A 57,671-nucleotide genomic window follows, 5' to 3' on the forward strand; every position below is an offset into this window, starting at 1 on the left:
GTTACTCACCATGCTAGATATTGAAAATAGCATCATTACACTTGATGCTATGGGCTGCCAGCAAGAAATAGCGAAACAAATAATTAAACAAAAAGCTGATTATATCCTAGCGCTCAAAGGTAACCATTCAGGTATGCAGAGTGAATTAGAAGCTTGGTGGCACAAGAGTGAGCGCGAAGGATTGACCAATAGCAACTATGATAAACATACCGAAATAAGCTCAGGGCATGGGCGCATTGAAACAAGGGTTTGTCAGCAATTGCTTATTGATAAAAGCTGGTTAGATAAAATCTACCAATGGTCTGGCTTAAAGAGTGTTATTCAAGTAACCGCTGAGGTTCACGATAAATCATCAGGTACAGACACGATAGAAACGCGTTGGTATATTAGTTCGTTAGCGTTAGGTGCGGAGCAAGCTCTTAATGCGGTACGAAGCCACTGGCAGGTTGAAAGTATGCATTGGATGTTGGATATGAACTTTAGGGAAGATGAATCAAGAATCCGTAAGAAGCAAGGACCCCTTGTTTTTAACGTAATGAGAAAAATAGCCATGGCGTTATTTAAACAAGATACAACTAAAACAGCCAGTATGGCGAGAAAAAAGAAAATGGCAGGGCTAGACGATGATTATCGCTCAACCCTGTTAGAATCTGGGATTAAAATGCGCTAGCCGTGTCATCTAAGCTAAAAAACAATAAAAAACCCTTTTTTAATTAATATTTGGTTAACAGTAGTTGGCTTTTAGATATTTTTTGTTTAGTATTTGGTTTAGTCGCTGTTAACAAACTGTGACAACAAAAAATAATTAAATAATAGTCGCTTCTAACAAGTGGTGACCCAGGGAGAATCAAATGTTAAATAATAAAGTTTCAAAGGCAGTTCGCTTAGCGATTGCATTTGGTACGGCATCTACAGCTGTATTTTCAGCAAGTTCAATTGCTGCTGAAGAGGGAGTTGAAAAGGTAGAGCGTATAGAGGTTACCGGTTCACGAATTAAACGTGCAGATCTTGAAAGCGCTTCTCCAGTGAGCATTATTACTACTGAAGATATGAAAGTTCAGGGTATTTCAAATATTTCCGATGCGTTACAAAACCTTACCGCTCAGTCGGGCGGATTAACTGCTGCTGTAAATAATGGCGGTAATGGTAATGCAACTGTTAACTTAAGAGGTATGGGTTCATCACGTACATTGGTACTTGTTAATGGACGCCGTATGATTGCCTCAGGTACTGGTGCATCTTCTACCGTGGATCTTAATGCCATTCCTTTTAGCGCTGTAAAACGCATAGAAGTTTTAAAAGACGGTGCATCGGCTGTTTACGGCTCTGATGCTCTTGCTGGTGTGGTTAATATTATCATGCGCGATGACTTTGAAGGCTTTGAGCTAGATGCCAGCTATGCAGAGACAGGTGAAGGTGACGGTGAAGAAGCTAGCTTAAGTAGCACCTTTGGTGTGAGCAGTGATAAAGGTAATGTTGTTGTAAACGTTGGTTTTTACGACCGTGGTACTGTACGTGCCAGCGACCGAGATTATTCAGCATGTCCATACGCTGAAAGTGGCGGTGAGCGTTTTTGTGCCGGTTCTGGTAACTCTTTAGGTATGAATGCAATCTTAGATGATGGTAGAAGAGTTCAGTTTGAGCCTGGCGGTAACGGTTCATCAACTGATACTGGCTATCACACATATGTGGGTAGTGGCGAAGGCAACGATACCTATAACTACTCTTCTGCTTCATACTTATCTACGCCTGCAACTCGTTATAATGTGAGCGTGTTAGGTAATTATGAATTAGCAGATAACTTAAACTTTTTTGCAGAAGCGTACTATACAAACCGTACCTCAACGCAACAAATGGCACCAGCACCTATCAACTACACATACAGTGTAGATGGTCGTAGTTGGGTATTAAGTCAAAATCCAGAAGTTTACCCATTCTCAGGCTTGTATGATTTTGCAACTCCTGGCGACAATGTAGACATGTTACCACTGCGTCGTATGTCAGAAATGGGTGGCCGTGTATTTGAGCAAGAAGTAAATACAGCACAATTTACAACTGGTTTAGAGGGCTTTATCGCTGATCAATACGCTTGGAATGTGTTCTATACATATGGTCGAAATAGCGCTATTGACCGTTCTAAAAACTACATCAACGTAGACAAAATGATAGCGTCAGTAAATGAAAACTGTGAAGGTGTCTCGGTTACAGGTTCGCCTAGTGACTACACGGTTACAGGCAACGATGCATCTGCTCCATGTATTAACTACTTCGGTGAAGGCGCGCTTTCACAGTCAGATGCCGATTACTTGCGTTACACCGATCAGGGTACTTCAGGTACAGAAATGCACCACTTAGGCGCTTCAATTTCGGGTGATTTATTTGAAATGCCTTCTGGTGTTGTTGGCTTTGCATTTGGTCTAGAGCACCGTGAAGAATCAGCATTTAATCAACCAGATGCATTCTCTTCATCAGGTATCGGTTCAGGTAATGCTGTACAGCCAACTTCTGGTGGCTATAAAGTTGACGAAGCATATGTAGAGCTTGTTGTTCCACTATTGAATGATTTACCACTGGTTCAGTCTTTAGATTTAGAAGCTGCGCTTCGCTACTTTGACTACGATACATTTGGATCAGATACTACTTATAAGTTAGGTCTAACTTGGCGTATGACAGACGAAGTTATGCTTCGCTCTGTATTATCAACAGCATTTCGCGCACCAAGTGTAAGTGAGCTTTACGGTGGTCAGTCAGATAGCTTCACCAATTATACAGACCCTTGTACTGGTTTTGGTGGTGCTGGCTTTGATTCTAGATACCAAACAGCCTGTGCTTCTGATGCAGCAGCCGGCCTAATTCCTTCAGATGGTACGTTTGCACAAAACAGTGGTCAACTTCGTGCGGTTGTTGGCGGTAACCCAGACCTAGGTCCTGAAACTGCTGATACATTTACAGTTGGTCTTGTTGTTGAGCCAATTGAAGGGCTAAGCTTTACTGTTGATTACTACGATATTGAAGTAGATAACGTAATAAGCTCTGTTGGTATTACGACTAAGCTAGATAAATGTTATAGCGCGGGTGAAGAAGGTGGACAAGGTGGTTCTTTTGCACTTTGTGAAGGTGTTGTACGTGATGCAACGGGTAACTTTGATGGTACTCCATCACTTGATCAAAACCTTTCTACTTGGAACCTATCGGGCGTAGATTTCAACGCTCAATATAGCTTTGACGCTGCTGGCTTAGCGTGGAGAGCTGATTGGGAAGCTTCTTACATCTCTAAATGGGAAGTACAAGAGTTTGCTGGTGAGCCTATTCAAGATTACGTAGGTGTTGCATCAAGTGGTTCTGGCTCAATTCCTGAGTGGAAACATAATGTAAGCTTACGCGCAGCCGGTGATGATTGGACTGTTTCATACAAAGTGATGTACGTAGATTCGCTTGTTACAGAATCAGTTGCATTATTTGATGGAGACCCTGCGGATTACTATTCACCAGAAGCTGACTCGTTTGTATCACATACACTAAGTGGTACTTACCAACTTAACGAGCATGTTTCGTTACGTGGTGGTATAGATAACCTAACAGATGAAGAGCCTCCATATTACAGCGATTATGATGATGCCAATACAGATACTACGTTGTATAAGTACATCGGTCGTAACTTCTTTGTAGGTACAACTATTTCATTCTAAGCATAAGCTTTAATGCTAAGGCCGGTATATTATCGGCCTTTTTATTATTTAAGAGAACATATGCAAAGCCAAGGCATGTCATTTCAAGATGTAAGCAACTTAATCCTTAAGGAAATTAATAATAATAATTTCCTTAAGGCATTAAAAATTGCTAATTCGATTAAAAGTAATGAATCGAGTATTGTAGCGCACCTTCATCACTTAAAATCTATAGCATACCAAAAGAAAAAAGATTATATATTATGTTTAGCCGAGATTGAAAAAGGCATTAAACTAAGTCCACGTCATTTTCATTTAAATGTAAATAAAGCAAAATTATATAACTTGTTGGATGAACCTGATAAGTCAATAAAACAATATTTAAATGTATTGACTATATATAGTGACGATATAGAAACACTTTATAACATCTCTGTTTTATACTTTAAAAAGAATGAATTTACTAAAGCAAAAGAATACATTGATAAAGCATTTACACTATCCCCTCAAAATGCAGTTATTCTCAGTGCAAAAATAAAAACAGACTTAAAGCTTGAGAAGTTTACTGAGGTCGATAGGCTCACAGATGATTATATTCGCAATTTTGGTGCTGATGCTAGTATTCTCAATAGTAAAGGGTTGGCTTTAAAAGCTTTATGCTTTTGGGATAAAGCAATTATAACTTTTGAGCAAAGCTTAAAATTAAGCCCAGGTTTAGTTGAAGCTAAGAAAAATATGGCCAGCTGCTATCACTTAGCCGGGAAGTTTAAAAAAGCCAAAGCAATATATACAGAACTAACAACTATCAACCCGCTAGATTTAGACAGTCATCATTGGCTAAACCAAATGCTATGGGAAACTGCAGACTCTGGTTTTTTATCCTCATATAACCATGCTTTAAAAATAACTGGAAAAAATACTGCACTGGAAGCTGAGCTTGCACAAAAGCTTTATACATCGGGTAAGCAAACTGAGGCTTACAAAATAGCAAAGCAAATACTCTCTCAAAGCAATTGCCCACAAAAAGCGTTTTCTATAGTGGGTGATTACGAACGTGAAAACAGCTTATTTGATGAATCTTTAAAGACCCATTTAGCTGCCAGTAATAGGTTTAAGAATAATCACGCGTACATAGAATTAGCCAAAAGCTATATTGCGATAGATAAACCAGATCACGCATTGAACATTATAAATAAGTTATTAAATCAAGACGAATATAACCAAGAGTACTTGTGTATTAAAAATACAGCATTGAGATTACTAAAAAGCGAGCTGTACTCATATTACTGCAATTATGATTTATTTGTTATGCAGGAGAAAATAGCAACACCTTCTGGCTTTGCTTCTATAGATGATTTTTTAACTGAGCTTAAAGGTACGTTAAAACAGTATCATTATTATCAAAACCATCCTTTAGAGCAATCTTTAGTTAATGGTTCTCAAACCGCAGAAAAGTTATTTGATTATCAACTGCCGATACTAAAAATACTAAAGCAGGAGCTATACGAGTTAACGTCATGCTTTTTATCAAGGCTTCCAAAAGATAATCAACACGCTTTTTTAAAAAGAAATGTTGGTGATTTTAAAGTGACTGATTCATGGTCGGTAATTCTGAAAGGTAAAGGTTTTCATAAAAATCATTATCACAGCCAAGGTTGGATGAGTTCACCATTTTATGTATCTATACCCACGCTGATATCTGAATCAACCAACCAAGAAGGGTGGTTAAAGCTAGGTGAGCCAGGATTTAATATGAACACTAAGCTTTTACCTGAGACAACATTAAAACCAGAGGAAGGCAAACTTATTCAATTTCCATCCTATTTTTGGCATGGGACTAATACCCTAAATAGTGAAATGGAACGAGTAACAATTGCTTATGACATACTCCCTCAACACACTTAAATTAAGGATAAACAATGAAACATCTTTGTACCGTATTATTAGTAATTTTAGCTTCAGGTTGCACTAGTGCAGCAGCGCTTAAGGCCAGTGAAAGCGATGGCAAAATATGTAAACTCGAAAAAACCACAGGTAGCAACATTGCAACAAGAGTGTGTAGAACACCTGAACAAATTGCTTACCAAGAAAAATTAAGCCAAGAGGCAATGAGAGAGATGACCCGTGGTAGTGTAAAAATTGATAAATAGACTTTAACTTTATAAGTTTATTAACCTCTATTAAAAAATTAATAGAGGTTAAATATTTTTTATTTGATATTAAAGTCCATTACTATACTTATTCCATGCTGATTTCTCATGCTAAAGTATTTGCTTTTATACCTTTTACTATGGAGTAAAATTGCTCATGGTAAAAATATATTGTTGGGTTTATACTTGCTTTGAAACTAAAAAGTTAACTCCAACAAGCAAGAGAGATATAAATGAAAGAAGTTCGATCTTTTATTAAAACAGCATCATTAACTGAGCTAGAAAAAGCACAACAATTAATCACTGATGCGATTGCAAAATATACTGAGCAGCTACAAGCTAAACAGGAAGTGTTGGATCTTTTAAAAGAAAAAGGACTTACGTTAGAAGATTTACAAGACGGTACTGCAGATAAACGTACTAAAGTAAAAGCTAAGTATCGTATTGAAGTAGATGGCGAAGTGATTGAATGGACCGGTCGTGGTCGTCGCCCTAAAGCGTTTGAAGGTGTTGATTTACAAAAGCACCTAGCTTAATAAAGTAACAGAGAAGCCACGGCTTCTCTTTTTAATGGCGTATAACTTAATAACTAAACCTTAGGCTAAGGCTTACGCTTTGTACGCTAGGTTTAATTGGCCAAAACTTACCTTAAACTCCCCGCAGTCGCTTAGTATTTGTTAAACTGCATTTCTGGTTATTCTATTTACTATTTTCATGAGCTATAAATTAAGGCCGTATCAGCAAGAGGCCGTAGAGCGCACCGTTTTACATTTTCGAAAAACAAATGATCCTGCCGTGATTGTACTGCCTACCGGTGCGGGTAAAAGCCTTGTTATTGCAGAGCTTGCGCGTATTGCTAAGCAAAAAATTTTGGTGCTTGCACATGTTAAAGAGTTGGTAGAACAAAACGCACAAAAATATAAAAGTTTTGGTTTAGAAGCGAGTATATTTTCAGCAGGGTTAAAAGAAAAATCACTCAACCACCAAGTTACCTTTGCCAGTGTTCAGTCTTTATCGCGTAATTTAAATAAATTAAATGAGCATTATTCTTTGCTTATTATTGATGAGTGCCACAGAGTAAATGGTGATAAAAAAAGCCAATATGGAAAGGTTATAAATACGCTCAAAGAATATAATCCTCAGTTAAAAGTATTGGGTTTAACAGCCACACCTTATAGATTAGGAATGGGGTGGATATACCATCATCATTACCATGGTTTTGTAAAAGGTAATAAAGAAAGTCCGTTTAAAAACTGTATATTTGAATTACCGCTCAGGTATATGATCAAACATAATTACTTAACGCCGCCAAATGAAGTGGACGCGGCAATTAGTCATTATGATTTTTCGTCCTTGGCTACTAATGCGTTTGGTCAATATACGACTGATGACATGAATGCGCTTTTAAAAAATAGCGAGCGCGCAACGCAAGCTATACTGAAGCAGGTAATACAATACAGTGAAACCCGCCAAGGCGTGATGATATTTGCGGCAACGGTGATGCACGCGCAAGAAATTTTAACTTATTTACCCGCAGAGCAAAGTGCCCTTATAACTGGCGATACCCCAAATGCAGAACGCGATAAATTAATAAATCAATTTAAACAAAAAAACATAAAATACCTCGTTAATATTTCTGTTTTAACCACCGGATTTGATGCGCCGCATGTCGATTTTATCGCTATTTTACGTCCCACCGAATCGGTTAGCTTATACCAGCAAATTGTTGGCCGTGGGCTTAGGCTAAATGAAGGAAAAACAGACTGCTTAGTTATAGATTACGCAGGCAACGGCTTTGATTTATTTCACCCTGAGGTGGGCGATAAAAAAGGTGATAGCGATAATGAGCCCGTTCAAGTGCTTTGCCCTGGGTGTGGGTTTGCAAATATTTTTTGGGGAAAAACCGATTCTGATGGCAAAGTAGTTGAGCATTTTGGCAGGCGCTGCCAAGGTTTATTAGAAGATGACGAAGGCCATAAAGAGCAATGCGATTATCGGTTTAGGTTTAAAGAGTGCGAACAATGCGGCGCTCAAAACGATATAGCAGCTCGTAAATGCCATGATTGCGGCGCAGTAATGGCCGACCCCGACGACAAGCTACGTAACGCCCTTAATTTAAAAGATGCGTTAGTACTGCGCTGTAGTGGGTTATCAGTGGTAAAACTTAAAGATGATTTAATTAAAATAACCTACTTTGATGAAGATGGTGCAAGTTGCGATGAGGTCTATAACCTTGCTAGTAAAGGCGGGCAGTATATTTTTAATAAACAGTTTGGTAAACGCCTAGGGCAGGGGCAAGCGCCTGTTGAATTTAAAAGTGCTGAGCAGGTTATTAAGGCACAGTTTGATTTAGTGCCCCCCGATTTTGTTATCGCGCGTAAAAGTAAAAAGTATGGCTGGAAGGTATCTGATAAATTATTTGATTACACTGGCAACTTTAGAAAAGCTAATCAGTTAAGCGGTTAAGCTTAACTGATTTTTGTTAAGCGGCGTCTTCGTCCATTAAACCCCAGCCATCGCCATAGCCATTGTAACTGTTAGCAATACTTTCAAGGTATTGCTCTGCTTGGCCAAGCAATGTGTGCTCTGGCACCATTTGTACATGAGTAATCACTTCCCACACGCCAGTGTCTTTACATTTTTCAACGTTTGCGCTTTGTACTAATGCATCAGAGATTATTTCTTTGGAAAATTTTTCAGCATCAGCTTGTTGTTCAAATAAAATGAAAAAATCGATTTGGTGCATTTTGCTTAAATCAACGCCAGCAGCGGCTATTTCGGCTAAAAGTTGGCCGTTATCATCATCAGGGAATTGCATTAAAAACTCATTTAAAATTAATTTTGTATTCGTAGCCACTATTGTAACCAAAATATTGCTTTAAAGCGTATTAATTTTAATTTTATAGGCTTTAAAAGGGAGTGTAATTTGGTGCAAGATTACCATTAAGTTAATGTGTTGCTCATTATGGCTATGGTAGTATGCAACTCATTGGTGGTTAAATTTTAAAGAATAAAAAGTAAGGATATTTACTTGTTCAAACAGTTATTACGTTTTGTGTTTTTTTTAGCTTTTTTTATAAGCACTCAAGCCAGCGCTGAGCAAAGGGTAATTGAAGATTACGAAATTAAAGGGATTAGTGGCGAGTTAGAAAGTAACGTTGAGCTATATTTAAAACAACTGGTTGGCGAAAAACCCACCAGAACCTTGCGCCGCTATGCCAAAAAGCAAGTGCAAAGCAGTATTAAAGCGCTGGGGTATTACAACCCAACGGTAGACATTGAGTTTGATAAAGACGATAAAGAGCTTATCGTTAAAGTAGAGCGCGGCCCTGCAACGCGCATAGAAGCTATTAATATAACGCTTAATGGTGAGGGTAAAAACGACTCGCAATTACAAAACGTTATTAAAAACTTAAATTTAACCCAGGGCGATATTCTTAATCATGGCAGGTACGACTCAGCTCATAAAAAAATAGAGTCAATGTTATTAGAGCTAGGCTATTTTGATGCTAAATGGCCAGCCCGAAAGCTTGCGGTATCAGTGCAAAAAAACAGTGCCGTTATTACATTTAATATAGATACCGGCGTGCGCTACACGTATGGCAATATAATCATTGCCAGCGAAACCCCCGCAGAAAAATACATTCGTTCACTGGCACCTTTTACCCAAGGGCAAGCTTATAAAGCCACACAAATTGCCGATTATAACCTTGAGCTCTCAAGCACACCGTATTTTGCAAGCGTGCGTATTTATGCCGATATACCAGCAAGAGCCAACGGACAAGTGCCTATAAATATTGATGTGCTACACAAACCTGCTAATAGCTACGAAGTAGGCGGTGGCTTTAATACCGAGCTGGGCCCGAAAGTGCGTTTTAAATGGAGTAAACCCTGGATCACAGAAGATGGGCATTACCTCGAAAGTAATTTAAATGTAGCTGAGAAACAGCAAGATATTTCTATGGCGTACACCATTCCGGTAGATGACCCTAACGACGATTTATGGCGTTTATCAGTGGGTTACAAGTTAGAAGATGAACTTGCCGATGACATATACAGTGAAATACTGACCGGCCAACTGCAGCGCCAATGGTTAACTGAAGATAAATGGGTACGCACGGCCTTTTTACGTCGAGACCAAGAAACATATCGCATTGGTGATGAACCAGAAGAAAGCACCGAAATGCTTATGCCCGGTATTAGCTATGCCCGTAAAAAGTCAAAAGGAGGCACAACGCCTTATTGGGGTGAGCAGTGGCTAATTTCGGCTGAGTTTGGTTTAGATGATGTACTTTCAACCACAAACTTAGTGCGGGTGCAGCTGCAGCATGCGTGGCTGCGAACCTATTTAGATAAACACTTAGTTTTTTTAAAAGCAAACGTGGGCGCCATGCTGGTCGATAATATTGAAAACGTACCTTACTCGCTGCGCTTTTATGCCGGTGGTGACCAAAGTGTACGTGGTTTTGCTTATCAGTCTATTTCTCCTGAAGATGAAGACGGTGATTTAATTGGTGGTAAATACTTACTAACCAGTACTATTGAATACAATTACCAATTTGCACAAAATTGGCGCGCAGCTTTATTTGTTGATGGCGGTACTGCCACAAATGACTTTTCGGACGACTTTGAAGTGGGCGCAGGCTTTGGCTTTCGTTATTTAACACCCATTGGCCCCGTAAAAGTAGACCATGCATGGGGGCTTACTAAAGAAAGTAAAAGCACACGTTTAAGCATTACCATAGGGCCAGAAATTTAATGTCAGTATTTAAAAAAATATCCGCCGCCGTCATCGGCGTTTTAATCACGCTTGCCGTTATTATATTTTGTTTGTTATTTACTGCGCCCGGTAATCAATTTATTGCTTATAGTGCAAATAAAATGGTGGACGGCTTACATATCGAGATTAAAAAAGGGCGCTTCTTATATAACAACCCGTTTAATGTGAGCTTTAAAAACCAAAGTACAGATTTTAAAGCGCAGCAGCTTAAAATAGATTTATTTTGGTGGCAGTGCGATGGCCTATGTATTGAAAATGTAAGTGCGCGGTCAATCAAACTTGCCCTTGGCAATGCACCCGAAGCCACACAACAGAGCACCTCAGAGCCATTAACTAAAATTACGTTTCCCTTTAATATTGCCGTTAAAAATGTAGCAATAAACGAATTTGTATTAAATCATCCCAGTGCTGATGTAACTGTAAATAACTTCACCCTTGCAGCGAAAGCTGAAGATGCAACCTTAGCAATAAAAAGCCTAACTATTAGTGATGTATTGGTAAAGCTTAAAGAGCAACCCGCCTCATCTAATCAACAAGCAACGGCTAATCAAGGCCAGGCGCTAACAACGCTACCTGCGTTACCAGATATAGAATTTACATCGCCCCTTAATTTACGGGTAGAGCAGTTTGACGTTAAAAAGGTGGATATTGAGCAAGGTGAGCAAACTCACACAATCGAAAATATAGCGCTTGTATTAAATGTAGAAGATGAAAAAGTTAACTTACAAACGCTTAGCGCGCAGTACCAACAATGGCAATTAAATACAGAGTTAACTAGTGAGCTTGCAGGTAATTTACCATTAAACGCTAAAGTAGCGTTAAACAGCGACTTGCACCAAGCGAATTTAGCGTTAAGTGGTGACCTATCTGATTTAAATATAAATTTACATACGATTGGTCAGTACCCATTAAATCTAACGGCAACGGCTAATCTAAAACAAAAAAATTATCCGTTTGAACTTACTGGTAAAGTTGAGCAATGGTTGATTGACGCTCAAAGTAACGAGCTAAAAGTAAATAATGTTGATTTATCAGCCTCGGGTAATGCGGATGATTACACGCTAAGTTTAAAAGCGCATAGCCAATTAGGTGCCTATCCAGCGGTAGTATTAAACACGCAATTAAACGGCTCGCTTAGCCAAGCGCAGTTAAGTACCTTAAGCCTAAAAGCAAATGACAGTAGTGCAACATTTAAAGGTAATGTTAATTGGCAAAAGGGCATACAAGCCGATTTCACCGGTTCGTTAAATAGCTTAAAAGCACAATACTTAACAGATGCGCTTACAAGTAATATTTCTGGCCAGCTAGAAGGGCGCTTTAACAGCGAAGGGCAAAACTGGCACTTGCAAATGGATAATACACAACTTGCAGGTACACTGAACCAAACACCGCTTGAATTTGCCTCAAACTTTACACTTAACAATACGCTAAAAGCCAACATAGACAGCCTGTATTTAAGTAGCGGGGCCAATAAATTAACCTTGAGCGGGCAAGTTGACGACACCTGGCAGGTTGACGGAAAAGTAACATTGACAGGAAATGAGCAAACTAATCTGCCATTCGTTGCAAACGGTAAGGCCGATTTAAAAGTTAGAGGACCCCGTTTAACCCCCGCCGTTGATTTATCGTTATTACTCGATAACTTTATTTATAACGACATAAACGTTAATAAACTCACCCTTAAAGGCCAGCTCGATACAGCCGCAGATTGGCAAACCGATGTGAGCTTAAACGTAGGCTCAGCAATGGTTGCTGATCAGGTAATTAATAGTGTTGAGCTAACTGCCACTGGCGATAAAACCGACCATCAGCTGGTTGCCGCCATAGATGCAGAGCAAGGCGCTGCTGAGCTTGAAGTAACCGGTAAGCTCAATAATGACGTGTGGAATGGCTCGCTCAGTAATATAACGCTAAGTGACAAAAAGCTCAGCTTTAGTAATAGTAAAAAAATTGCGGTGATGTTTAATACCCAAACCAGCGATTTTGATGTGAGTGCGCATTGCTGGCGCTCAAACAAAAGTGAGCTATGTATTAATACCCTTGCGCAAACTAAAAACTTGGGCCAATTTAATGCTACGTTGAGCAAATTAGCGCTTGAAGAGCTTAAACACTTTTTACCAGATAACATGCGTACGCGTGGCGATATAAGCGGCGACTTTGCTGCAAATTGGAACGAGGGCGCTTTAAAAACACTTCGCGCTAATTTAAATGCGCACGACCTTGTTGCTGTTCTTACCTCTGAGGAAGACCGGTTTAGATTACCCATCGAAACGCTAAAAGTCAGTGCCTACACTGATTCTCAAACGGGTAAGCTAGAGGCCGATTTACGTTCAAGTGTGCTAGGTAAAATAGCCACCGAAATTAATATTGATGATATTCAAAATCAGCAAACATTAAACGGTCACCTTAATATAGATAAAATATTGCTATCAGACTTACATCCATTTCTCGAAACCCTTGAGCAATTAAAAGGCGATATAACAGGTAACGTGGCAGTAGCCGGCACTTTGCAAGACCCTTTATTAAATGGTGAGTTAAATGTCAGTGATATCAATTTAGAAGGTGAGCAGTTGCCGGTGGTATTGCAAAAATCTAATGTAAATATTTTATTTGATAAAACCACCGCCACAATTAAAGGTAATTTAAACGACACCCAAGGCGGTAAAATCAACCTAACCGGCGACGTAGATTGGCAAGGCGCCCAGCCTGAGGTAAATGTAAGCGTTAACGGCGAGCAGTTTTTTGTACGCGCGCAGCAAGGCGTTACGTTTAAAGTATCGCCTGATTTAACCATTGGACTTGCAAATAATGCATTAAAGCTGTTTGGCGAAGTGATTGTGCCTTATGGCAGGGTAATGATTGAAGAGCTGCCAGAGGGCGCCGTTCAAGTGAGTGACGATGAGATTATTGTTGATCAACAAACTGAAACGGCAGAAAACGTGCCGTTTGATTACGATGTAAATTTAAAAGTGATTGTTAAAAACGATGTAAAAATAGAATCGTTTGGTCTTGAGTCGAAAATAGCGGGCGATTTAGCCATCAAAATGAGCCAAGGTGCCCCTATAATTGCCACCGGCGAGCTAAATTTAATCGATGGTACGTATTTAGCTTTTGGCCAAGATTTAATTATTAGTACTGGGCAAATAGGCTTTAGTGGCTCAATTGAGCAACCATTTTTAAATATTAAAGCCATCCGTAATCCAGACACCACAGCAAACGATGTTGTGGCTGGTGTTACGCTTACTGGTAACGTTGAGCAACCTACCTTAAAAGTATTTTCTGAGCCGGCAATGGATCAAGCACAAGCGCTGGCCTATTTACTCAATGGGCAACCGCTAGGCGAGGGCGACAGTTCAAGCGATGCCATTCTTACTCAGTTATTGCTCTCACAAGGGGTGAGCCGTAGTGAAGGCGTTGTATCTAAAGTTGGCGAAACCATTGGTTTATCTGATGTAAGCTTAAGTTCAACGGGCTCTGGCGATAACACTAAGCTTGAAATATCGGGCTATGTAGCGCCTAGCTTACAAGTTAAATACAGCGTAGGGGTATTTGACTCGCTCAGCGAGGTCGCTATTCGCTATCAGCTGCTTTCGCAGTTTTATGTAGAGATCACCAGTGGTTTAAATCAAAATGTTGATTTACTCTATAAGTTTGATTGGGACTAAATAGGCAGTATAAGGATTATATGAAAGGACTATATTTAGCAGCACTAATAACAGGGTTAACTGGCTGCGCCCAATACACAGAGCAACACGCGGGCACTCAACAAACCCCAACCCGTAGCGCAAGCGAGGTAATAAAGCATGCTAAAGCGCACGAATGGCGAAATGTAGACAGGCAAAATGTTTTAAAAATTACGCTGCCTACAGGGGCGGCTTATGTTGAGCTTAACCCACAGCTTGCAGCTAAACATACTGCGCACATAAAACAACTTGCGCGAGAAGGCTTTTATAAAAATACCCGTGTTTATCGTTTTGTTGAAGGGTTTGTGGCACAAGGAGGCGACAGCTCAGGCAATAAAGCAATTAAAACGGCTAATAAAACTGTGCCTGCAGAGTTTTACCATAGCACCGCACAGCCGCTTAAAATTACAGAGCTACAAGGCGATGGTTACGCGCCTGTAACGGGGTTTTTAAACGGTTTTGCTGTCGCACAAAACGCCTCTAATACACAAACTTGGCAGGTACATTGCCACGGTGTGTTTGCCATGGCGCGTGGCAATGAGATAAACAGTGCAAGCACTGAATTTTTTGTCACCATTGGCCAAGGTCCGCGCTACCTTGATAAAAATATTACCGTATTTGGAAGAGTGCTTGAAGGTATGCAGCACTTTAATCGTTTACAGCGTAAGCCTGTTGCTAATACGCCATTTAACCCAATTACAAACATTGAGGTATTAGCCGATATTAAGCGTGATAAAAGCACCTTTAATGTTATGAAAACAGACTCGCAATCATTTAGAGAATTGATTGAGGCGCGAAAAAATCGTACCGAACCTTGGTTTGTATACGCCCATAATTATATTGATGTGTGCGCAATGCCTATTCCGACTAAGCGCATTGACTAGCTTATAACGGGTATAAAAAAGGAGCTTAAGCTCCTTTTTTATGGTGATATTTAAGTCGATTGGTATTACTGGCGATTAATTTTTACCGCAAAAGGCGTATCGTTATAGTGCGTTGAACGATACGGATTTATATCCAGCCCACCGCGGCGCGTATAACGCGCATAGACTTCAAGCTCTTTAATGTTTAGCTGCGTGGTTAAATCACTATAAATACGCTCTACACATTGCTCATGAAACTCATTGTGGGTTCTAAATGAAATTAAATAACGCAAGAGTGCCTCATGGCATATTTGCTCACCAGTGTAACGAATAATTATACTGGCCCAATCTGGCTGCGAGGTAATTAAGCAGTTAGATTTAAGCAAATGGCTGTGCAGGGTCTCAGTAACCAGGGTGTCACTTTTTGATTTAAGTGAGTAGGCGTCAATATCGTAGTTATCTATTTCAATATCTAAATCGTCAATACACTGCCCAGGTAATGGCGTGCAAGGTAAGCAGTTATAGTCATCAGGTGCGTATAACGTTACCGCTACATCGCTATTTACCGCATTTGATAAGTCTTTAATTAAATGCTGTCTTACCACCTCAGTACTTTCAAAGCGGGTTTGATTAAAGCTATTCAAGTAAAGTTTAAACGACTTAGACTCAATAATATGGCTGCTTTGGCACGCAAAAGTAAACAGCGCCACGGCAACCTGCGGTTTACCTTTAGCGTTTAACCACGAAAGCTCATAACCTGTCCAAATATCTTGGCCTTTAAAGGGTAACTCGGCTTCGTCAATATTTAAAGCATCACGATTTAACTTGCGGGCAATAGGAAAAAGCAAGCTAGGCGAATATACATCTACGTATTCAGTAGATTGTCCTAACACACTACCTTTAAGGTCTGGAGAATTGCTGTAATCTGTCATGTTTGCTCTTAAATAGTTACAATAGGGACATTATATCTAATTTAAATGAGTTTCGCAGTATGTCTGTTGCAATGCAAATGGCCCAACTTCACACGCAATTTTGTGAAAAAACCGTTAAAAACACCGCTAAATATCCGCTTATGGCACACGATGAACAATGGCCTAGCCCTTGCGAGTTTGGCGAGGTAGACGCACAAGGCAATATTCAATGGAAAAGTGCTTTGCAAACCCCTGCAGGTTCATTATCAGATTTAGCTAACGCGCTTGAGCTGAACTTCCCAGCAGGGGTTGATGAGTTTTATGGGCACATGTATGGCGGTAGCATTTTAGCCAGCATAGATGGTCACCGTGTGGAGTTATTACAAGCTTGGAATAAAGATGATTTTGACCTGCTGCAACAAAATATTACCGGCCATGTATTAATGAAACGAAAATTAAAGCAGCCAGAAACCCTATTCATTGGTTTAACTGAGCAAGATGACTTACTGGTTACCGTGCAGGTAAATACCGGTGAGGTATGTTTGGAGTACGTAGGTAAAAAACCGCATCATGTACTTGCACCCAATATAGAATCTTTTTTAAAAGCGCTTGAGGTTTAGATTAATTAAACCAATGTGCAGTAATCGTTAATTATTGTGCAGGATAAGCCCTGTGCAAGACGCGTTAAAGGTTGCTCAGTTATTACAGTAAAAATAACGATACTGTAGCCTTACTTGCCGCTTTTACTTAATTTAATTGAGCATTAAAAAATCAGCTTAGTGCAATGCATTAAGCTGATTTTGTATAAGGTGTGTAATTTTTATTTTGCAAAGTGCAGGCTTTTAGTTACTGAAAATCCCACGAAACATTAGATACCAACCCACACGGCTCACACCTAAAATCAAATAACCCAAACCACGGCTCTGGTAATTTCCACTCACTATTGCAGCTAGGGCATTTACGCTCAAGTTCTGAAGCTTTATCTACACCGCCTACACGGTATAAATAATAATAAACCGGTTTTTGAGTTAAAAAGCGAATACGTTTAGCAATGTCTTTACCGCGACGATATAAGTCACTTTGTGTGCTTGATATTTCTTCAAGCGCTGGAAATTCACAGCGAGTAGCGCCGTTAATTTGTATTTGATCGCAGGCTTGCCAATCTTCTTGCCATTTTATGAGTGTTTTATAATCCCCATTTGCAATGGCCGGAATAGTAAACAATGGCACAGGTAAAAAGTCATCACCACAATACAGTGGGCTACAGGTATGCACATAGGTTGTGTATAAAATATAGCGTGAAGGCGATCTACAAGTATCGGCACCGTTTGAGTGAATGTCTTGGCCGATAACTTTTATTTTAGGAGCAAGTAAACCTGCACTGTGCAGCTTCTCAATACTGTGTTTTACAAAAGGGCTATTATTTAATGGGTGCATGGCGTCTTCGGTTGGGCACATTACACGGGTAATAAAATAGCCATCTTTTAGTACAGTTGGGAATTCTTCACCCATAATTTGGCCGTTAAAACGCAGTGCATTAACTAATCGGTTAATGGCTTGCTCGGCGTGCTCTAGGGTGGTGTCTTGGTAGCAGTCAAACGTTAAATCAACAACGAACATTTATAGTCTCAAATTATTTTTTCTCTAACAGGGCTAGCAACCTATCGAGTTTTTTCTCAATGCGATCGAGTTGAGATGTTTTAGGCTCAACGATGCTCTGCTCAGGGTTTTTCATTAAATTATGAATTGAATCAGGATTATTTTTATATTGGCTTACTGCGGCAATAATAACCGGCATAGGCACAGGTTGTGCTAAACGGCTTTTAGTTAGGGCAACAGTAGGGGTTTTGCCTTCATCAAGAAGGACTTTAATTGCATCAAATACAACTGCATTCATTAGATTTGTAACTCTTTAATATATAAGCGCAGCAAGTGTTTGCTGCGCGGGTGCTATAGTAGCAACAATACCAAGGCGCATAAAGCCTTGGTATAAGCAGAGGGGGAATTATACCAATTCGCAATAATACTTAATCATTTTGAGGGGCTAAACGTGTTGCTACCTGTGTTAAAAATTTTTCATTTAGAACGGCCAAATAATGAATTTTTGCTTAGCTATAAACACGTTTATCGAGCCTCAAAATAGGTCGCATAATTAAGCAAATTAGTATTACTTACCTTCTTGGCGAAGCCTCACATCAAGTTCATCAATTACTTCGCTCCACGCGCCATCTTCTGCTAGCGATTCTGCTAAAAAATGCTGCTGTGATTCATCCCAAAAAGGAGCTTGTTGTAAAAGCGTTGTGTCTTCTAGTGAGTGAGACGCAATAAAATCGTCAATCTGTTGTTCTGAGCTAGGTAAACCCAATTGTGCAAACAACGTTTTCATATCGTGTTTTGTCGTATCCATATTATTACTCCATCTGATTAAATTAAACCAAGCTTAGAGCCAGACTATAGGCTTTGCTAGTTAAACTCTCGCTGAATTGACGGTATTTTTGCTTTAGGTATATAGTTAACTTCAGTATAGATAAACATTTGCGCCATACAATTACCAATTACTTTATATACGGTAAATAGTTTGGCAACGTTGAGGGTAGTAAAGCAAAAAGGATACACAATGACAGTCACCTCTAATGAGCACACATTAAGCGTACAATACCTTGCCCCTGAAGATATAAGCACTGCAGGGAGTTTAATCTATCAGGCCTATCATGATGATCCGCTCCTTCAAAATTTATTAGGTTATGATCAACATAATATGGCTGCCTACGAGAAAAAATTACGCTCAGTGATACGCGAAGAGCTCAGTGCTTTTTGGCAAGAAAAACTGCCATTAATAGGCTTGTACCGCGATGATAAATTAAAAGCGGTGGCGTGTGTATTTGAGTCAAGCAGCCAATTACAACCAGAGCGTTATTGGCATTGGCGCTTAAAGTTAATGCTGAGCGCAGGGTATTTGCAAACCAACCAACTAATAGAAAAAGAGCAAACAATACGCACTGCGCTTAATGAGATTGGCGATTACTACTATTTAGCGTTTATTGCGGTAGACCCGCACGTGCAAGGCCACGGGCTTGGGCGCTACCTGTTACGAGGCTTAGATGATTTAGCAACTAAAAACACAGGAGCTAAAGGGCTTGCCGTTTTTGTTACACGCCAAGAACATAATACGTTTTTTAAATCAGAAGGATTTAGCACTTATAAAGCACTTGCCTTTAATAAAGTATCCGGAGAGCTTCTTTTTAAACCATATGCAAAGTAAGTCTGTAAGCGATAAGCGCCATTACGGACATATGCCCGTGAGATATAACTTACATTGACGTGCGCATTATCAGTTACGGTCGTTCATAAATGCAGCTTTAAAAGGGTAAGCTTTTGTTTAGTATTGGGTTTTATATTTTTTCATATATATTACGAAAAATTAATTTTGTTTACCTAGTAGGATGAAACCCAAACTCGCGTAGTATTTAACTTGTCAAGACGACATAGCTTAATGACTAAGCTACTGCCAAGGATACGGAATAGGCAACATAGCAGATGCTAGCAGGAAGCATAAAGGACAAGTTAAAAAGGACGCAAGGACGAACTAGGAAGTGCATGAAGCGCTTAGTAGTTGGAACTACTTAAGGATATTTACGGATGAGGCTACAGGAAGTAGCAGGAGCGTTAGTTTACGCAGGATGGCCAAGGCGGCAAGTGGAAAATGCAGGATGCATTTAAAGTGGCAGGAGCTACTTAAAAGGATGACCAAGGATGATGCTACAGTAAGTAGCCAAGCGTTAGTTTACGTGGGTTAGCCAGGATGGTTATGGATTTTGCAGGATGCAATGTTGAGGGTAAATAGGGTTGTTTACTCGTTCAGGGGATGATAATACGGATTTTGGGTCAAGGATAACAAGCAGGATGCTGTAAGAGTGGGGCGTAACTTTTGTTACGCCTTAGTTTTATGTATTAACTTATTTTAGTGGTTCACTTTAACCCCAACGGTTTTAACGATTAAAGTTAAATTTTGTGTGGCGGCACAACAACGCTTTTTAGCATTTCATTTTCCATAATTAAAATACCTTGATAGGCATTTTCGCCATCACTTGAAAACTCAAACATAAATTCGCTTTTGATCCCCGGTTTGCCATTTTTTAAAATGCCAAAGCGGCGTTTTGTGCACGCTACGCTCATTAACTGAACCTGTAATTGCTCAGCTTGGCGCGCGGCATGACTGTTAGCAGCTTCTGCTACTTTTCGGTTTAGCCAAAATAAGTAAATTACAGCGCCAATGGCGATAAACGTCCACAAAGTAGCCATTAAGAGAACAACCTTCCAATTGCGCGAGCGAGCGTTTCGCTGCGGTTTTCTTTACGTAATAAGCCTAATAAATGTGGGCGTATAGTGGGTATTGCAACTAAATCAGCAAAGATACTGGGAAATAGCTCGGCAATTTGCTGGTGGTGCGCACAATTATCCATAAAAATATGTAAGCGCTCAGGCTCTTCTAGTTGAGAAAAGCATCGCCCTGCAATCGTTAAAAGTACATCTGAATCAGTGCCAACAGATGAGCTTAATGCAGCATCTACTAGTTGTGTACACAGCCCTTGGGCTTGGCCTTTTGAAAGCGAGCGCAGTGCGGCAGTTAGTGCAATTGTATCGTTATTTTCAATGGCAGTGTGGCCATAGGCGACTAAAAGCTCACTGAGTGATGGCGGTATTTCTACATGTTCAAACATGGCGCTCAAAGGCTGCAATACCTCTAGTGGTAAATGCGGCCAAGCTTTTTGCAAGTTTGCTAAGTTGTTGTCGTTATTTAGGCGCAGTGCAAAATCGGCAATACCTTGTAGCGCAACGCTTTGCCAATCATCAAAACCTAAAGTGCCACTAAAGTACAGCTGCGTGTGCTCGTAATATTTAGAGGCTGGTTGCTTTAACAATACTTTAAGTTGGGCGTTAAAAGCCGCTAATTTATTTGCATTAGGGGTAAACACATAAGGGTTATTATCTAGCTTACCATCGGCTTGCTCGCCGGTTATTTCGCTGCCTAGGGCTTCAATTACCATATTAGCGAAATGATCGCGGCTCGCGCTCACTAATTTACTTTGCTCATCAAGTGGAAACTTTAAAAACCATACATAAGGTTCTTTACTTGCTTTGCTATCCCAAAATTGAATAGCCAGCCATGCATGCCCCGCAAGCGGATAAGGATAAGGAACTTGTGCTTGCTCAATAGCTAAAAACTGTTTTTTATCAAGCTTAGTAATATGCCTGCCAATATCAAAAGCACGCCATTGTGTACCGGCGCCATCTAAAAGTTGGCCAAGTGTCGCTATGTGTTCGCTCATCGTTATCTCAATTGTTTTTACTGCAAAATTGCCTCAATTATACGCCATAGCAGGCATTGAGGGAACAGGGTATAATTGCCCTATAACGTAAAAAGAAGAGTGGTTATGTATCAGCAAACGCAGGCTTATTTAAACCAATTAAGCACACTTTTAAAAAAACATAAACTGTGGCAAAGCACGCCAATAGAGGCGCATAAATTACAATCTCAAGTGCCTTTTTGTCACGATACCATGGCATTTGAGCAATGGTTACAGTTTGTATTTATTGAAAAAATGCAGCAATTAATAACGCTCAGCCAACCATTGCCGCAAAATTTTGCCATTGCGCCTATGGCAGAGATGGCGTTAGTGGATAAAACCGGCAGCGGCGAAATTATAACGCTACTTAGTGAACTTGATGCTTTTTTAGGTAAACCCCATGACTGAAAAGGGTGAACCTGTAGAGTACGGCGAGCTTAATATTCTTTACCAAGACGAATACTTTGTTGCCATAGATAAGCCCGCAGGCTTATTGGTTCATCGCTCTTTTTTAGATAAACACGAAACTCAATTTGCAATGCAGATGCTGCGCGACCAATTAGGGCAACATGTATTTCCGGTGCATAGGCTAGATAGACCAACATCAGGTGTGCTGCTATTTGCTTTAAGTTCAGAATCTGCCCGAGACATGAACAAGCTATTTATTGAAGGCACTATTACAAAACGTTATTTAGCGCTTGTACGTGGTTTTGCGCCTGAATCGGTGTTTGTAGATAAACCGTTAAAAGAAGAGCTTGATAAAATAGCTGACAAATTTGCCACGCAAGATAAAGCGCCACAAGCGGCGCAAACGCAATTTAATTGTCTGCATCAAGCAACGTTACCAATTCCTATTGGTAAATACCCCACGGTGCGTTACTCGCTCGTAGAGTGTTTCCCAAAAACGGGCCGAAAGCATCAAATTAGGCGCCACCTTAATCATTTATCAATACCTATTATTGGTGATGTAAATCATGGTGATAATCAGCATAATCAATTTTTTAGGGAACATTTTGCACTGCGGCGGTTAATGCTATTTGCAACGCAGCTTAGTTTTGTGCACCCTTACACGCATAAACCCATCGTAATTAAAGCGCCACTAGGTGAAGACATGCTTAGTATATGTAAGCAACTAGGTTGGCCACAGCAAGAAAAGGATTATTAATGGCACATATTAGTATTTTTGTAGGCAGCGTTAACGGCGGTGCAGAACGTTTAAGCTACGACGTTGCAAATACAATTGAAAAAGCGGGGCACACTGCGAGCGTTATTAGTGAGGCCTCACTTGATGATATAAAAAACGCCTCACATATATTAGTTGTTACCTCTACCACAGGGCAAGGCGATGTACCTAGCAATTTAGCTGGGCTCTACTTTGCTATGAACAGCACATTTCCGATGCTAACTGATAAGCCATTTGGTGTTATAGCCATGGGCGATAGATGCTACGGCGATACGTTTTGCGGTGCAGGGCGCAGCTTTGATGAGCTACTACGTGACTTGCAAGCTAAGCCGGTAGGAAACCGTTTAGAAATAGATGCCTGCGAAGACTTTGAGCCATGGCCTGTAGCACAGCCGTGGTTAAAAGCATGGCTTGAAAAATTACCAGCTTAGTCACATCAATGCGCAATAATGCTTAATCATTTTGCGGGGTTAAACGTGTCGCTACCTGCGTTAAAAAATGCTCATTTACGACTGCATGGATGCAGAAGGTAGAGCCATGCAGGAGCAATTGCCGAGAACAACTAAATAGCGAATTTATTGCCTAGCTATTAACACGTTTTTCCGGCCTCAAAATAGAGCATTTAATTAAGCGAATTGGTATTAAACTGCTTATATGTACAAAAAAAGGAGCGCATGCGCTCCTTTTTTAATTATTAAACCGTTGGTTAACTACTTCTTACATCAACCTTAAGCTTTAACTTTTGGCCAGGCTGTAAATACTTTTGGCCGGCTAAGTTATTCCACTTAATAATTTCGTTTACGGTTAAATTAAATTTAGACGCAATACGTGCAAGTGAGTCACCACGGCGTACTTTGTACGTAATGGTGCGATTAGTACTTGCAGTTGCTTGTGGTTTACTCGCTGATTTATAAACAGTGAGCTTTTGATTTAAGCGCAATACTGAGTTTTTCTTCAGTTTATTCCACGAGGCCAGCTCATCCATGGTGACATCGTATTCGCGACTAATGTCCCACAGGGTGTCGCCACTTTTAACCGTGTGCGACAGCTTAGTACGGGTGGCTTTATTAGCAGCTAAACGCATTTGCTTAGGTAAATGTTCGCTATTAATTGCGCCATCGGTCAAGGGTACTAATAACTGTTGGCCAATACGTATGGTGTTTGACTTTAATTTATTAAGCGAGCGAATAGCACTGGTGCTGGTGGTAAACTTTTTAGCAATAACCGATAGGCTATCTCCGCGCGCCACAGTGTATTGCTGCCAGCGTAAGCGGTCTTTAACATCGGTTTGCGCCAGCTTTTGGCTGAATTGTTCCGCTTTATCGGTGGGTAATAGTAAAAAGTGCGGACCGTTAGGGTCGGTCGCCCAGCGGTTAAAGCCTGGGTTTAACCTGTATAGCTCAGTAAGAGTCATATCGGCCATATCTGCGGCCAGTGCAAGGTCAATCTGCGTGCCTACATCAACCACTTCTACAACTTGCGCGTTGATAACCGGTTTCCACTTTACATTAAACTCATCAGCGCGTTTTAATAAATCGGCAAGGGCTAAAAGCTTTGGTACATACGCGGTGGTTTCGCTTGGTAAGTCGAGAGACCAAAAGTCTGTTGGTAAATGCTTTTTACGATTTTTCTTAATCGCACGCATTAAACGCCCTTCGCCTGAATTATAAGCGGCAATGGCGTTTAACCAATCGCCTTCAAGGGTTTTGTGTAAATACGATAAGTAATCAAGGGCAGCACGCGTAGATTGCACTATGTCGCGTCGTCCGTCGTACCACCAGTTTTGTTTTAAATCAAAACGCTCGCCAGTGGCTGGCATAAATTGCCAAATACCCGAAGCACTGCGATTAGAGTAGCCAAATGGGTCAAACGCGCTTTCTACAATAGGTAAAAGGGCAATTTCGATAGGCATTTCGCGCTTTTCTACTTCTTCAACAATAAAGTGTAAGTAAGGTTCTGCGCGTTTTGAAATGCGGTCTAAATAAGCTTGATGACGCGCATAGTAATTACGCTCGGTAACAACAGGGCGGTTTTGCGGTACATCAATAGACAGTTGGTAGCGAATGCGCTCCCACACATCGTCAAAAACGGGGGCGTCTTCGCTCTGCTCAACGTGTTGATATTGGGCGTTTACCATCAATGCATTGTTAATATCGTTAGGGCTTGCGCCTTCTAAGCGCTTATTTGCTTGGGTAGCAGATTGTGCGTCTGAATCTACGGTTGTTAATGTTTGACAACCACTTAGCGCAAGCGCCAAGGCAATTAATAGAGGAGATTTATTCATATATACCAATACATCAGGTAAAAAAACTCGGCGAATACTACCCGTTATGAGTCAACATTGCCACTTAACGACCAACTTTAGCATGTTGATAAAACCATTCGCTATTTTTAAACCAATGGTTTTACCTAGGATATACCTAACCACGATGCTGCAAAATTAATTACAACAGGTCAACATATCTTAACTAAAAGTTGTCTTTGAATCGTCTCAGACTTGCAAAGTTTTCCCATGGTTCATTGTTTTTTGTAACCAACACAAATTCTTTTGGAATTAACTCTGTAATAGTAGGTAGGTCGCTGCGCATAAACGGATTAACTTTAAGCTCTTGGCCTATTGTACTTGGCAGTGTAATTTCGCCCTTAGCACGCTGTGCATCTACTTTATCGCTGTATTGGAGTAGCTCAGGGTTACGCGGCTCTACGGCTTTTGCAAATGCTAAATTGGCTTGCGTATATTCATGCGTGCAATATACTTTGCAGGTTTTAGGTAGCTCACGCAGCTTATTAAACGACTCCCACATTTGCTCAGGCGTCCCTTCAAATAATCGCCCACAGCCCCCACTAAAAAGCGTATCGCCTGTAAAAGCCAACTGTTCATGAATATAACAAATGTGATCAAGCGTATGGCCAGGGGTGGTAATAATGTTAAAACGCGTACCCAATACCTCAACGCTATCGCCATCAACCAGTGTATTGGTGATCCCCGCAAACGGACTGTTTATAGGACCGTACACTGCAATGTTTGAAAACTGTTTTACAAGCTCGGCTACGCCACCGGTATGATCGCTATGATGATGGGTAATTAAAATGCCACCAAGTTGTAAGTTGTACTCTGCTAAATGCGCCATAACGGGCTGTGCGTCGCCTGGGTCAACCACCCACGCTAGGTCGCTATTATGGGTAGTTAAACACCAAATATAATTGTCAGAAAATGCTTTAATTGCTTTAACTTGCACCATATTAATTTGCTCTATAAAGTGACGGGTAACACCTAGTATAACGAGCTATAAAAATGAAACCAGCCCTTAGTTTTCAAGAAGGACCCAAACCGCTGTCATGGCAGCAGTTCCCTCATGGGGATTATTTACGTGCTGACATTGAACAAAAAATGGATCAATGGCTGCCGCGTATGTTTGGCTACCATATGCTTAAATTAGGTAATTTAAGTGGCGAGCTTAATACCAGCGTAAGCACTATAAAACACCAAGTATGTGTTGCCGAAGAGGGGCCTTACACAGGTGTAATAGCCGATATAGACGAACTGCCTTTTTATGAGCACAGTGTTGATGCGTGTATTTTAAGCCACTGCTTAGAGTATCACTCAGACCCACATCACATATTACGCGAGGCGCATCGCACACTTATACCCGGTGGTTACATTGTTATTACCGGATTTAATCCGTTTAGTTTATGTGGATTGGCGCAAATGTTGCCTTTTAGCGGCCAAAAGCTGCCATGGACGGGGCGTTTTTTTACGCCTGCGCGGGTAAAAGATTGGCTTAATTTATTGGGGTTTGAAATTATTAGTGATGAGCGCTTTATTTACTCATCTCTTGCGCGTGGTAACAGGCTTTCACGGTTTGCATTTTGGCGCAGTTTTGCCAAACAGTATTTAAAACCTATGGGGAGTGTTTATATGCTGGTGGCGCGAAAACGCGTGGCTCCGCTTACGCCTATAAAACCTAAGTGGCATGCAAGGCCGCAGTTTTCACCTGTAAAAGGGGCAGGGCTTAGGCAAACCTCAAAGCAGCACTTTAAACAGTGTGAGCAAAAAAATAATAATAGTTAAAAAATGTAAGTAGGCACTTTTTAACCCAGCCATGAGCCTTACACTCATGGCATTAAAAAGTGCGAAAGCTTTAACGGGTTAAGGCTGATACCCTACATCATCAAGTAGGTTGCTACTGCCTGCAGCGTCACGTGCTAAATCGTCAACTATTTCGTTATATTTATGCCCGCTATGTCCCTTTACCCATTTCCATGTAACCGTGTGCTCGCTACAAGCGCTATCAAGTCGCTTCCATAAATCAACATTTTTAACCGGCTTTTTTGCTGATGTTTGCCAGCCCCTTTTTTTCCAATTTGCAATCCACGACTCAATACCCTGCTTAACATATTGGCTATCTGTGGTGAGGTTAACGGTGCAAGGGCGGGTAAGTGATTCGAGGGCAACAATGGCAGCGAGCATTTCCATACGGTTGTTTGTGGTGAGCTTATACCCTTGGCTTAATTTTTTTTCGTGGCCGTTATAAATCATAAAAATACCATAACCACCAGGGCCCGGATTACCTAAACATGAGCCATCGGTGTAAATCTCTACGGTTTTTTGCACTGTTTTACCTTGATATTATGTACAATAAAGTGATTATAGAAAGATACCAGAGTCAGGCTAAATTCGATATGGCACGTAGACAAATAGTTTTAGATACAGAAACCACCGGCATCGACCCCAAACAGGGGCACCGGATTATAGAAATTGGGTGTGTAGAATTAATAAACCGACGTTTAACCGGTAATAATTTTCATGTTTACATTAACCCACAACGCAGCATTGAAGAAGAAGCAATAGATGTTCACGGTATTACCAACGAGTTTTTACGTGATAAACCTCTTTATCGCGATATAGCGCAAGAGTTTTTTGACTACATTAAAGGTGCAGAGCTTGTAATACATAACGCCCCGTTCGATGTGGGCCATATGGATAACGAGTTTGCGCTGCTTAACCAAGGCTACCCAAATACGCACGAGTACTGCCAAGTTCTCGACACCCTTAAAATGGCGCGTGACTTGCATCCTGGTCAAAAGAACAACCTAGATGCTTTGTGTCGCCGTTATGATATAGACAACGCAAAACGAACATTACACGGCGCATTACTGGATTCTGAAATTTTAGCCGATGTTTACCTTGCCATGACGGGCGGGCAAACCAAGCTAAACTTAAACCAAAATAAAGATGACGGCAGTGAGCAACAGACTGGTGGCATAAGACGCTTGAGTAGTGACCGAGCACCTTTAGTTGTATTGCGCGCAAACGACGCTGAGCAAAGCGCACACGAAGCACGACTCGATCTTGTAGACAAAGAAGGCGGCCACTGTTTATGGCGCGCTGAATAAGGCCAACTATGAAAACGATGTATTTTATAACTGTATTGTGCGCCACCTCACTGTTTAGCGCCAGTGCGTTTGCCGTTAAGCAAGTAGAGCTGCTTAAACGCGACGGCGAACAAAATGAAATACCGCTGCTAGATAACCGTTTTCGTATAGACAGCCAATTAGACGAAATAACCTTACTATTTTTTAGAAAGCCAGGTTCGCCCGCGGTTATTTTAGTCAGGCCCGATGGCAGCAAGTACTTTGCCACTAACGCCGTTAAAGATCCCAACCTCGATTGGTTTGATGAGCTTAGTTACGACTTAATCACCATAAAAAAACCGATGGCTGGCCCATGGCAAGTTATTGGCCGCATTTTGCCCGACAGCCGCATTGTGGTGTTAGGGGAAGTGTCTTTAAAAGCACAGCCACTACCTCCTATGTTGTTTAGAGGCGAGACAATAAAAATAACGGGCGAAATTTTAAATGATGATGAGCCTATCGATGCTAACTTATTCACAGATGTAGTTAGCCTAAACGTTGACTTTGTAAGTACTAACGATGAAAGCTATGCAAACTTCGGTGCAGGTACTCAAGAAGTTGCCGAATTTAAAGACGATGGCCGCGGCTTTGATGAACGCCCTAACGATGGAGTGTTTACTGGCGAATTTAAATTAGACTTTCCTGCAGGGCAGTGGACACCAGAACTCTATATAGCGACCCCCTTATTACAGCGACGCATTGTGCAAGACCCTATCATTGTGCATGAACCGCCATTTAAATCTGAGGTCGCACTGGCAGAGCTTGATACCGACGATCACCAGCTAACTATTAATATAGATAGCAACATAGTTAAACCCGAAACCGTTATTGTGCAGGGAAAAATTTATTACCCTAACAATGAAGAGCAAATGTTTACAATTGACGCGCAAGCGGGTGATACACGCCAACTAGCAATTAAAAACTATGATTGGGGAAGATACAGCGTTGAACTGTCTGTTTTTGGCACTAATATAAACGGTCGTGAGTTTATGGCCACAATACCAACATACAAATTTGAGATAGAAAGGCCAATAGAAGCAGTGCCCGAAATAGACCCTGCTACGCTTATTGATCAAAATCTGGCCTTGGAAGCTGAACCCGTTGAAGAAAAAATGGCCACTTCTACATTAGTGACTTTAATCGTGGGCTGTAATTTGCTCATTTTATTGTTAGGGTGGTTAGCAATTCGTATTTTTGTACAGAAAAAGCCAATCAAATTTAACTTTAAACTGCCTTTTTTAAACAAAAAGAAAGTAAACGATGAGAGCAACGCCGATGCAGAAAAAAATCAAGTCGGCAAAAATGGCTCAAAAAGTGACAAATCAGGTGAAATTTTAAACCTTTCGATGTCAGATGACTAAAAAACCTGTAAAAAAACAAAAAAGCCCTTGACGAAGTAGGGGCTGATTCGTATTATTCACGCCGCTGCAAAGGGAGACCTAAGCAGAAACGAAAATGCGGAGTGGTAGTTCAGTTGGTTAGAATACCGGCCTGTCACGCCGGGGGTCGCGGGTTCGAGTCCCGTCCACTCCGCCAATTTTCGACAATTTGTAAGTAGACGCTGGAGTGGTAGTTCAGTTGGTTAGAATACCGGCCTGTCACGCCGGGGGTCGCGGGTTCGAGTCCCGTCCACTCCGCCAACACTTACACAACATATGGTTGTAAAACATATTCTTATTATGGAGTGGTAGTTCAGTTGGTTAGAATACCGGCCTGTCACGCCGGGGGTCGCGGGTTCGAGTCCCGTCCACTCCGCCAATAAGAAAAAATAACAGTTTAAATACGCGCTGGAGTGGTAGTTCAGTTGGTTAGAATACCGGCCTGTCACGCCGGGGGTCGCGGGTTCGAGTCCCGTCCACTCCGCCACTATTTAAACACTGTTATGTTACAAAATTTGTATGCTGGAGTGGTAGTTCAGTTGGTTAGAATACCGGCCTGTCACGCCGGGGGTCGCGGGTTCGAGTCCCGTCCACTCCGCCAACAAATTTAGTAATGACAAGTAATATGATATCTCTGCGGAGTGGTAGTTCAGTTGGTTAGAATACCGGCCTGTCACGCCGGGGGTCGCGGGTTCGAGTCCCGTCCACTCCGCCATTTGATATCGTAACAAAATTAGTAAGTGCATTACCCCATGCACATACCACTGCGGAGTGGTAGTTCAGTTGGTTAGAATACCGGCCTGTCACGCCGGGGGTCGCGGGTTCGAGTCCCGTCCACTCCGCCACTTGTTATTTCCTCAGTAGCAAGCTTATAAAATCCTTGGTTAAATAACTTTATAAATTACCCTTTGGCTATCAGCTATCAGCTATCAGCTATCAGCTATCTGATCTGACCCCGATAAAGTAGACACGGGGTTTTAATTCATTGATTCATATTGTATGGGGCTAACATTTCCAATCGTCCCATGCATTCGCACTGAGTTGTAGTAATTCTCAATATAAAAACGACTTTGTATTGTCATTTCGCTACGACTCAGTTCATTTAGATTACTCATCCATTCTTTTTTGTACTGAGCAAAAAAACTTTCTGAACAGGCATTATCCCAGCAGTTCCCCTTTCTCGACATGCTAATCGTTACACCTCGCTTGTTCAACCACGATATAGTCTCTTTAGCTCGATACTGGCTCCCTTGATCTGAATGAAACAGTAAACGTTGCCCGTTCGGCTTGCGCACATTCCAAGCCTTCTTTAGTGTTTTAATCACTAAAACCGCATTATTAATTCGACTTGTTGCCCAGCCCACAACTTTGCGTGAGTATAAATCTAAAATGACACATAAGTACTGCCAGCCTTCTTTACAGCGCACCTGAGTTATATCCGATACCCATACACTATTAGGCTCTTCAACATCAAATTGACGAGCAAGTAGATTCTCTGTCGTTATAAAACCCTGCTTTTTATTACCACTGGTGTAGCGACGCTTACCTGATTTAGAGCGATAACCTACGCTTTGTAATAAACGCTGCACTCGGCCTTTACTGCAATCATATCCGTCGGCTATGGCGGCTTGCCACAATTTTCTGTAACCAGGTATGCAGTGCTCTTCATTACTTCTTTTTATTAAAAACTGAAGTAAAAAATCATTTTTTCTTTCAACTGGATTCGACGACTGTTTCAACCATTTGTAATACCCAGCCTTAGAAACAGATAATAACTTACATAACTTGCTTACTGTTTTCTTCACCGTCGTGGTCTTATGAATATATTGAAACCTTATTCTTTTAGACTGTCGAAGTAGGCCCTCGCCTTTTTTAGTACGTCGTTCTCCAACTGTACGTCCTCAAGCTGCTTTTCAAGGTTACGAACTTGACGTTCAAGGTCTTTATATGACTTTTCTGGACCATGGTTTTTAAGTGGCTTAGGCTCTTTTCTTGAGGTCATTTTACTTCTCCAACTTGACAGCATATCGGGATGAATACCGTATTTATTAGCGGTCATTTTAACGGTACCGTGTGAGTCTAATGACTCCTGCACCACTTTTCTTTTAAATTCCTCTGTATGTTTACGAAACGCTTTTACTTTCATGAGAACTGACTCCTAAATAGGTGTCTACTTTTATGGAGTCAGATCAACACGTAAACCGTAGTAGATTTGAATTAAAAACTCATAGCTTAATTTTTAGTTTAGTTCATAGCTTTACGTGTTATCAAAATTCAAATTGTCCTTTAAAGTAGTTTATATGGCTTGAGGCTAAGTCATAGCGCCGCAGATGTAAAAAGCTTATCTTTATAGTGAAGTGTTAGAGAGGAACGCTGTTGATGTCATAAGCTTTTTCAGAGCTTCTGATACTGTTTCACTTTGCTAAAAGATTTATCGCTATTAGAAAGCGATGTTACTTTCCCGTTAGTGTTGTTTTAAAGCTGTGGTGATGGGTTTTGTTTCTCATAAAAGTTTATTTATAATATCACGCTTACTTATAGGGATATTTTATGATTGAAGTGATTGGCTTAAATAAGCAGTTTGTTACCAACGTGGTTTATCGTGATTACAATAAAGTGTTTAGCAGCCAAAAAGTGTGCATCGAAGCACCTAATGGCCAAGGGAAAACAACTCTATTGATGATGTTAGCGGGGCTTGAAACTTACGAAAGTGGTGAGCTTTTGTTTTCTGGAAACGCATTAACAGAACCACATAAGCAAGTTGCTATTGCCTCTGACAGTATTGCTTTACCCGACTTTTTAACAGCAAAGCAAATAATTAACTTATCCTCAAATACATTTGGTTGTTGTTGGCCAACAGCTATAGTCGATGGATTTAATTTTAATGAATTTCTAAATACGCGCTTTGACGCTCTATCATCAGGTAACCAAAAGAAGTGCCAGTTAATTTTAGCGCTTATGCGCGATGCACCGTATTTACTGTTAGATGAACCCAGTGCAGCGCTTGATCAAGCGAGTATTGAGTATTTATTAATTTTACTTGATGAATATTTAGTAAATAAGCCACAAGGTCAAATAATTATTACCTGTCACGAGCCCGAGCCTTTTTTACTGCATGGCTTTGAGTGTATGCCTTTATGATTGCAAATTTAAAACAATCTATTGGCCAATACCGCTCTTTTATGGATTATCGTTTTCAGGCATACAAGACTGAACTTACACAATTATTATTACAACTGAAAAGCTTTGGGGTGTTATTTTTAGTGGTGTTAGGCTCGTCAGTGTTGGGTTTGATATTGCTACTTTTTTTAGGGCTTGGAAAAATTATTGATAGTAGTGATGCACCTCAATATGGTGCGCAAATGGCTTGGCTGTATTTGCTGCTACAAAGTGTAATGTTAAGCGCAATGAAGTCTGCAATAAAAAACTCAACCCAACGAGCGTTTCAACAGACATTGGTAAAGCGGTATTGGCTTGGTTTGGTGGATATAAAGCTTTTGCTGTTAAGTAATGGCTGGTTGATTGCAAGCCTTGTTATTGCGATTGACCTGAGCATAAACCAGTGGCTTAGGGTGCCGCATTTTTTGGTGTTTTTACTATTACAATTTATCCTCGGCATTTTATGCTTATACAAGCCAATAGCGCTTGTTTATGGATTTTTGTTATCTGCAATGTGGTTAATGTTACCGTTTGATGTAAGTCCACTGATTTATCAGTGTGCCTTTGTGCTGTTATTTGCCTTAAGCACCTTAATGGTACCTTTTAATTTTGCAGCTAAGTTAGAGCTAAGCTCGCTTACAGGCTTTTGGCTAATGTTTTTTATACACAACAGCTGGATTTTGATTTGGCGAGGTGCTTTATTGTTGTGCGTATTTATGGCATTTGAGGTACTACTACAAGAGCGCGCTAATTTAGCTGATATATTTAGTATTTTGTCACTAGCTTTTGTGGTGTTGTTTAGTAGTTCATTACAATTTGATTGTAGTCATCTACATCAACAATATAGTGTGTTTTTTAAAATGCAGAATAAGCAAACAGCATTTTTTATTGGCCAATTTGTTCCTAGTTTAATTGTGCTCTTACTTTCGCTTATTGGTTTTTTTGCTTTATTCAACCAAGCAAATGGCTTGTTGCTATTAACTGGCATTATTTGGTGCGCACTCCAACAAGCTATCGTGCAAAAAAAACCAGCACATTACGCGCTGGTTTGGATGATCACAACAGGCGGACTGTTGGCTGCGTTAACCTAACGGGTTAAGCTGCATCTGCTTTGCTGTCTTCACTTTTACGTGCGGCTTTGCCTGCTAATAAATCAGCTGGGTCAAAGTCATCAACGTTAATCACATCTAAGCGGGCTTTTTCAACAGCGGCTAATTTATCAGCTTCTGCTTGGCTTAATATGCCAGCTTCAAGGCCCATTTGCGCTACTTTATCAAGTTGGAAGAATGGCAGTTTAAGGCCTTTTTCTTTACATACTCGTTCAAATAACGGCTCTACAGCCAGTACGTCTTTAAGTGTTTGCTCTTGACGGCCAACTAGGTTTAGTGGCTCATCTTTTAAGTAAACATAGCTTGCTAAACGGTTACGCGTTTCGCTAGGTACTTGAAGTAGTTGTGCTAGTTTATGCTCAAGTTTGTCGGTAGGTTTACGAACCGGGCGACCAAACGGGAATAACAATACTTTTAATACGCCACGTAATGGGGCAGAGGGCATGTTATTGATTAAATCAGCAAGGGCACGTTGGCAGTGGTAAAGATGATCCTGACAGCTCCATTTTACTAGGGCTAAATCTTCTTGTTTACGGCCTTCGTCGTTATAACGTTTAAGCGTTGCAGACACTAAATATAAGTAGCTTAGTAAGTCACCTAAACGTGCTGAAATGCGCTCTTTACGTTTAAGCGAGCCACCAAATACCGCCATGCTAATGTCAGACATAAGCGCAAGCGATGCACTAAAGCGTGATGCTATACGGTAAAACTCTGCGGTGTCGTCTTTGTACGGTACGCTAGTGAAACGTGCACCGGTAAGCGCAAGCCACTTAGTACGTACAAGGTTCGACATTGTAAAGCCAATGTGGCCCATTAGCGCTTTATCAAATACGTTAAGCGCTTCTTCGCGGTCTTCAATTTCACAAGCACCAAGCTCGGTTAGTACAAATGGATGACAGCGAATTGCACCTTGACCATAAATAATCATATTACGGGTCAAGATGTTGGCACCTTCTACTGTTATAGCAATAGGGGCACCTTGATAGCCACGACCTAAATAGTTATTTGGCCCAAGCATAATCCCTTTACCGCCAAGTACGTCCATTGCATGAATGGTCGACTCGCGCATTTGCTCGGTAAGGTGATATTTAATAATAGCTGAAACAACCGATGGCTTTTCACCTAAATCTACCGCACCCGTTGACATACTAACGGCTGCATCTGAGCTGTAAGCGTAACCTGCAAGTTTAGCCAGTGACTCTTCAACACCTTCCATTTTACCAATAGGTAAACGGAACTGACGACGAATACGGCTATATGCACCTGTTGCTACGGCAATTGTTTTAATGCCACCGGCAGAGTTTGATGGCAATGTAATTGCACGGCCAACCGATAAACATTCAACCAGCATGCGCCAGCCTTGGCCAGCCATTTCTGGGCCACCAATAATGTAATCAAGGGGTACAAAAATGTCTTTACCGCGAGTCGGGCCATTTTGAAATGGTACGTTAAGCGGGAAGTGGCGACGACCAATTTCAACACCTGGCGTGTTAGTTGGAATAAGTGCACAGGTAATGCCTGGCTCTTTGTTGTCGCTTAGTAAACCATCTGGATCTTGTAGTTTAAAGGCAAGACCAAGTACTGTAGCCACTGGTGCAAGAGTAATGTAACGCTTGTTCCAAGTAAGGCTAATACCTACTACTTCTTCACCGTTCCATTGCCCTTTACACACAACACCATAGTCTGGAATTGAGCTTGCGTCAGAGCCTGCTTCTGGCGAGGTTAATGCAAAACATGGAATTTCTTGGCCTTGGGCTAAGCGCGGTAAATAATGATTTTTTTGATCTTCAGTACCGTAGTGCTGTAGTAATTCACCTGGGCCTAACGAGTTAGGTACACCTACAATTGATGATAGTAAGGTCGATTTACTGGTTAACTTTTGCAGAACACATGATTGTGCAAACGCAGAAAACTCTAAACCGCCGTATTCTTTTTTGATGATCATGGCAAAGAATTTATTATCTTTTAGATATTGCCATACATCTTGCGGTAAATCGGTAAGCTCGTGTGTTGCTTCCCAATCATCTAGCATGCTACATACTACTTCTACAGGGCCATCAATAAAGGCTTGCTCTTCAATAGTCAGTTTTGGAACTGGGTATTGGTGTAGCTTTTTCCAATCTGGGTTACCACAAAATAAATCAGCTTCCCACCACGTAGTACCGGCATCGATTGCTGACTTTTCAGTGTCAGACATGCTTGGTGTTACTTTTTTAAAGGTAGTAAAAATCGGCTTGATTATATATTGCTGACGAATGCCAGTAACAGAAAGAGGAACCGCGATGATCAAAAAGATCAACCAGCTAATTAAACCAAAAGCACCTGCGAAGGTACCAATTAATAATGTTGCGGCAGAAACACCAAGTGCTGTGTTCCAACTCGCTCTGTGGTAAACCGCGATGCTGAGCAGTGCGATTAAACCGAGTGTAAATATGAGTGTCATTGCTTATTCCTTAATAGAGGTCAGACCACCTCAGTTAGAGTAGCGCTAGTGAGCGTAAGTTTCAAGTACATTACAGCGTTAAATTAACGACAAACTAGTCATTATGCTTATCATCATTCCCTTTATAAGGAACAAGCATGCACCACTGCTGTGTTTAATTCAATCACAGCGATTATTTAAGCGCTAAAAATCAGTAAATCAGCTAGCCAAAAAAGTTTTTTTAAGTAAGTATGTCTGTTGTAGCGCATAGTAAAGTACAGCGCTATTTATACGTATTTTTTAAGGGTTAGTTTATTAATGTGTGAATTACTTGGCATGTCAGCCAACGTACCTACGGATATTTGTTTTAGTTTTTCAGGTTTGTTAGAGCGCGGTGGTAATACTGGCCCGCATAAAGATGGCTGGGGTATAACGTTTTATGAGGGTAAAGGGTGTAGAACCTTTAAAGATCCTGAGCCAAGCTATCAATCAGAAATCGCCAAGCTAGTAAAAGCTTACCCCATTAAAAGCGTGTCGGTAATTAGCCATATTCGCCAAGGAAACCGTGGCCGAGTGTGCCTTGAAAATACCCATCCGTTTACCCGTGAGCTTTGGGGACGCGAAATTACCTATGCACATAATGGCCAGTTATCTAACTATCACGATTTAAAACCACAATATTATCGCCCTGTGGGTAACACCGACAGTGAGCTGGCGTTTTGTTGGTTGCTAGATAAAATTCGTGAAAAATACCCAAAACGTCCCTCTAATATGGCCTCTGTATTTAGATATGCGGCTAAGCTTTCGCATACGCTACGTGAAAAGGGCGTATTTAATATGTTATTGACCGATGGCGTATTTGTATTGGCGTATTGCACTAATAACTTACACTACATAACGCGCCGAGCGCCATTTGGTAAAGCAACGTTAATTGATGCCGATATGGTGGTTGATTTTAACGAAGAAACCACCCCAAACGATGTAGTAACAGTAATAGCTACACGGCCATTAACCAACGACGAACGCTGGCAAAAAATGCAGCCAGGGGAGTTTGCGTTATTTAAAATGGGCGAACTAATTTAGTTAATTAGCCTAAAAGCAAACACAAAAAAACGCGATATAAAATCGCGTTTTTTTGTGTTTGCTATCACCGTGTTTACGGCGCTTCTGATCTTACTTCGCTGCTCTCACTTACAGGAGTAGAAACAGGCTGGGTAACGGTAAATGAATTCATTTGTACTTCAAACTGCTCCATGCCTTTTTCGCCTTTCCACATACGTACTAGCATGTAGTCCATTTCTGGTGCAAACCAAGCAAGGGCTTGGCGTTTATCGTTATCGTATAAACGTTTTACTTTTATAGCTTCTACGTTACCAATTGGCAGCGAAATCATTTCTTTGCCAACCACTTCAAAGTTGTAGTCGCGGCGATTGCCTTTTTTATCAATAAGCGGAAACGAAAAATAAGTTTCGCCTTTTTTTAAGCCTTCGCGTACTTGTACTTGATACGAAATAGCATCTTGAAATTCGTCAGTCCATTCGCACTTTAGCGGGTATTCGCTAGTACTGCTGGTGACCACTTTATTTTGTGTATCAAAGTCTATTTTATAATCTTTATCTGGGCCGGTGCCGGTACGCACCATATTGTAATGATGAGGAGTGACTTTGTTATCTAAAAAAGTAAATACTGAGGTTTCTTCTCGCTTGTCAGAGAAAATCATCCACTCAATATTGCTGTGATAAGTAAGTTGATATGTTTGCTCGCCAACTTTTTTAAGCTCGCGTACTGCCTCGCCATGATTTTTACCTTTGCGTAAAATATCGTAGCTGGCTTGATACTCTGTTAGTTCGCCTGCAATTAGGCTAGTAGGAAGTAAAGCGCCCACACATAACAGCAGGGCACTTATTTTTTTATTGTGGGTAGTGCGCGCCGTGTGCAGGAAGTTGTTTTTCGTCAAGAACTGCATAATCTGCTTCCATAGTAAGTCTGTGTTCACTGAACCACTTGACCACCAAAGGATAAATTATATGCTCTTGTTCGTGCACGCGTTTAGCTAATGTTTCTGCTGTATCATCCTTGAGTACAGGTATTTGCGCCTGAAGAATAACGGGACCGCCGTCTAACTCTTCAGTTACAAAATGAACACTTACGCCATGAACATCGTCTTTTGCATCAATTGCTCTTTGGTGGGTATTCAGCCCCTGATACTTAGGCAACAAAGATGGATGAATGTTCAGCATTTTTCCAACATATTTTTGCACTAAGCTAGGAGTAAGAATACGCATAAACCCAGCTAATACAACTAGATTTGGCATAAAAGAGTCAATAACGTTCATTAATTGCGCATCATAGGCCTCGCGCGAGTCAAAATCTTTGTGACTGAGCACTTTTGTAGCAATACCTGCTTGTTTTGCACGCTCAAGGCCGTAAGCGTCTGCTTTGTTACTTATAACAGCCGCTATGTGTCCGTTTATTTCGCCGCGCTCGCAGGCATCAATAATGGCTTGTAAATTAGAACCACTACCCGATATTAATACCACTAAGCGAATGGGTGCCATTACTTAGCACCACCTACAATTTCTACTTGCTCTTCGCCGGCAACAGCATCTTGAATTTCACCAAGGTGCCATGCGTTTTCGCCAAGCTCTTTTAAAATGCTTAAGCTTTGCTCTAGCGCATCGCCTGGTACTACTAATACCATGCCTACACCACAGTTAAATGTACGGTACATTTCGTGCGTAGTAATATTGCCGTTTTCTTGTAACCAGTTAAAAACGGTTGGCCACTGCCAGCTATCGCCTTTAACTACTGCTTTTGCAGAATCAGGTAATACACGCGGAATGTTTTCCCAAAAGCCGCCGCCAGTAATATGCGATAGGGCATGCACGCCTACTTGCTTAAATAACTCAAGTAAAGGCTTAACGTAAATACGTGTTGGCTCTAGTAAGTGCTCGCCTAGTGTTTTGCCGTCAATAACTTGGTTCGTATCGGCGTTTGATACTTCAAGCACTTTACGAATTAAAGAAAAGCCGTTTGAGTGCGGACCGCTAGAGGCAAGGGCAATAAGTTGATCGCCGGCTGCTACTTTTGTGCCATCAATAATTTTAGATTTTTCTACTACGCCGGTACAAAAACCGGCCATGTCGTAGTCTTCACCATCGTACATACCTGGCATTTCAGCTGTTTCGCCGCCAATCAGGGCACAGCCAGAAATCTCACAGCCTTTACCAATACCGGTTACTACATCGGCCGCTGTGTCTACATCTAGTTTACCTGTTGCATAGTAATCTAGAAAAAACAGGGGTTCAGCGCCTTGTACTATTAAATCGTTTACACACATTGCAACTAAATCAATACCTACAGTGTCGTGTTTTTTTAAGTCGATAGCTAAACGTAGTTTAGTACCTACACCGTCAGTACCTGCCACTAGTACTGGCTGTTTGTAACCTTCTGGAATTTCGCAAAGAGCGCCAAAACCACCAATTCCGCCCATTACTTCTGGACGACGCGTTTTTTTAACTACGCCTTTAATACGCTCAACAAGTGCATTACCAGCGTCGATATCTACGCCCGCGTCTTTATAGCTTAATGACTGTTTTTGTTCGCTCACAGGTTTTCCTCAAATAATTGCTTGGGGTTGCTTTTCGATAGCTTAGAAACGCGCGTATTTTACAACAATTGCAACTGCGCGGCTAGCTCAAATATAGTTTTGAAATAATTAACAAGGACACTTGTCCGCTATTAGTTTGTTAATTGCACAAAAAAAGCACCCTAGGGCGTGTTGACCTTTGCGGATTGGAATTTGTTCAATCTAGGGGCGATTAAATCGCGGCGCGAGGTTTGTACCTAGTGGGCTAAGTAAAAATCGAGCAAAGCTTCCGCGTCCTGCTCACGCCCCTTACCTACATCCATGTAGGCAACAAAGAGTTTATCGTCCCTAGAAAGAACCCGAAGGGCAGCGCATGTTTGGCATTTATGCAGCGTTATCGCCTATTTATGTGGAATAACCACACTTCATAGGCTCTGCCTTGCCTAAGAACCAAACACACTGCTGCAAATTCAACCATCAAAGAACAACACGCCCTGGGTGCTTTTTAGTTATTTATGCTTTGGCAGTTAGTATTGCTCTAAGTGGAGCAGGGTAACCTTCAATGGTTTTACTGGTATCGTTTGGGTCTAAAAAATCAACTAACGATTCGTTTTCCATCCAGTCGGTCCTGCGTTGCTCATCAAGCGTGGTAATTGCGCAATCTTTTATTTGCACATCTTTAAAGCCAACACGCTCCATCCACAGTTTAAGTGCAGCAGTACTTGGAATAAACCAAACGTTGCGCATTTTTGCGTAGCGGTCGGTAGGTACAAGTACGGTGTTTTCATCGCCTTCAATTACTAACGTTTCTAGCACGAGTTCGCCACCTGGGCGAAGCTGCGCTTTTAACTGCGCTAAAAAATCGATAGGCGAGCGGCGGTGATACAGCACCCCCATAGAAAACACCGTATCAAACGTTTTAAGCTCGGGTAGTGCTTCTACACCTAATGGTAATAAATGCACGTTTTCGTCTGGGTTGTAATGTTTAATGGCCTGAAACTGACACAAAAATAAATCAGAAGGGTCAATACCTACTACAAATTCAGCGCCTTCACCGCGCATACGCCATAAGTGATAGCCAGAGCCACAGCCTATATCTAATACTGTGCGGCCTTTTAATGGCTCAATATGGGGAAGCAGGCGGTCCCACTTCCAATCGCTGCGCCACTCTGTGTTTATTTCAATACCGTGTACAGTAAAGGGGCCTTTGCGCCATGGCATCATGCGTTTTAATAAATGCGTGGCTTGTTTTTGCTCGCCTTCGCTCATCTCCCCCGGTGCGCCAATTTCTACTTTAGTGGCGATATCAACGTGGGTTGTTTTTACTTCTGGCAAATTTTTAAGTACTTTTTGCCATTTTGGTAAATCGCCATGGCTTGCCTCGTTTTGCCAATGCTTTAATTGAGCGGGCAGGGTTTCTAGCCAGTGGCTAAGCGGGCTTTGTGCAATTGCTGCGTAAAATTGGTTAAACCATTGAGACATAAGTCACTCTCTTTATTTAATTGCTACCATTGAGCAAAAATTAAAACATTGATACCACACTTGCGTTTGGCTAAAACCAATGTCGCTTAAACGATTAAAGTGAGTGCTTAGCGTATCGGGGCGCATCACGTTTTCAATGGCAGTACGTTTTTGGCTTATTTCAAGCTCTGAGTAGCCATTGTGGCGTTTAAAGTCGTGGTGCAAATCAATTAATAAATTATCGCACTGCTCGTTTTCGGCTTTAATTTTTTCGCTAAGTAGCAGTACGCCACCGGGTTTTAAGTTAGCGTAAATTTTTTCAAGCACGGCTTGGCGCTGTAATGGCGGAATAAATTGCAAGGTAAAATTCATGGCCACTACCGACGCATTTTGAATCTCAAGCTCGTTAATATCGCCTAAAGTTACTGTAACAGGCACGTCTGATTTAAAGCCTTGTAAATGAACCTTACAACGCTCAACCATAGCTTGTGAGTTATCTACAGCAATAATGTGGCAGTTATCGGTGCGAATATTACGGCGCATACTTAGGGTAACCGCACCAAGCGAGCAGCCTAAATCGTAAAGGTTTGAATTACTTTGCGCATATTCACCGGCCAATTTACCCATAGTGCTTACAATGGTGGCGTACCCAGGCACAGAGCGCTGGATCATATCCGGAAAAACCTCAACCACATTTTGGTCAAAGCTAAAATCTTTTACTTGTTGCTCAGAGGCGTAAATACTGTCTTTTATACTCACTAAGGCAGTCTCTTTAAAAATAATGGCACTATTTTAACATTTTATACTGGATAGTCAGTGATAAATTCAGTAGCTTGGCTAGAATTATGAATAATAAGTATAAAAGAGAACGTTAAATGAGCAAAAGTAAGGTAATTAGCACAGACGATATATTAGCAACCCTATGTCATTCAGTTACGGGTGTTTTGTCATCAGCCAGCGGTAACGAAATTAGCTACTCGGCTATGGTGCAAAAAATAACGCGCACCTGTATGCGTCCAGACATTGGCTGTTTTGTATTATTTGATGGTGGCTTTACAGGGCTGGTAGTCACTAATTTTACAGCGCAAGCAGCAATGGAAATTTACGGCGATTACATGCGCAATATGGGCATGCCTGAAGAAGAAATTGCCCACAGTCATTTATCGGATGACGTTTCAAATGTAATGGGCGAGCTGATGAACCAAATTGTTGGTGACTTCACTTCTAAAGTGCGTGAGCAGTTACATACCTCTATTACGCAAAACCAGCCAAAAATGATGGCAATTAATAAACAAGTGCAAATATCGGTTGATACCACCATGGATCGTCCACAAGCACGCCGCGTAACCTTTACTACGCGCAACCAAAATATTTTTTACCTAGAGCTGGCAATGGATAAAACAGAGTTTATAAAACTACATGACTTTGACATTGTAGAAGCGATAGACCCTGATGACATTATCGAAAACGAAGCTAAGCAAAAGGCCGAAAAAGCAAAAGCTAAGTCAAAAGAAGCAGAACAAGATGATGCCGATGATGACTTTATGGCTGAGCTAGGGCTGTAAAATTTAAAATTGATTATTATATAATACCCCGCTAACTCTGCGGGGTATCTGGTTCAGTGCCGTGGTTCATAACGTTTTAAACTTATCCACTTAGCTATTTAGTTTGCTTCAAAGAATCTAACTTTTGCCCCAATACTTTCTCGTAAATACTTTATTGTATCTTTCTTGTTTTCGTCTAATAACCAAAAACTTTCGTCTCCGCTATAAAGTGTAGTTATTAAAAAATTTGTTGAGTATGAGGGGGGGAATTCACATAAATCAATGAGAAAGTGGTCAATAAAATCACATACATACTTCACTACATTCTTTGCATCTTTTATCTGCCAAGATTGTGGGTCTATGGGGAGTTTTAAATATTGTGACTTTTCGTCATCAAGTACAGGTTTTGAAATTTCATTAGGAGGCAATATCTCACTACTTGGCTTTGAGTGAACATATTTATTCCTAATTTTAACAAGTTCGGATAGTTTTTGAAAATATGGAGAGCCGCGATTAATACTTTTTGATTCTATAATAGACATATACAAGTATTCGTACTTATCAACAAGTGATAGCTTATCTAGGGCACTTTTCATAGCCTTAGTGCATGGAATTGCGTACATAAAGCAGTTAGCAGCAGACTCCAAGCACAAAATAGATGTGATTATTGCTTGTCGAGAAAATGCTCCTTCGCCATAAGGTATATCTTCATTGCATTTAATAAGAAAAACAGCATCATTGAGTTGTTCAAAAAAAAGCTTTATTAACGATTTCTACTCTTTGCTGCATTAAAACCTCATTTATTTGTATTAAAAACATTCATTATAAGAGTTTATATTTTTTGAAAACTTTTGTTTTAGTAGATATTAAACATACGGATTCTCACCCATTGCCACCACCACACAAAAAATCCGTAAATCTAACTCTAACTGATGGTATTGCGGCTCCATGTGGCAGCACAGTTTATAAAAGCTTTTGTTGTGATCTTTTTCTTTAAAGTGGGCGAGTTCGTGTACGACTAGCGCTTTTAACAGTGGCTCTGGTGCGCGCAGTAAGTCACTGTTTATGGCTAAATCGTGCTTACGGGTTTTACCCTGCATGCGGTAGGTGTGAGTACCGAGTGCGTTGGTAACCATATCACCTTGTTTTTTAAATGCAGCGCGTCCAAACGGTGGGGCGTTTTTTAAATACTGCTTTTTTAAATCAGTGGCGTAGCTGTAAAGTAGTTTGTCGGTGGTGATGGTGTGCGCATGTGGGTATTTTTTAAGTAAGTAGTCACATACCTTGTTGTTATTTATAAGGCTTAATACTTGCTCAACAATGTTAGCTGGGTAGCCGGTAAAGTAACGTGCGTATTCACTCATTTTTGTTCTCTATTTAAAAAAGCGTTGGCTGGTGGGCTTCTTTTTCGCCACTGAATGGATTTAATACCGGGTGATTATACCCTAGGTCTTCACAAAACTGCCTAGCAAGGAGCGGAGATTCTCGGTTATCGGCAGTATGAAAAAACACATACGGGGTTTTTCCCTCATCAAGCCATTGTTTTACTTTATTGAGCCAGGGTTTATAAAAGGGTTTATAGTCGTTTTGTAAATCGGCTATTACAAAGCGTGCCATCGGCTGCGAGCCAGTAGCTATTGCATGTACCGGTAAGTGTGGCTTTTTTTGTTGTGCATCTATTAAAGCCTCGGTGGTGGGCTTTATTGCAAAAAGCGCACGGGTATCCATAGAAATACGGTTTATATTATTTGCCATTAATAGCTGATTAAGGGCAATTTCGGCCTCACCTTTTTTAAAAAAATCACTATGGCGTACTTCTACGCCGTAATTTAGCTCTTTGGGGAGCAAGCTAATAAATTGCGTTAATTTAGGCAAATCGCTTGGACCAAACGCTTTGGGTAATTGCAGCATTATTTGCCCTGTTTTTTCAAGTATTGGGGCAAATAACGTAAGCCAGTCATTAAGTTCTGTTTGAACATTACTAAGCGCAAGCTCGTGGCTAAAGCGACGATGAAACTTAAACGTAAATTTAAAGTCCTCGGGTACGCTTTGAGCCCAGCGTAAAACGGTGCTTGGCGCTGGGTCTGCGTAAAAGCTGGTATTGCCTTCAACTGAGTTAAAATGCTGGGCATATTGGCTTAGCATATCGGCATTTTTACATTGGCGGGTAAATAAGTTGCCTTTCCAGGCGCTGCTCGACCACTGAGGGCATCCAATATATAACATAAAAAGGGTGGCTTAATGACTTCGTGGCGTAAGTGTACCAAATACATACGGTGCTTGCTGCAAATTAACATTACAAAGCTAAACACACGCTCTAGGGCGTGTTGATCTTTGTAGATTGAAATTTGTTCAATCTAGGGGCGATTAAATCGCGGCGCGAGGTTTGTAACCTAGTGGGCTAAGTAAAAATCGAGCAAAGCTTCCGCGTCCTGCTCACGCCCCTTACCTACATCCATGTAGGCAACAAAGAGTTAATCGTCCCTAGAAAGAACCCAAAGGGCAGCGCATGTTTGGCATTTATGCTGCGTTATCGCCTTTTTATGGGGAATAACCACACTACATAGACTCTGCCTTGCCTAAAAGCCAAACATACTGCTGCAAATTCAACCACCAACGTTCAACACGCCCTAGCATCTTGATACTACTTGGGTATAATGCAGGGCTTAATTTGATTATTTTTAGATTGCTAGCGGCTTTATTTGTATTGTGGTGACCAGTTTTTTAAATCACACGCCTTAAAACAAATAAATATAACCGTTTAAGCCTTTTATCTGACAGGAAAACTATGCGCTCTATATATTGCGGACAGCTAAATAAAACTCACGCAGATCAAGAAGTTGAACTATGTGGCTGGATCAACAAACGACGTGACCTTGGTGGACTTATCTTTGTCGATTTACGCGATAGAGAAGGGTTAGTACAAGTTGTATTCGATCCAGAGGTTGAAGGACTAATGGATAACGCTAACAAACTTCGCCAAGAGTTTTGTGTGCAGTTAAAAGGGGTTGTACGTGCGCGTCCAGAAAGCCAAGTAAATAAAGACATGGCAACAGGCGAAGTAGAAATTTTAGGCACTGAGCTAACTATTATTAACCGCTCTGAGCCGCTTCCGCTTGATTTTAATCAAACCAATTCAGAAGAGCGCCGCTTAAAGTATCGCTACTTAGATTTACGTCGCCTTGAAATGAGCGACCGTATTAAACTGCGCGCTAAAGCAAGCAGCTTTGTTCGTCGCTTTTTAGATGACAATGGCTTTTTAGACATTGAAACACCTGTACTTACAAAAGCAACACCAGAAGGTGCACGCGATTACTTAGTACCGAGTCGTGTTCATAAAGGTAGCTTTTATGCATTACCACAGTCACCACAGTTGTTTAAGCAATTGTTGATGATGTCGGGTTTTGACCGTTACTACCAAATTGTTAAATGTTTCCGTGATGAAGATTTACGTGCCGATCGTCAACCTGAATTTACCCAAATAGATTTAGAAACCTCGTTCATGAGCTCTGATCAAGTACGTGGTATGACTGAAAAAATGATCCGTGAAATGTGGCAATCATTACTAAACGTTGATTTAGGCGATTTCCCAATTATGCCTTACAGCGAAGCAATGAGCCTTTACGGTTCTGATAAGCCAGACTTACGTAACCCAATGAAGCTTGTTGATGTAGCTGATTTAGTAAAAGACGTAGAGTTTAACGTGTTTTCAGGTCCAGCTAATGACGAAAAAGGCCGCGTTGCTGTATTAACAGTACCGGGTGGCGCTAAGCTTTCGCGTAAGCAACTTGACGATTACACTAAGTTTATTGGCATTTACGGCGCTAAAGGTATGGCGTGGATGAAAGTAAACGACCGCGATGCAGGCGCTGAAGGCGTTCAATCTCCAGTTGCTAAGTTTTTAAACGAAGAGGTAATTACCCAGTTACTTGAGCGTACTAACGCACAAACGGGCGACATTATTTTATTTGGTGCCGATAAACGCAACGTTGTAAACGAAGCAATGGGCGCGCTTCGCTTGAAGATTGGTGTTGATTTAGAAATCATTAACCTTGATAGCTGGGCGCCACTTTGGGTTGTTGACTTCCCAATGTTTGAAGAAGATGACGAAGGCACGTTACATGCTGTGCATCACCCATTCACAGCACCAAAAGATATTAGCGCAGAAGAGCTTGAAGCAAACCCTGCCGCGGCTATTTCAGATGCTTACGACATGGTATTAAACGGCTACGAAGTAGGTGGCGGTTCGGTACGTATTCATAATGCTGATATGCAAGAAGCAGCATTTAGAATTTTAGGTATTGATGCGCAAGAGCAACAAGACAAGTTTGGCTTTTTACTTGATGCCCTTAAATACGGCACACCACCACATGCTGGTTTAGCCTTTGGTCTTGACCGTTTAGTTATGCTTTTATGTGGTACCGATAACATTCGTGACGTTATTGCGTTCCCTAAAACCACTCAAGCATCGTGCTTATTAACCGATGCACCTAGCAAAGCTAATAGCGACTCGTTAACTGAGCTTGCAATCAGTGTGGTAGAAAAAGCAATTCCTAGCGAAGAGTAATGCCGCGCGTAACAAATGCGCTTAGCTAGATTTAAAAACCCTTAGGAGTATGCCTAGGGGTTTTTTTATGGTTAAATTTAAAGCAGTTCATACCAATCGTGTTAAGTTATTAGTCTATTTAGCACGCTAGAATAGTTAAATATTCAAGTTGCTTGGTATCAAATATTATTCAATAGAGAGGGAGTTCTTATGTCGTTTAATCTCACATTATTTGGTGAATTTTTAGCTTTTTTTATTTTGTTTTGCATTCCAATTTTTGCGCTTATTAGCTACAAAATAGGTAAAAGCAAAAGCACCATGCCGGGCGTTTTGGCTTTTGTAGGCGGGTGTTTAGCAGTATTTCCGCTCTTTGGCTTAATTTTTATCGCCTTATTAGCGCTTAAACAAGACTTGCCAAAAACCAGCCCTTATGCCCATTAAACAACCCTAAATACGGACACGTAGTTACAGTGCCAATTTCTAATAATAGCTATTATTGCGATCAGCAATTTAGTGCCTTGCAGCTAGCAAAACACACACTCGAAAACACAGAATTTGAAGCATGTACGTTTATAAATTGCGACTTATCTCAGGGGCAATTTAAAACGTGTCGATTTATAGAGTGCAGCTTTGAGCATTGCAATTTATCGAGCATAGAATGGGGATACAGCTCGCTTGAAAGTGTAAGCTTTAGCCATTGTAAGTTAAACAGCGTGCAATGGAGCAATGCTGATTGGGGAGCCCTAAGTATTGATGCGCCGGTGAGCTTTAATAGCTGTGAGCTTAGTAACAGCTCTTTTTATGAATTAACTTTAAAATCACTAAAATTAATACACTGCTTTGCAAAAAATGTTGATTTTAGACATGCCAATTTAAAGCAAAGTACATTTACAGGAAGTAATTTTCGCGATAGTGAGTTTTTTCAAACCACTTTAACTGAGTGTGACTTTGTAGGGGCTACAGAATTTAATATAGATTTAAACAGTAATGCGTTAGCGGGTGCTAAGTTTGAGCGCTTTGAAGCTCTTAATTTACTTACAAGCCTTAATATTGAGCTTTGCGATTAATATGTGAGGAGCGTTTAGAAGCTGCATATTGCAAGCCTCTAAACAATGAATAACCTTTAATAAGATTAAACAATGGCCTGTAGCTTGGTATTAACAGCTAGGGCCATTTTTATTACGTGCGTTTGCCAATGTGCGGGCAATTTCAAGCAGTGCAGGGGTGATGTCATCAGCGCCGTCTTTAATTAATTTGGTTACATCACCTGATGAATATAAGCTATCGCGCGGCGACTTAATACCAAGTTCGCGCACAAAGTCTTTTGTTTTACCTGTGCTGCCTGTTTCAATAAATTTAAATATAATACGCTCGTTGTTACTTTTTGGCTCGGCCTGTAACACGGCAATTTCTTCTTTATAGGCTTCTATTCGACTTTGCAAAATGTCGATACGTTGTTCAATAGTGCTGTATGATTTCATGGGGTACTTTTCTAAATTAACTAAAAATAATACCCGTATTATCGCATACATTAGCAATGGCGCGCGCTAACCTTTATAGTAAAAGTTATTTTTATTTAAAAACAATAATTTATATAAGTTAAAACATGCATAAAACAATAAAAAAGTTACTAACATTAAGTGCATTTAGCCTAAGCGCGAGTTTAATATCCCCATTAAGCTTTGCTGATGATGTAATAGTGGATCAAAGCCGCAATCGCACCATCCCTATAAATATCACATACCCCAATGAGAGTAATCAATGCAGCGTACACGCAAAGTGCCCTGTAGCATTTGTAAATGCAGGCTACGGCATTAGCCACAATGACTACACGTTTGCGAGTAAGCTATTTAATGCAAAAGGTTATTTAAGCATTGCAGTCGCGCATGAGCTTAAAACCGACCCTGCACTTAATCGTATGCAGCCATATTTAACCACCCGCATGGAAAACTGGCACCGCGGTGTGGTTACCCTTAAATTTTTAGTTAATCAGCTATGTGCTCAATACCCTGAATATAACTTTTCTCAGCTCACGTTATTTGGCCACTCTAACGGCGGCGATATATCTGCTTTATATGCTTCAATTTACCCAAATGAAGTAAGTCAAATAATTACCCTCGATCACCGCCGCATATTGATCCCACGTAATAAAAACATACGCGTGCTTACACTGCGTGGTAGTGATTACCCAGCCGATGCGAATGTTTTATTAAATGAAACAGAGCTAAAAAACTTCCTTGTTAGCCAAGTAATGATTGAAAAATCGCGCCATAACGATATGCACGACGGCGGGCCAAAATGGCTGGTGGATAGAATGAGTAAAGAAATGCAGGCGTTTTTAAATTAACAAAAATTTGTAGAGCTTTATTTCAGGGCCTGTTGACTTTTCAGGGTTATAATTTGTTCAATCTAGGGGCCATTAAATCACGGCGCGAGGTTTGTAACCTAGTGGGCTAAGTAAAAACCGAGTAACAAAGAGTAAATGGCCCCTAGGCAGCACCCTTTGGGCAGCGCCTGCTTGGCATTTATACGTCGTTATCGCCTATTTATGGGGAACAACCACAGTACATAGGCTCTGCCTTGCCTAAATACCAAACAGACTGCTGCAAATTCAACCTCGAAAGGTAAACAGGCCCTAGTAAATAGCGCAGCCACAGCTGCGCTATTTTTGTTTTAGTTACTCAACTAATTCACTTACTACAATTGGGCTGTTATGCAGGGTCTTATGCACAGGGCATTTGTCGGCTATTTCAAGCAGGCGTTGGCGCTGTGCTTCGGTTAAGTCGCCGCGTAGGGTAATTTTACGGGTAATGGCCTCTAGGTTTTGGGTACATTCGCCGTTGTCGCAATCTTTGTAATAGTCGCGGGTGTGTTCAAGCTCTACTTTTATATGATCAAGCGGCAGCTTTTTTAAGGTTGCATACATACGCAGTGTCATTGAGGTACACGCGCCTAGGCCTGCGAGTATATGGTCGTAAGGATCGGGGCCTAAATTACTGCCACCTACTTTTAATGGCTCATCGGCAAGCCATGTATGATCTTTAGTACTTACGTGCTGAGTAAATATATGATCTTTTTCTTCAACCAGTACTTTGCCGTTTTCTAATTTTTCGCTGTAGTTGCTTTGCTCATATTTAACGTAGCGGTTTGCCCAATTAGCAATAAGCGTAGCAGCGTACTCGGCATCGTTTTTATTACTCAGTAAGTGGTCGGCGTTATCGAGGCTAATAAAGCTTTTTGGGTGTTTGGCTGATGCGTAAATTTTCTCGGCTTCTGAAATATTAACCGTGGCATCAACAGGGGAATGCATAACTAAAAGTGCGCGTTTTAATTTACCTATATGGCTACGGTCGTACTTTGCGATGTCCTCTACAAATTGTTTTTTTATGGTAAATTCGCGTCCAGCTAAGCTAACTTTAGCTTCACCTGCGGCGTTTATTTCGTCTAAATGGGCTTCAAAGTTATGTGCAACGTGTTGCGCATCTGAAGGAGCGCCAATTGTTGTAATAGCCGATACCTCAGGAATATGCTCTGCAGCAGCCAGTACGGCAGCGCCGCCTAAGCTGTGGCCAATTAATAACTGCGGCGCATCAAAGTGCGTACGCAGGTGATCGGCTGCGGCCACTAAATCTTGAATATTTGATGAGAAGTTACTGTTTGCAAAGTCGCCGTCGCTATTGCCAAGGCCGGTAAAGTCAAAGCGCAGTACGGCAATACCCTGTTGGGTAAGGGCGCGGCTTATGCGCGTAGCGGCAGCAATATCTTTACCACAGGTAAAGCAGTGTGCAAATAAAGCATAAAACTTTACATCGCCGGCTGGGCGTTCAAGCTGGCCTGCAAGTTCTAAATCGCCGCTTTTAAAAGATACTTTTTGTCGCATAGAAGAGCCTTAGTGTTTCATTAAAATACGTTACAATAATAGATAAGATATAAGCACTAACTAGTGTAATTTCAATGTTTATTATGCTTTGATCTTGATCAAGTAAACTGCTTACTATTTCATCGTGAGGACATTTGTCCTTATGTTTTTTGGGTGGTTTGTCTATCCTCGCACAGCGCTATAATGAAGGTTTTGCTACTTTATATTGGCTAATTAGCTATATTTTAAAGCAGCTCACTTCTAACAACCTATTCACTGGAACGTACAATGCAATTACCTACTGTTGATTATAAAGCTCCCGATGCGGCTGCTCACTTTGTTGAATCGTTAAGAAACACCGGTTTTGGTGTATTAAAAAATCACCCAATCCCGCAATCTTTAGTTGAGTCTATTTACGAAAAATGGCAAGACTTTTTTAATTCAGAGCAAAAGCACGACTTTTTATTTTCTAAAGAAACGCAAGACGGCTATTTCCCGCCTTCTGTATCTGAGGTAGCTAAAGGCTTTACAGTAAAAGACATTAAAGAGTACTTTCATGTTTACCCTAAAGGTCGCGTGCCTGCTGAGCTTGAAGCCGACGTGCGTGAGTACTACCGCTTAGCTAACGAATTTGCAGCAACGCTTTTAAGCTGGGTTCAAGCAGAGGCACCAGCCGATGTACGTGCTAAGTTTTCTATCGATTTAAAAGACATGATTGCTGATTCTGAGCAAACATTGTTACGTATTTTACATTACCCGCCAATGACAGGTGATGAAGAGCCAGGTGCAATTCGCGCTGCAGCACATGGTGACATTAACTTATTAACTGTATTACCTGCATCGAACGAGCCAGGCCTGCAAGTTCAAAAAACAGATGGCGGTTGGTTAGATGTGCCATGTGACTTTGGTAGCTTAATTATTAATATTGGTGACATGCTACAAGAAGCGTCGGGCGGGTACTTCCCATCGACTATTCACCGTGTAATTAACCCAACAGGTAAAGCGTCGACTAAGTCGCGTATTTCTTTACCGCTGTTTTTACACCCACGTCCTGATGTTGTGCTTTCTGAGCGCTACACTGCAGACAGCTACCTACAAGAGCGTTTACGCGAGCTAGGTGTTAAATAATAGTTGCTTTTTAAACAGCATCTATTCAAAAGCGGCTTTTTAGCCGCTTTTGTTGTTTTACATAGCCCATTGGGTTATATCCCCCGCGCTGCGATTTAATCGCCCTTAGGTAGTACATATTTTAATTCACAAAAACGTATCTGCTTTAATGCCATAGTGCTGTTTTGTATTGCTATTCGCTATTTTTGCGCAGAGTGCTTATTTGGCAAAGTGAATATTTCCATGCATTTCTAAGTTAGTTGCGTATAATGCGCCCTTGGCCGGTTTGGCCTTTTTTTTATTGAGAGATTTTATGAGTTTTGATGGTTTAGGTTTATCACAGTCTTTAGTTAACGCGGTTTTAGAAAAGGGCTATGAAACGCCAACGCCTATTCAGGCTCAAGCAATTCCTGCAATTATTGAACGTCGCGATGTGATGGCGGCTGCACAAACAGGCACAGGTAAAACCGCTGGTTTTACGTTACCGCTAATTGAGCTGTTATCTAAAGGCAGTAAAGCAAAAAGTAACCACGTACGTGCCCTTATTTTAGCGCCTACGCGTGAGCTGGCTTTGCAGGTAAGCGAAAACGTTGAAGAATACGCTAAGCACTCTGCTGTAAGTTCGTTTGTAGTGTACGGCGGCGTAAAAATAAACCCACAAATGCAGCGCCTTCGTAAAGGGGTTGATATTTTAGTGGCCACGCCTGGGCGTTTAATCGATTTACATAATCAAAACGCTGTTAAGTTTGATAATGTTGAAGTGCTGGTACTTGATGAAGCGGACCGCATGCTTGATATGGGCTTTATTCACGACATTAAACGCCTGATTGCTAAAATGCCGCCTAAACGCCAAAACTTAATGTTTTCGGCAACGTTTTCAGATGATATTCGAGCATTAGCAAAAGGGTTAATTAACGACCCTGTTGAAATATCAGTTGCGGCAAAAAACACCACTGCTAAAAGCGTAACGCAAAGCGTTTACGCTGTTGATAAATCGCGTAAAACCGCATTACTTAGCCATTTAATTCGTAGCAACGATTGGCAACAAGTATTAGTGTTTAGCCGTACCAAGCACGGTGCAAACCGTTTAGTTAAACAGCTTGAGCGCGACGACATAGTAGGCGCCGCTATTCATGGTAATAAATCACAAGGTGCCCGTGTTAAAGCATTAGATGGCTTTAAAAGCGGTGAAGTACGCGTACTTGTAGCCACTGATATTGTGGCACGTGGCCTTGATATTGTTGAGCTTCCGCATGTGGTTAACTACGACTTACCAAACGTATACGAAGATTACGTTCACCGTATTGGCCGTACAGGCCGTGCTGGTGCATCAGGGCATGCTATTTCGTTTGTAACAGCCGATGATGCCGCTGATTTATACGGTATTGAACGTTTTATTGGTGAGCTAATCCCTCGCGCTGAAGAGCCTGGATTTGAACCAACTAGCCCAGTACCTGAGCGCGCATTAGATGCTCGCCCAATTAAACCTAAAAAGCCTAAAAGAGCAAAGCAGCCGTTTAACAAGCCTAAGTCTGATAAGCCGAACAGCAAAAAACCAAACAATGGGGGAAGCGGTACAGGCCCTCGTCGTGGTGGTTCTAAAAAACCAGCAGCCAAAACCGATGACAACGCACAAAGCCCATGGGCAAAGCGCCAATCGGTAGGTGGTAATGGCCAGCGCCGTCGTCGCCCAAATAACGATTAATCATTATTAAAGATTGTATTGGCCTTTAATTTAACGCCAATACAAAAAACGCGCTACCTTTTTAATAGAAGTAGCGCGTTTTTTATTATCTGAAATTTATACTTACCTGATCAACGAATTAACGCCTAATCCTACAAACAAGGTAACGCTAACGCTTAGTAAGGTGCCTAGCATAACGTACTCGGTGAGCTTTTTATCTTTACTGGCACTTAAATCGCCAAACCTAAATACCGACTTGGCAGCTAGCAAAAAGCCAAGCCCCGCAAATTGATCAAGTAGTATAAAGCTGAGCATAAGTACACGCTCTATCATGCCAATGCTTTGTCCGGCCAACGGTAAGCTGCCCTCACTTGAAAAGTTAGCGGTGAGCCTTTCAAGCATCATTCTTATAAATACGGCACTTGGGCTTAATATAATTAAATATCCGCATACAACCCAAAGCACTTTAGGGTTTGTGGCAAGTGCGCTTACGTACGCGATTAAACTTTGGTTATCAGTTATATAAATACACAGCGCTATTATTACGGCTATATGCGCTATCTGGTCGAGTAAAAAGGGCACAACCCCTTTGTTAGAATACGACTTAGCAATATCTATTAGGTAGTGGCTAAGCATAATTGCAGCTGTTGAAAGTAACACGGTGCTTAGTTGTTGCCAGCCATAGCTATATTCCCAAAGCGCTAAAATAACGGCGCTAACCACACCGTGTACTAATACATGCAGGTAGAGCTTTTTAGCTTTAAAGTGGTGGGTGTTTCTATCGTTTACCCAGCTCATTGGTTGTAAAAAAAAGTCACTGACTAGGTGGCCTATAATTAATGTCACTAATAATAACGAAAACCCCATTACTCACTTCCTTTTGCAATCGTTGTTATGACCTGTTTAGCGTGTACTATAAATCGCTCTATAAGCTGATAATTTGCTAAATTAAGCAATTTAGTGACATTTTCGCGACTGGTGTTAAGCTCTTTTGCCAGTGCTGCATGACTGTTATCGGCCTGGGTTAAATACACGTAAAGCGCATTGGCTTGTTTTTGCGTTATTTTGCTAAGCAAGGTATCGACAAAGGCAAGGTTAAGGCTAAAACTTTCATCTAGGGCGTGCTTTGCTACCTGTAAGGTAAAGCGTTGGTTGGCTATTTTATCAAGGCCTTGCCCTGAGAGCACAAAGGCCGAGCCGGTGGCTGTTTTTATATCGCTGCGTGGGTTGTCTACCTCACCTAAGGCCATACTTTGGCGTAGCTCGTAACCTGCCGACTTTAAATGCAAATAAATGATAATAGCGGTTTTAATTAACTGCTCGCTTTGATTTATTTGTAACTGAAAAGCATCACCTCGGTATATGGTCCACAGGGATGTATTATCACTAATTGCACGCAAACTTTGCTCTAGCTGATAAAGCATGGCATCGTATTGCTGCTTAGGTATTTTTTGCGATTTAATAATATCGCCGCTGATCACACCAATCATAAAAATCCAAAAAGTAACTTAATGCAGTTACATAGAATCAGGTAACCAAATTTGGTTACATTTAGTTAAGTGACCAATTTAGGTTACTTAAAACAAAATTGCAAGGTTCACTCGTTAATGGCGTTTTATTTCAGCTGCGCTGAGCTGTGAGCACTTAAGGAAACAAATGACTTTACAAAACGATCAGCAAATCAGTAAGCCACGTGTCGGTATTTTTGTTGATGTACAAAACATTTATTACACGTGCCGCGAAAGTTACCGTAAAAACTTTGACTACAATGCATTTTGGGCGCACATGAAGCAGCAGTATTCTATAGATTGTGCATTTGCGTATGCCATTCACCGCGGTGATGAAAAACAAAACCAGTTTCAAAATATTTTGCGTGCTATTGGCTTTGAGGTAAAACTTAAGCCGTTTATTCAGCGCCGCGACGGCAGCGCAAAAGGGGATTGGGATGTAGGCATAACGATAGATATGCTAGAGCAAGGCAAAAACCTCGATAAAGTTATTTTGCTCTCTGGTGATGGCGATTTTGCGTTATTGCTAGGGCATTTAAAAAATCAATACAATGTACCGTGCGATGTCTACGGCGCCGATAAGTTAACCGCAGAGGTGCTTAAACAAAGTGCAGAACAGTTTCATTTAATTGATGATAGCTTGCTACTCTAAAGCATAAAATATAGCGGCTAAGTGCCTGCAACATGAGAGTTTTTAATAAAGAGCCTATATAGCTAATATAGGCTTTTTTTATTGCTGTAATAAATTGGGTTTACTCAGCGGTTATGGTAATTTTACGCCATACCATGTTATTGAGGACTCACATGCTTTATTACAGCGACATGCCATTAGACCGCGGGTCTAATTTTCGTAAAAACGCGGCGTGGTTAAACGCGCAAATGTCGGCACAAAGTAAGTGGCTTTTGGTGAATAATAACCACACTTTGTTTTATAAAGACGCAGCTCAAGTGTGCTACTTAACGTATCCGCAAATTGCCCATTTAGATTTATCAAACGCTATTTATTTAGGCTCAAATACCGAGCAACAGGGTGTGTTTGCGTTAGATGTTTCAGCCATACACGATGACGAACTCAAGTGCGTTATAGGCGACGCACAGTTTTTTGATATACGCCAATATGGCCCTCACGTTGATATACAAGATGGCTCTATAGCCGCACTTGCACGTGGCTTATGTTATTGGCATGCAACGCATAGTTTTTGTGGGCGTTGTGGCAGTAAAAATACATTAGTAGAGGCAGGGCATTCACGCCTATGTGAAAACGAGCACTGCAAGCACCCTACATTTCCACGCACTGACCCTGCAGTAATTATGGTGGTTACTAAAGTATTTGAAGATGGAATAGAGCGTTGTTTATTGGGTCGCCAAGCAATATGGCAACAAGGTATGTATTCGTCATTGGCAGGCTTTGTAGATCCAGGTGAAACACTAGAGCAAGCTGTAGCGCGCGAAGTTAAAGAAGAAGCAGGCATTGACGTTGATAATGTACGTTATATTGCCTCGCAACCTTGGCCATTTCCTTCTTCTATTATGTTGGGTTTTATTGCTCAGGCTAAAACTGAGCAAATAAACGTAGATAAAGACGAATTAGACGATGCCAAATGGTTTACGCGCGAAGAAGTTAAGGCGTTTGGCAATATGGGCGATGAAGGCGATCATTATAAACTCCCTCGGGTCGATTCAATTTCGCGTTTTTTAATTGAACAATGGCTTTCAAATAAGGCTTAAGGATTGGTAATGTCGACAAGCAAAAATAAAAATACCCAGTTAGTATCAACGGGGCGTAAAAAAGCCTACACCCATGGTGTGGTAAACCCCGTAGTACAGCGTGCTTCTACAATTGTATTTGACAGCGTGGCCGAATTAAAAGAGGCCGCTAAAACCCGCGGTGATAAAACATTATTTTATGGCCGCCGTGGCACAACTACACATTTTGCACTGCAAGAGGCAATAACCGAGCTTGAAGGCGGCGAAGGCTGCGCACTTTACCCATGCGGCGCTGCGGCAATAAGCCAAGCGTTATTGTCGTTTGTAAAGGCAGGCGATCATATTTTAATGGTTGATAACGTGTATGAACCTACGCGTGATTTTTGCGATAAAATTTTAGCGGGGCTAGGTGTTACCACCACTTATTACCCACCTACAATTGGCGCAGGTATTGAGGCGTATATTCAGCCAAACACAAAAGTGCTGTTTTTAGAATCGCCTGGCTCTATAACCATGGAAATACAAGATGTACCTGCCATGGTAAAAGTAGCCAATGAGCATAATATTATGACCATGCTTGATAACACCTACGGCAA

At 41.1% G+C, this 57,671-nt stretch carries 54 protein-coding genes and 7 tRNA genes (2 of these 61 only partly in view); 37 read left to right on the top strand and 24 right to left on the bottom strand.

Annotation, left to right across the window (positions count from 1 at the left end; translation table 11 throughout):
* The 6 genes from VOI46_RS05625 to VOI46_RS05650 all read left to right on the top strand — a co-directional run.
* Positions 1 to 670, top strand: partial view of an ISAs1 family transposase gene (locus VOI46_RS05625; protein ID WP_024602346.1) — the 3' portion only. 467 nt of this gene lie to the left of the window's left edge; only the last 670 of its 1,137 coding nucleotides appear in the window; its start codon lies beyond the left edge, outside the window; it ends in the stop codon at positions 668 to 670.
* Positions 671 to 851: 181 nt separating this feature from the next.
* On the top strand, positions 852 to 3,689 hold the full coding sequence (locus VOI46_RS05630) for a TonB-dependent receptor (protein ID WP_282338471.1): 2,838 nt from the start codon (positions 852 to 854) through the stop codon (positions 3,687 to 3,689).
* A 60-nt stretch (positions 3,690 to 3,749) separates the two neighbouring features.
* Positions 3,750 to 5,573, top strand: coding sequence for a putative 2OG-Fe(II) oxygenase (locus tag VOI46_RS05635; RefSeq protein WP_282338469.1), 1,824 nt, complete (start codon positions 3,750 to 3,752; stop codon positions 5,571 to 5,573).
* A 14-nt stretch (positions 5,574 to 5,587) separates the two neighbouring features.
* The gene (locus VOI46_RS05640) at positions 5,588 to 5,818 is read left to right on the top strand and encodes a hypothetical protein (RefSeq protein ID WP_029774020.1); all 231 of its coding nucleotides are present in this window, start codon (positions 5,588 to 5,590) and stop codon (positions 5,816 to 5,818) included.
* A 233-nt stretch (positions 5,819 to 6,051) separates the two neighbouring features.
* Positions 6,052 to 6,354, top strand: coding sequence for an H-NS histone family protein (locus tag VOI46_RS05645; protein ID WP_004585960.1), 303 nt, complete (start codon positions 6,052 to 6,054; stop codon positions 6,352 to 6,354).
* Between the two features lie 178 nt (positions 6,355 to 6,532).
* Positions 6,533 to 8,284 (top strand): DEAD/DEAH box helicase, encoded by a 1,752-nt coding sequence (locus VOI46_RS05650; RefSeq protein ID WP_004585961.1) that lies wholly within the window; start codon positions 6,533 to 6,535, stop codon positions 8,282 to 8,284.
* A 16-nt stretch (positions 8,285 to 8,300) separates the two neighbouring features.
* Here the strand turns inward: VOI46_RS05650 and VOI46_RS05655 are convergent, their stop codons facing one another.
* Positions 8,301 to 8,636, bottom strand: coding sequence for a ribonuclease E inhibitor RraB (locus VOI46_RS05655; RefSeq protein WP_039972099.1), 336 nt, complete (start codon positions 8,634 to 8,636; stop codon positions 8,301 to 8,303).
* A 213-nt stretch (positions 8,637 to 8,849) separates the two neighbouring features.
* On the opposite strand from VOI46_RS05655, the gene VOI46_RS05660 reads away from it, so the two are divergent.
* Genes VOI46_RS05660 through VOI46_RS05670 form a run of 3 tightly spaced genes read left to right on the top strand, consistent with a single transcriptional unit; the run spans position 8,850 to position 15,165 of the window.
* Positions 8,850 to 10,577 carry an autotransporter assembly complex family protein gene (locus tag VOI46_RS05660; RefSeq protein ID WP_004585963.1) on the top strand — a complete coding sequence of 576 codons (1,728 nt, stop codon included), beginning with the start codon at positions 8,850 to 8,852 and terminating at the stop codon, positions 10,575 to 10,577.
* Complete coding sequence (locus VOI46_RS05665; protein WP_004585964.1) at positions 10,577 to 14,263, top strand: translocation/assembly module TamB domain-containing protein; 3,687 nt, start codon at positions 10,577 to 10,579, stop codon at positions 14,261 to 14,263. The genes VOI46_RS05660 and VOI46_RS05665 overlap by 1 nt, the downstream gene beginning before the upstream one ends.
* 20 nt (positions 14,264 to 14,283) lie before the next feature.
* Positions 14,284 to 15,165 (top strand): peptidylprolyl isomerase, encoded by an 882-nt coding sequence (locus VOI46_RS05670; protein WP_004585965.1) that lies wholly within the window; start codon positions 14,284 to 14,286, stop codon positions 15,163 to 15,165.
* Positions 15,166 to 15,230: 65 nt separating this feature from the next.
* Here VOI46_RS05670 and queF read toward each other — a convergent pair whose 3' ends face one another.
* Positions 15,231 to 16,076, bottom strand: coding sequence for an NADPH-dependent 7-cyano-7-deazaguanine reductase QueF (gene queF / locus VOI46_RS05675; protein ID WP_004585966.1), 846 nt, complete (start codon positions 16,074 to 16,076; stop codon positions 15,231 to 15,233).
* Between the two features lie 59 nt (positions 16,077 to 16,135).
* On the opposite strand from queF, the gene syd reads away from it, so the two are divergent.
* Positions 16,136 to 16,675 carry a SecY-interacting protein gene (gene syd / locus VOI46_RS05680; RefSeq protein ID WP_004585967.1) on the top strand — a complete coding sequence of 180 codons (540 nt, stop codon included), beginning with the start codon at positions 16,136 to 16,138 and terminating at the stop codon, positions 16,673 to 16,675.
* Between the two features lie 226 nt (positions 16,676 to 16,901).
* Here the strand turns inward: syd and VOI46_RS05685 are convergent, their stop codons facing one another.
* The 3 genes from VOI46_RS05685 to VOI46_RS05695 form a co-directional block, all read right to left on the bottom strand.
* Positions 16,902 to 17,675: a Zn-ribbon-containing protein gene (locus VOI46_RS05685; RefSeq protein WP_324738183.1), complete on the bottom strand. Its 774-nt coding sequence runs from the start codon at positions 17,673 to 17,675 to the stop codon at positions 16,902 to 16,904.
* 13 nt (positions 17,676 to 17,688) lie between these two features.
* Positions 17,689 to 17,952, bottom strand: a complete 264-nt coding sequence (locus VOI46_RS05690) for a hypothetical protein (RefSeq protein WP_324738184.1) — start codon at positions 17,950 to 17,952, stop codon at positions 17,689 to 17,691.
* A 270-nt stretch (positions 17,953 to 18,222) separates the two neighbouring features.
* Positions 18,223 to 18,462: a DUF2789 domain-containing protein gene (locus VOI46_RS05695; RefSeq protein ID WP_004585970.1), complete on the bottom strand. Its 240-nt coding sequence runs from the start codon at positions 18,460 to 18,462 to the stop codon at positions 18,223 to 18,225.
* A 210-nt stretch (positions 18,463 to 18,672) separates the two neighbouring features.
* Between VOI46_RS05695 and VOI46_RS05700 the strand changes: the two genes are divergently transcribed.
* Positions 18,673 to 19,317, top strand: a complete 645-nt coding sequence (locus tag VOI46_RS05700) for a GNAT family N-acetyltransferase (protein ID WP_024033694.1) — start codon at positions 18,673 to 18,675, stop codon at positions 19,315 to 19,317.
* Positions 19,318 to 20,057: 740 nt separating this feature from the next.
* Here VOI46_RS05700 and VOI46_RS05705 read toward each other — a convergent pair.
* Entirely contained in the window at positions 20,058 to 20,357 is a 300-nt protein-coding gene (locus VOI46_RS05705) for a DUF3301 domain-containing protein (RefSeq protein WP_004585972.1), read from the bottom strand.
* The gene (locus VOI46_RS05710; protein WP_324738185.1) at positions 20,357 to 21,385 is read right to left on the bottom strand and encodes a DUF3549 family protein; all 1,029 of its coding nucleotides are present in this window, start codon (positions 21,383 to 21,385) and stop codon (positions 20,357 to 20,359) included. Before VOI46_RS05710 ends, VOI46_RS05705 begins: the two co-directional genes overlap by 1 nt.
* Positions 21,386 to 21,490: 105 nt before the next feature.
* On the opposite strand from VOI46_RS05710, the gene VOI46_RS05715 reads away from it, so the two are divergent.
* From VOI46_RS05715 to VOI46_RS05725, 3 genes are read left to right on the top strand one after another with little or no spacing between them, the layout of a single operon-like run.
* Entirely contained in the window at positions 21,491 to 21,811 is a 321-nt protein-coding gene (locus VOI46_RS05715) for a YqcC family protein (protein ID WP_004585974.1), read from the top strand.
* Positions 21,804 to 22,568, top strand: a complete 765-nt coding sequence (truC, locus tag VOI46_RS05720; protein WP_004585975.1) for a tRNA pseudouridine(65) synthase TruC — start codon at positions 21,804 to 21,806, stop codon at positions 22,566 to 22,568. The genes VOI46_RS05715 and truC overlap by 8 nt, the downstream gene beginning before the upstream one ends.
* Positions 22,568 to 23,017, top strand: a complete 450-nt coding sequence (locus VOI46_RS05725; RefSeq protein ID WP_004585976.1) for a flavodoxin — start codon at positions 22,568 to 22,570, stop codon at positions 23,015 to 23,017. The genes truC and VOI46_RS05725 overlap by 1 nt, the downstream gene beginning before the upstream one ends.
* Positions 23,018 to 23,292: 275 nt before the next feature.
* Here VOI46_RS05725 and VOI46_RS05730 read toward each other — a convergent pair whose 3' ends face one another.
* A complete protein-coding gene (locus tag VOI46_RS05730) occupies positions 23,293 to 24,870 on the bottom strand; it encodes a LysM peptidoglycan-binding domain-containing protein (protein WP_004585977.1) in 1,578 nt (525 codons plus the stop codon).
* A gap of 184 nt (positions 24,871 to 25,054) precedes the next feature.
* The gene (gloB, locus tag VOI46_RS05735) at positions 25,055 to 25,828 is read right to left on the bottom strand and encodes a hydroxyacylglutathione hydrolase (protein WP_004585978.1); all 774 of its coding nucleotides are present in this window, start codon (positions 25,826 to 25,828) and stop codon (positions 25,055 to 25,057) included.
* A 53-nt stretch (positions 25,829 to 25,881) separates the two neighbouring features.
* Here gloB and VOI46_RS05740 point away from each other — a divergent pair, with 53 nt between their 5' ends.
* Positions 25,882 to 26,658, top strand: a complete 777-nt coding sequence (locus VOI46_RS05740; protein ID WP_004585979.1) for a class I SAM-dependent methyltransferase — start codon at positions 25,882 to 25,884, stop codon at positions 26,656 to 26,658.
* Between the two features lie 78 nt (positions 26,659 to 26,736).
* Here VOI46_RS05740 and rnhA read toward each other — a convergent pair whose 3' ends face one another.
* Positions 26,737 to 27,201, bottom strand: coding sequence for a ribonuclease HI (rnhA, locus tag VOI46_RS05745; protein ID WP_004585980.1), 465 nt, complete (start codon positions 27,199 to 27,201; stop codon positions 26,737 to 26,739).
* A gap of 68 nt (positions 27,202 to 27,269) precedes the next feature.
* Between rnhA and dnaQ the strand changes: the two genes are divergently transcribed.
* From dnaQ to VOI46_RS05790, 9 genes are all read left to right on the top strand, one after another.
* Positions 27,270 to 27,983: a DNA polymerase III subunit epsilon gene (gene dnaQ / locus VOI46_RS05750; RefSeq protein WP_004585981.1), complete on the top strand. Its 714-nt coding sequence runs from the start codon at positions 27,270 to 27,272 to the stop codon at positions 27,981 to 27,983.
* Positions 27,984 to 27,991: 8 nt separating this feature from the next.
* On the top strand, positions 27,992 to 29,362 hold the full coding sequence (locus tag VOI46_RS05755; protein WP_004585982.1) for a TIGR03503 family protein: 1,371 nt from the start codon (positions 27,992 to 27,994) through the stop codon (positions 29,360 to 29,362).
* 98 nt (positions 29,363 to 29,460) lie between these two features.
* Positions 29,461 to 29,537, top strand: a tRNA-Asp gene (locus VOI46_RS05760).
* A 27-nt stretch (positions 29,538 to 29,564) separates the two neighbouring features.
* Positions 29,565 to 29,641 (top strand) — tRNA-Asp (locus VOI46_RS05765).
* A gap of 41 nt (positions 29,642 to 29,682) precedes the next feature.
* Positions 29,683 to 29,759, top strand: a tRNA-Asp gene (locus VOI46_RS05770).
* A 31-nt stretch (positions 29,760 to 29,790) separates the two neighbouring features.
* Positions 29,791 to 29,867, top strand: a tRNA-Asp gene (locus tag VOI46_RS05775).
* Positions 29,868 to 29,904: 37 nt separating this feature from the next.
* Positions 29,905 to 29,981: transfer RNA gene (locus VOI46_RS05780), tRNA-Asp, on the top strand.
* Between the two features lie 37 nt (positions 29,982 to 30,018).
* A tRNA-Asp gene (locus tag VOI46_RS05785) sits at positions 30,019 to 30,095 on the top strand.
* Positions 30,096 to 30,148: 53 nt separating this feature from the next.
* A tRNA-Asp gene (locus VOI46_RS05790) sits at positions 30,149 to 30,225 on the top strand.
* Positions 30,226 to 30,357: 132 nt separating this feature from the next.
* Here VOI46_RS05790 and VOI46_RS05795 read toward each other — a convergent pair.
* Positions 30,358 to 31,526, bottom strand: a protein-coding gene (locus tag VOI46_RS05795) for an IS3 family transposase (RefSeq protein WP_121637701.1) whose coding sequence is annotated in 2 segments (ribosomal slippage) — positions 30,358 to 31,256 and positions 31,256 to 31,526 — 1,170 coding nt in all. Because the reading frame shifts where the segments join, the coding sequence is not laid out codon by codon here.
* Positions 31,527 to 31,930: 404 nt separating this feature from the next.
* On the opposite strand from VOI46_RS05795, the gene VOI46_RS05800 reads away from it, so the two are divergent.
* Positions 31,931 to 32,521, top strand: a complete 591-nt coding sequence (locus tag VOI46_RS05800; protein ID WP_004589026.1) for an ATP-binding cassette domain-containing protein — start codon at positions 31,931 to 31,933, stop codon at positions 32,519 to 32,521.
* A complete protein-coding gene (locus VOI46_RS05805; RefSeq protein ID WP_004589027.1) occupies positions 32,518 to 33,630 on the top strand; it encodes a DUF6136 family protein in 1,113 nt (370 codons plus the stop codon). Before VOI46_RS05800 ends, VOI46_RS05805 begins: the two co-directional genes overlap by 4 nt.
* A gap of 4 nt (positions 33,631 to 33,634) precedes the next feature.
* Here the strand turns inward: VOI46_RS05805 and fadE are convergent, their stop codons facing one another.
* Positions 33,635 to 36,091, bottom strand: a complete 2,457-nt coding sequence (gene fadE / locus VOI46_RS05810; RefSeq protein WP_004589028.1) for an acyl-CoA dehydrogenase FadE — start codon at positions 36,089 to 36,091, stop codon at positions 33,635 to 33,637.
* 297 nt (positions 36,092 to 36,388) lie between these two features.
* Between fadE and VOI46_RS05815 the strand changes: the two genes are divergently transcribed.
* On the top strand, positions 36,389 to 37,153 hold the full coding sequence (locus tag VOI46_RS05815; RefSeq protein WP_004587229.1) for a class II glutamine amidotransferase: 765 nt from the start codon (positions 36,389 to 36,391) through the stop codon (positions 37,151 to 37,153).
* Positions 37,154 to 37,226: 73 nt separating this feature from the next.
* On the opposite strand, the gene VOI46_RS05820 is transcribed toward VOI46_RS05815, so the two are convergent.
* From VOI46_RS05820 to cmoA, 5 genes are all read right to left on the bottom strand, one after another.
* Positions 37,227 to 37,964, bottom strand: a complete 738-nt coding sequence (locus VOI46_RS05820; RefSeq protein WP_029772580.1) for a DUF3108 domain-containing protein — start codon at positions 37,962 to 37,964, stop codon at positions 37,227 to 37,229.
* A gap of 16 nt (positions 37,965 to 37,980) precedes the next feature.
* Positions 37,981 to 38,628 carry a phosphoribosylglycinamide formyltransferase gene (gene purN / locus VOI46_RS05825; protein WP_004588939.1) on the bottom strand — a complete coding sequence of 216 codons (648 nt, stop codon included), beginning with the start codon at positions 38,626 to 38,628 and terminating at the stop codon, positions 37,981 to 37,983.
* Positions 38,628 to 39,680 (bottom strand): phosphoribosylformylglycinamidine cyclo-ligase, encoded by a 1,053-nt coding sequence (gene purM / locus VOI46_RS05830; RefSeq protein ID WP_004588940.1) that lies wholly within the window; start codon positions 39,678 to 39,680, stop codon positions 38,628 to 38,630. The genes purN and purM overlap by 1 nt, the downstream gene beginning before the upstream one ends.
* A gap of 492 nt (positions 39,681 to 40,172) precedes the next feature.
* A complete protein-coding gene (cmoB, locus tag VOI46_RS05835) occupies positions 40,173 to 41,141 on the bottom strand; it encodes a tRNA 5-methoxyuridine(34)/uridine 5-oxyacetic acid(34) synthase CmoB (RefSeq protein WP_004588941.1) in 969 nt (322 codons plus the stop codon).
* Positions 41,142 to 41,153: 12 nt separating this feature from the next.
* Positions 41,154 to 41,879: a carboxy-S-adenosyl-L-methionine synthase CmoA gene (gene cmoA, locus VOI46_RS05840; RefSeq protein ID WP_004588942.1), complete on the bottom strand. Its 726-nt coding sequence runs from the start codon at positions 41,877 to 41,879 to the stop codon at positions 41,154 to 41,156.
* A gap of 116 nt (positions 41,880 to 41,995) precedes the next feature.
* Here cmoA and VOI46_RS05845 point away from each other — a divergent pair, with 116 nt between their 5' ends.
* Positions 41,996 to 42,685 carry a DUF3334 family protein gene (locus VOI46_RS05845; RefSeq protein WP_004588943.1) on the top strand — a complete coding sequence of 230 codons (690 nt, stop codon included), beginning with the start codon at positions 41,996 to 41,998 and terminating at the stop codon, positions 42,683 to 42,685.
* A 98-nt stretch (positions 42,686 to 42,783) separates the two neighbouring features.
* Here VOI46_RS05845 and VOI46_RS05850 read toward each other — a convergent pair whose 3' ends face one another.
* From VOI46_RS05850 to VOI46_RS05860, 3 genes are all read right to left on the bottom strand, one after another.
* Positions 42,784 to 43,260, bottom strand: a complete 477-nt coding sequence (locus tag VOI46_RS05850; protein ID WP_039972420.1) for a hypothetical protein — start codon at positions 43,258 to 43,260, stop codon at positions 42,784 to 42,786.
* Positions 43,261 to 43,530: 270 nt separating this feature from the next.
* Positions 43,531 to 44,028 carry a YgjP-like metallopeptidase domain-containing protein gene (locus tag VOI46_RS05855; RefSeq protein WP_004588945.1) on the bottom strand — a complete coding sequence of 166 codons (498 nt, stop codon included), beginning with the start codon at positions 44,026 to 44,028 and terminating at the stop codon, positions 43,531 to 43,533.
* Between the two features lie 13 nt (positions 44,029 to 44,041).
* Positions 44,042 to 44,890, bottom strand: a complete 849-nt coding sequence (locus tag VOI46_RS05860) for a DUF72 domain-containing protein (protein WP_004588946.1) — start codon at positions 44,888 to 44,890, stop codon at positions 44,042 to 44,044.
* A gap of 562 nt (positions 44,891 to 45,452) precedes the next feature.
* On the opposite strand from VOI46_RS05860, the gene aspS reads away from it, so the two are divergent.
* The 3 genes from aspS to VOI46_RS05875 all read left to right on the top strand — a co-directional run bounded on the left by aspS (position 45,453) and on the right by VOI46_RS05875 (position 48,277).
* Entirely contained in the window at positions 45,453 to 47,231 is a 1,779-nt protein-coding gene (gene aspS / locus VOI46_RS05865; protein ID WP_004588947.1) for an aspartate--tRNA ligase, read from the top strand.
* A 189-nt stretch (positions 47,232 to 47,420) separates the two neighbouring features.
* A complete protein-coding gene (locus VOI46_RS05870) occupies positions 47,421 to 47,651 on the top strand; it encodes a hypothetical protein (RefSeq protein ID WP_004588948.1) in 231 nt (76 codons plus the stop codon).
* Between the two features lie 29 nt (positions 47,652 to 47,680).
* Entirely contained in the window at positions 47,681 to 48,277 is a 597-nt protein-coding gene (locus tag VOI46_RS05875; protein ID WP_004588949.1) for a pentapeptide repeat-containing protein, read from the top strand.
* Between the two features lie 90 nt (positions 48,278 to 48,367).
* Here the strand turns inward: VOI46_RS05875 and VOI46_RS05880 are convergent, their stop codons facing one another.
* The gene (locus VOI46_RS05880; RefSeq protein ID WP_004588950.1) at positions 48,368 to 48,691 is read right to left on the bottom strand and encodes a hypothetical protein; all 324 of its coding nucleotides are present in this window, start codon (positions 48,689 to 48,691) and stop codon (positions 48,368 to 48,370) included.
* A 125-nt stretch (positions 48,692 to 48,816) separates the two neighbouring features.
* On the opposite strand from VOI46_RS05880, the gene VOI46_RS05885 reads away from it, so the two are divergent.
* On the top strand, positions 48,817 to 49,557 hold the full coding sequence (locus tag VOI46_RS05885) for a hypothetical protein (protein WP_004588951.1): 741 nt from the start codon (positions 48,817 to 48,819) through the stop codon (positions 49,555 to 49,557).
* Between the two features lie 330 nt (positions 49,558 to 49,887).
* Here VOI46_RS05885 and VOI46_RS05890 read toward each other — a convergent pair whose 3' ends face one another.
* Positions 49,888 to 51,090, bottom strand: coding sequence for a bifunctional alpha/beta hydrolase/OsmC family protein (locus VOI46_RS05890; protein ID WP_004589527.1), 1,203 nt, complete (start codon positions 51,088 to 51,090; stop codon positions 49,888 to 49,890).
* A 267-nt stretch (positions 51,091 to 51,357) separates the two neighbouring features.
* On the opposite strand from VOI46_RS05890, the gene VOI46_RS05895 reads away from it, so the two are divergent.
* Both VOI46_RS05895 and VOI46_RS05900 read left to right on the top strand, forming a co-directional pair.
* Positions 51,358 to 52,197 (top strand): 2OG-Fe(II) oxygenase family protein, encoded by an 840-nt coding sequence (locus tag VOI46_RS05895; RefSeq protein WP_004589526.1) that lies wholly within the window; start codon positions 51,358 to 51,360, stop codon positions 52,195 to 52,197.
* Between the two features lie 292 nt (positions 52,198 to 52,489).
* A complete protein-coding gene (locus tag VOI46_RS05900) occupies positions 52,490 to 53,881 on the top strand; it encodes a DEAD/DEAH box helicase (RefSeq protein WP_282338051.1) in 1,392 nt (463 codons plus the stop codon).
* A gap of 102 nt (positions 53,882 to 53,983) precedes the next feature.
* On the opposite strand, the gene VOI46_RS05905 is transcribed toward VOI46_RS05900, so the two are convergent.
* Together VOI46_RS05905 and VOI46_RS05910 are read right to left on the bottom strand one after the other, a co-directional pair.
* The gene (locus VOI46_RS05905; protein ID WP_055255247.1) at positions 53,984 to 54,727 is read right to left on the bottom strand and encodes a DUF3307 domain-containing protein; all 744 of its coding nucleotides are present in this window, start codon (positions 54,725 to 54,727) and stop codon (positions 53,984 to 53,986) included.
* Positions 54,727 to 55,350, bottom strand: coding sequence for a hypothetical protein (locus VOI46_RS05910; protein WP_004589524.1), 624 nt, complete (start codon positions 55,348 to 55,350; stop codon positions 54,727 to 54,729). The genes VOI46_RS05905 and VOI46_RS05910 overlap by 1 nt, the downstream gene beginning before the upstream one ends.
* Before the next feature lie 166 nt (positions 55,351 to 55,516).
* On the opposite strand from VOI46_RS05910, the gene VOI46_RS05915 reads away from it, so the two are divergent.
* The 3 genes from VOI46_RS05915 to VOI46_RS05925 form a co-directional block, all read left to right on the top strand.
* Positions 55,517 to 56,020: an NYN domain-containing protein gene (locus VOI46_RS05915; RefSeq protein ID WP_004589523.1), complete on the top strand. Its 504-nt coding sequence runs from the start codon at positions 55,517 to 55,519 to the stop codon at positions 56,018 to 56,020.
* Between the two features lie 152 nt (positions 56,021 to 56,172).
* Entirely contained in the window at positions 56,173 to 57,096 is a 924-nt protein-coding gene (gene nudC / locus VOI46_RS05920; RefSeq protein ID WP_096739842.1) for an NAD(+) diphosphatase, read from the top strand.
* A 9-nt stretch (positions 57,097 to 57,105) separates the two neighbouring features.
* On the top strand, positions 57,106 to 57,671 hold the 5' portion of the coding sequence (locus tag VOI46_RS05925; RefSeq protein ID WP_138686097.1) for a cystathionine beta-lyase. It continues 616 nt past the right edge of the window; 566 of the gene's 1,182 nt are visible here — the first part of the coding sequence; its start codon is at positions 57,106 to 57,108; its stop codon lies off the right edge, out of view.

Origin of the sequence: Pseudoalteromonas sp. CuT4-3 (assembly GCF_035666335.1) — a bacterium.
GTDB lineage: Bacteria > Pseudomonadota > Gammaproteobacteria > Enterobacterales > Alteromonadaceae > Pseudoalteromonas > Pseudoalteromonas atlantica.

Coding starts and splice junctions, on each gene's coding strand:
- VOI46_RS05705 (WP_004585972.1), bottom strand. CDS start 20,357: ATGGCTACTTTGTGGACGTTTATCGCCATTGGCGCTGTAATTTACTTA.
- VOI46_RS05890 (WP_004589527.1), bottom strand. CDS start 51,090: ATGCGACAAAAAGTATCTTTTAAAAGCGGCGATTTAGAACTTGCAGGC.
- VOI46_RS05815 (WP_004587229.1), top strand. CDS start 36,389: ATGTGTGAATTACTTGGCATGTCAGCCAACGTACCTACGGATATTTGT.
- VOI46_RS05895 (WP_004589526.1), top strand. CDS start 51,358: ATGCAATTACCTACTGTTGATTATAAAGCTCCCGATGCGGCTGCTCAC.
- dnaQ (WP_004585981.1), top strand. CDS start 27,270: ATGGCACGTAGACAAATAGTTTTAGATACAGAAACCACCGGCATCGAC.
- VOI46_RS05905 (WP_055255247.1), bottom strand. CDS start 54,727: ATGGGGTTTTCGTTATTATTAGTGACATTAATTATAGGCCACCTAGTC.
- VOI46_RS05900 (WP_282338051.1), top strand. CDS start 52,490: ATGAGTTTTGATGGTTTAGGTTTATCACAGTCTTTAGTTAACGCGGTT.
- VOI46_RS05635 (WP_282338469.1), top strand. CDS start 3,750: ATGCAAAGCCAAGGCATGTCATTTCAAGATGTAAGCAACTTAATCCTT.
- VOI46_RS05710 (WP_324738185.1), bottom strand. CDS start 21,385: ATGAGCGAACACATAGCGACACTTGGCCAACTTTTAGATGGCGCCGGT.
- VOI46_RS05870 (WP_004588948.1), top strand. CDS start 47,421: ATGTCGTTTAATCTCACATTATTTGGTGAATTTTTAGCTTTTTTTATT.
- VOI46_RS05755 (WP_004585982.1), top strand. CDS start 27,992: ATGAAAACGATGTATTTTATAACTGTATTGTGCGCCACCTCACTGTTT.
- queF (WP_004585966.1), bottom strand. CDS start 16,076: ATGACAGATTACAGCAATTCTCCAGACCTTAAAGGTAGTGTGTTAGGA.
- VOI46_RS05800 (WP_004589026.1), top strand. CDS start 31,931: ATGATTGAAGTGATTGGCTTAAATAAGCAGTTTGTTACCAACGTGGTT.
- VOI46_RS05715 (WP_004585974.1), top strand. CDS start 21,491: ATGTATCAGCAAACGCAGGCTTATTTAAACCAATTAAGCACACTTTTA.
- VOI46_RS05650 (WP_004585961.1), top strand. CDS start 6,533: ATGAGCTATAAATTAAGGCCGTATCAGCAAGAGGCCGTAGAGCGCACC.
- syd (WP_004585967.1), top strand. CDS start 16,136: ATGTCTGTTGCAATGCAAATGGCCCAACTTCACACGCAATTTTGTGAA.
- VOI46_RS05805 (WP_004589027.1), top strand. CDS start 32,518: ATGATTGCAAATTTAAAACAATCTATTGGCCAATACCGCTCTTTTATG.
- truC (WP_004585975.1), top strand. CDS start 21,804: ATGACTGAAAAGGGTGAACCTGTAGAGTACGGCGAGCTTAATATTCTT.
- VOI46_RS05645 (WP_004585960.1), top strand. CDS start 6,052: ATGAAAGAAGTTCGATCTTTTATTAAAACAGCATCATTAACTGAGCTA.
- purN (WP_004588939.1), bottom strand. CDS start 38,628: ATGGCACCCATTCGCTTAGTGGTATTAATATCGGGTAGTGGTTCTAAT.
- VOI46_RS05630 (WP_282338471.1), top strand. CDS start 852: ATGTTAAATAATAAAGTTTCAAAGGCAGTTCGCTTAGCGATTGCATTT.
- VOI46_RS05640 (WP_029774020.1), top strand. CDS start 5,588: ATGAAACATCTTTGTACCGTATTATTAGTAATTTTAGCTTCAGGTTGC.
- VOI46_RS05915 (WP_004589523.1), top strand. CDS start 55,517: ATGACTTTACAAAACGATCAGCAAATCAGTAAGCCACGTGTCGGTATT.
- VOI46_RS05885 (WP_004588951.1), top strand. CDS start 48,817: ATGCATAAAACAATAAAAAAGTTACTAACATTAAGTGCATTTAGCCTA.
- VOI46_RS05700 (WP_024033694.1), top strand. CDS start 18,673: ATGACAGTCACCTCTAATGAGCACACATTAAGCGTACAATACCTTGCC.
- VOI46_RS05910 (WP_004589524.1), bottom strand. CDS start 55,350: ATGATTGGTGTGATCAGCGGCGATATTATTAAATCGCAAAAAATACCT.
- gloB (WP_004585978.1), bottom strand. CDS start 25,828: ATGGTGCAAGTTAAAGCAATTAAAGCATTTTCTGACAATTATATTTGG.
- VOI46_RS05670 (WP_004585965.1), top strand. CDS start 14,284: ATGAAAGGACTATATTTAGCAGCACTAATAACAGGGTTAACTGGCTGC.
- nudC (WP_096739842.1), top strand. CDS start 56,173: ATGCTTTATTACAGCGACATGCCATTAGACCGCGGGTCTAATTTTCGT.
- VOI46_RS05655 (WP_039972099.1), bottom strand. CDS start 8,636: ATGCAATTCCCTGATGATGATAACGGCCAACTTTTAGCCGAAATAGCC.
- cmoB (WP_004588941.1), bottom strand. CDS start 41,141: ATGTCTCAATGGTTTAACCAATTTTACGCAGCAATTGCACAAAGCCCG.
- VOI46_RS05880 (WP_004588950.1), bottom strand. CDS start 48,691: ATGAAATCATACAGCACTATTGAACAACGTATCGACATTTTGCAAAGT.
- VOI46_RS05740 (WP_004585979.1), top strand. CDS start 25,882: ATGAAACCAGCCCTTAGTTTTCAAGAAGGACCCAAACCGCTGTCATGG.
- VOI46_RS05695 (WP_004585970.1), bottom strand. CDS start 18,462: ATGGATACGACAAAACACGATATGAAAACGTTGTTTGCACAATTGGGT.
- VOI46_RS05725 (WP_004585976.1), top strand. CDS start 22,568: ATGGCACATATTAGTATTTTTGTAGGCAGCGTTAACGGCGGTGCAGAA.
- VOI46_RS05690 (WP_324738184.1), bottom strand. CDS start 17,952: ATGAATGCAGTTGTATTTGATGCAATTAAAGTCCTTCTTGATGAAGGC.
- fadE (WP_004589028.1), bottom strand. CDS start 36,091: ATGACACTCATATTTACACTCGGTTTAATCGCACTGCTCAGCATCGCG.
- VOI46_RS05855 (WP_004588945.1), bottom strand. CDS start 44,028: ATGAGTGAATACGCACGTTACTTTACCGGCTACCCAGCTAACATTGTT.
- VOI46_RS05730 (WP_004585977.1), bottom strand. CDS start 24,870: ATGAATAAATCTCCTCTATTAATTGCCTTGGCGCTTGCGCTAAGTGGT.
- aspS (WP_004588947.1), top strand. CDS start 45,453: ATGCGCTCTATATATTGCGGACAGCTAAATAAAACTCACGCAGATCAA.
- VOI46_RS05850 (WP_039972420.1), bottom strand. CDS start 43,260: ATGAAAAGTGCCCTAGATAAGCTATCACTTGTTGATAAGTACGAATAC.
- VOI46_RS05685 (WP_324738183.1), bottom strand. CDS start 17,675: ATGTTCGTTGTTGATTTAACGTTTGACTGCTACCAAGACACCACCCTA.
- VOI46_RS05845 (WP_004588943.1), top strand. CDS start 41,996: ATGAGCAAAAGTAAGGTAATTAGCACAGACGATATATTAGCAACCCTA.
- VOI46_RS05860 (WP_004588946.1), bottom strand. CDS start 44,890: ATGTTATATATTGGATGCCCTCAGTGGTCGAGCAGCGCCTGGAAAGGC.
- VOI46_RS05665 (WP_004585964.1), top strand. CDS start 10,577: ATGTCAGTATTTAAAAAAATATCCGCCGCCGTCATCGGCGTTTTAATC.